This window comes from Rhodococcus artemisiae, from assembly GCF_036327795.1.
GTDB classification, from domain to species: domain Bacteria; phylum Actinomycetota; class Actinomycetes; order Mycobacteriales; family Mycobacteriaceae; genus Rhodococcus; species Rhodococcus artemisiae.
On record NZ_JAUTXY010000004.1, the window covers coordinates 284,296 to 340,244 of the forward strand.

A 55,949-nucleotide genomic window follows, 5' to 3' on the forward strand; every position below is an offset into this window, starting at 1 on the left:
CTCCCACATGTCGAGCATGAGCAGCGGAGTCAGGCCGATGGAGATGTTGCCCTGCTGATCGTAGAGCTGGACGATGATCAGACGCTGTCCGATCGAGTCCCATGCCAGGATCGACCAGCCGGAGCCCTGGATGGAGTTCGCGTTCGCGGAGAAGTGCTCGCGGAACTTGTCGAACGAGCCGAACGCGTCGTCGATCGCTGCTCCGAGCTCACCCGTCGGCTTGTCGCCACCTTCGGGAGAGAGGTTCTGCCAGAACACCGAGTGGTTGGTGTGACCACCGAGGTGGAATGCGAGGTCCTTCTCGAGCTTGGTGGCCTGAGCCGCCAGCGTGCCGTTCTCGCGGGCCTCGGCGAGCTTCTCGAGAGCGGTGTTGGCGCCGGCGACGTAGGTCGCATGGTGCTTGTCGTGGTGCAGCTCCATGATCTTCGCCGAGATGTGCGGCTCGAGCGCTGCGTAGTCGTATGGCAGTTCCGGAAGCGTGTACTCAGCCACGAAGGGTCCCTTCTTTGCGGGCCTGGTGAGCCCGTTCGATTTTTTCCGTGCCTATATGGGTATCCACCCAAACCCATAACTACACGCTGCGCAACATTCGGGCTCACGCGGGACGTCGTGCCCTACCGCCGACCCTGCGAAGCCGGTATGCCCGAGAAATCGGACCGCATCGCCTCTACCTGCACCGACTCGCCCGATCGGGAGCGTGATTGGAATCGGCGGTGAACGGCCCCTTAACATTGCGGGGTGTCTCGACCGCTCTTCGACGTTCCGACACGAGGAGCTGAGGCACCACGTGTCCAGCTGCCTGGGCTCGACCTGCTGAGGTTCCTCGCCGCGATTGCGGTCGTGTACTCGCACATCTGCTTCTATCTGATCGACGATCTGGGCACCGGTTGGTGGTTCATCGACGTCGTCCACGCGGTGCTGACCCAGGGCGCCGGCCTGAACATGCACCTGTCGTTCGTCGGTGTCGCGGCGTTCATGATGCTCACGGGGCTGCTCATCACGCGCTCCGCGATACGCCAGCCGCGGGGAAAGTTCCTGATCGCCCGTGCGGCGCGGCTCGTCCCCGCGTTCTGGGTATGCATCCTCGCGGCGATCCTGCTGGTCCGTTTCGGCATCAACGGCATGTTCAGCGGCCACACCACCGTCACCGACGGCGAGGCCGCACTCAGTTTCTTCCTCGGTGCGTTCTTCCTGAAGCCGCAGGTCGCGGTGCTCGGTGTGGCGTGGACGCTCGCCGTGCAGATCGCGTTCTACCTGTTCTGCGTGAGCGGACGGTCGCTGTTGCGTGCCAAGCCCATCGTCATGCCGCTGCTCGGGGCCGCTCTGTGCATGCTGGTGATCATCTACAACCTGTACATGCCGGAGCCGTACACGGTGCCGTTCCTGTCGAAGATCGCCGCGACATTGCCCACCGTGTTCCTCGGGCAGATCGCCTATCTTGCGTGGGCTGGGCTGATCTCCGTCCGCGGTCTACTGGTGGCCTTGATCGCCCAGGTCCAGGTGATCGTTCTCGCCACCGACATGCAGGTGTACTGGGCCGGTAGCCACTATCTGTGGACGATCAGCGTGGTGTTCGCGGTTGTCGTCCTGCTGTCCCGATACGACGGCAGGATCGGACGCCTGCGGATCGTGCACTGGGTCTCCACTCGTAGTTATGCGATCTACCTCGTGCACACCCTCGTCATGTACCGGATCTACGAGAACACCGTCGGATTCGTCGGTATGACAGGTGCTGTGATCTGTCTGCTCCTCGGTGTCGCGCTGGCGTCCGAGCTGGTGTATCGCGGCGTCGAAGTGCCTGCGGCCCGCTGGATCAGCAACCAGTGGCTCCACCCGAAGCGGCCCGCGGTCGCGGAAAAGGTCACCGCGCGGACACACGCGTAGCATCGGGTCATGTCCTGGTTCGACGACATCCTCGCCCATGCCGGCTCGAAGTCCCAGATGGTCGCAGCCGAAGAATCGCTGCCCGGACGATCGGAGGCCATGCCGGTTCCCGAGAAGCATCACGTCAACGGTCATCGCATCGTGCCGCCCTTCCCGGAAGGTCTCGCCACCGCCGTGGTCGGTATGGGGTGCTTCTGGGGTGCCGAGAAGGAGTTCTGGCAGCTCGACGGCGTGTATTCCACCGCTGTGGGATACGCCGGCGGGTACACCCCCAACCCGACATACGAGGAAGTGTGTTCCGGTCGCACCGGGCACACCGAAGTGGTGCTGGTGGTCTTCGATCCCGACGTGATCGACTTCGCGGGGATCCTGAAGCAGTTCTGGGAGAATCACGATCCCACCCAGGGCATGCGGCAGGGCAACGACCACGGAACCCAGTACCGGTCGGCCATCTACACGTTCGACGAATCGCAGATCGAGGTCGCCGAGGCCACCGCAGAAGCCTTCGCGACGCGCCTCGCGGAGGCGGGGTTCGGCAAGATCACCACGGAAATCGCGCCGCTCACCCAGTTCTACTACGCAGAGGATTACCACCAGCAGTACCTCGCGAAGAACCCCAACGGTTACTGCCCGGTTCACGCGACGGGTGTGAGCTGCCCGGTCGGTCTCGGAGCGTAGCGACCATCGATTTCGGAGCGTAGAGACCATCGGTCTCGGAGAATGAGAAGCGCTGTGCGCCACTGCACAATGTGAGATGGATTGGGATTCCTTGAATTTCGCCCGGTCGGCGAGCACTCTGGAATGTAAGAGTGTCGACCGGGGGAAGGATCGGGGTACCGAGATGACGTCCACAGGGGGATATCTACGGCGCACCCGCCGGAGTCTGCGTGGGCGTAGCCCCCTCGTCCGCCGCACCGACCGCTTCGAAGCCCGTGTCTTCTCATTGCTCGTCGCCGCGATGCTCATCATGGTCCCCGTCGCCGGGATCGTCATCGCGAACGTCCAGAGCACTCAGGTCGCCCTGGCTCAGCAGCAACTCGCCGAACGCACCATGGTCAGCGCCACTCTCGACGCCGACCCCGTGGTAGCCAACGCGGGCTGGGGAGAGTTCTCCTACGTCGCACCGTCGACCGCTCCCGCCACCTGGGAGTTCCGAGGCGTCGAACACCACGGCGACGTACAGATCACCGGTTCCGAGGTCGCAGGCGACGAAGTGCAGGTGTGGGTGGATCGCGCAGGAGCTGTGACCCTGCAACCGATGAGTGTGTCCGCCGCCGAGTTCTCCTCGGTACTTGCCGGTGTTGCGGTGTACATGTTCGTGCTCTTGATCGCGTGCGGTCTGTTCGCCCTGGCGCACTGGGGCATCGAGCGCGCCCGCAGCCGCGAGTGGAGCCGGGAAATCGAAGCGTTCCTCGGCTCCACCAGCAGCCACTGATCTACAGCGCTGCCGAAAACCTACAGTGCTGCCGGAACCTAGAGGGCCGCTGTCTCCGGCATGACTTCCCGCGCGACGAGTTCCAGGTGCTCGAGGTCCGCCAGATCGAGAATCTGCAGGTAGATCCGCTGCGATCCGATGTGTGCGTAGGTGCGGATCTTTTCCACGACCTCCTCGGGTGTTCCCGCCAGCCCGTTCTCACGAAGCTCGTCGACCTCGCGGCCGATGCGCGCGGCACGACGGGCGATCTCCGCTTCGTCCCGCCCGCAGCACAGCACGAGCGCGTTCGACAGCGTCAGCTCGGCCGGATCACGGTCCGCGTCGCGGCAAGCCTGCCGTACCCGCTCGAAGAGGGTCGCCGATCCCTCCACCGAATTGAACGGAACGTTGAATTCGCTCGCGTAACGCGCCGCCAATGCCGGCGTCCGCTTCTTTCCCGCACCACCGATCACCACCGGGATCTTCTGCTGGTGAGGTTTCGGCAGGGCCGGTGACTCCACGATCCGGGTGTGCGCGCCGTCGTACGAGAATTTCTCACCGACCGGGGTCTCCCACAGACCCGTGACGATGGCGAGGGCGTCCTCGAGGCGGTCGAATCGTTCTTTGAGGGGCGGGAACGGAATGCCGTATGCGGAGTGTTCCTCCTCGAACCAGCCGGCGCCGAGCCCGAACTCGACGCGACCGGAGCTCATCGCGTCGACCTGGGCGACGGAGATCGCGAGCGGGCCGGGATAACGGAAGGTCGCCGAGGTCACGAGGGTGCCGAGCCGGATCGTCGACGTGTCGCGGGCGAGTCCGGCGAGCGTGATCCATGCATCGGTGGGGCCGGGCAGCCCTTCTGCGTTCATCGCGAGGTAATGGTCGGAGCGGAAGAATGCGCCGTAGCCGAGCCGCTCGGCGGTCTGCGCGACCGCGAGCAGATCGTCGTAGGTCGCTCCCTGCTGTGGTTCGGTGAAGATCCGTAATTCCATTGCTCGATTGTTCCAGGAACCCGATTTCCGCGAATTGTGAGTGGTCTCGAGCGATGAATTCGACCGTCGAAGATCCCTGTGGATGAACCTGTGGAAACTGTGGATAACTCCTGCGCTTGGGCATTGTGGATATTCATCACGGCGTGCCGCGCGGCTGCATCGCATTTCGTCGCGTGCCACTATTGGAATCGTGAGTTCTTCCGATGTGCCCACCGTGTCGGTGGACGTGGTGTGCCGCCAGGGCGCGTGGCCGAAGGCAGGCAGGCCGTTGATCGGTGATGGCGACGACCCGGCAAAGATCTATTGATGGCCGCATATCAGATCTGCGTTCGTTGCGAGAGCCGCTGGCCCGTGTCATACCAGGCGCGGCAGTGGTGCCCGTCGTGCCGCGGGTTACTGCTCTCGCCCGTCGACACCCATGTTGCGGTTCCTCCGAATCGACGGAACTTCCGCTGGGTCGTCCGACCACAGCAGAGCGAGCCCGCGGAAGACACAGCCCCCCGCGCACCGCAGTCCACGGCGACACCCTCATACGACGAGATTCCGCGGTGGGGACTGCTCGACCGGCCCCGACCGCACGACGAGGAGCCGACCCGAGCCGAGACACTCGCAGGCCTGGCACCCACGTTGCTGGCAGGTACGGCTGCGGTGTTCGGACTCGCGGCCGTCGCTGAACTGGCCCGATACGTGTTGCTGCTGGTCAACCGCACGCGGCTGATCGAACCGATCGTCCTGGCCCTGTCGGACTCGGCTGTGTGGGCCACTCAGATCGTCGGTCCGCTCGTCGCACTCGCTGCCGCGGTCGCGTCGGGTCTACGCCTGATCGAGGTTCGTGGACGCGTGTTCGCCGACCACGGCACCTCCGATCCCCGCTCGCCGGGTTCGGTGCTGTTCGGTGTGGTGGTGCCGGGCGTCAACCTTGTGCTGCCAGGGGTGTTCCTCACTGAGATCGCCCACGACAGACCGCGGATCCTGCGTGCCGTCCGGATCTGGTGGGTGCTGATCGTGTCGAACGCGGTGCTGTTCGTGTTCGTCCTGTTCTGGCGTCAGCGTGATGCGCTCCAGGCCAGGGCCGACGCAGTGCTGCTGACCGCTGTGGTGGCTGCCATGGCCGCGGTGGTCGCGCTGGGGGCGCTGTACGTCGTTCGTTTGTTCGACGGAGCCGACCTGTGGGGCCGACCCCTCGAGCATCGTCGATTCACCACGGCGACCGGGCCGGCGTATGCGCCGATCGCCGAGATCGTGCCCGCGGGTGCTGTTCACGAGGACGAGCATCGGTCTCCGGTGGTGACGCAATGACGGAGTTCGCCGTGCCGCGCGTCGTCGCCCACCGCGGATCGTCCGCAGCGAGGGCGGAACACACTCTCGCCGCGTACGAACTCGCGCTCGAGGAGGGCGCAGACGGGCTCGAATGCGACGTGCGGCTGACCCGCGATGGTCATCTCGTGTGCGTCCACGACCGCACGATCGACCGGACCTCGACGGGTACCGGTGTCGTCAGCGAGATGACGCTCGCGGAGCTGTCCGAATTCGACTACGGGCGGCCGGGAGAACCCGCGAGCCTGCTCACCCTGCGTCAGCTCATCGAACTGATGATGGACTTCACGAGCGTGCCGGTGAAGCTGTTCGTCGAGACCAAACATCCGGTACGCTACGGCGCCCTCGTGGAGGCGAAGGTGCTCGCCGAGCTGTCGCGGTTCGGGCTGGCAACACCGCCGTCGGCGGATTTCTCCCGGGTCGTCGTGATGTCGTTCGCCGCGAGCGCAGTCTGGCGGATCCGCAGGCAGGCGCCGCTGCTGCCCACAGTTTTGCTGGGAGAGACGTCCCGCTACCTCGGCGGCAGTGCCGCCACGACCGTCGGTGCCACTGCGATCGGTCCGTCCGTCGCGACATTGCGCGAGCATCGTGATCTCGTCGACAGGGCCGCTCTCGCGGGCCGGGCGACGTACTGCTGGACGGTCGACGAGCCACAAGACGTGGAGTTGTGCCGCACGCTCGGCGTCGGCTGGGTGGCCACCAATCACCCCGGACGCACCAAGGCTCAACTCGAGGCAGTGCCCGGCGTGTAGTTTTGCGCCGTGGCGAAGAAGAGCAAGAGAAACAGCGGACCCAAACCCGGCAGCAATCGCGCCGCGAAGCTGGAGCAGCGCAGGCTGGAACGGGAAGCGTCGTCCGGCACGTCGTCCCGGCCGTTCGAAGGCCTTGCCCTCGAACTCGATCTCGTGGCGTTGCGGGAGTTCGTGCCGTCCGCACTCGTCGATCTTCCGGTCGCGGGTGGCGGACGCCGGGTGGTCGGCGCGACCATCCTCCCGGGCGGTGTCGCGGCACTTGTGCGTGAGGAAGGAGACGAGGTCGTCGGGTACGTCGGGCTGCAGTTGGCGACGTTCGGTCCCGACCCTGCGGGCGAACTCGGCGCGGCAGTCGAGTGGGCCCTCACAGCGGAGCCCGGGACGTCGTTGAAGGTGGCAGAGCCGACCGAGGATTCCCCGCGCCTGCAGGATCTGCTCGTTGCCGACGAGCTTCCGTCGATCACCGTGCACCAGGATTTCCAGTGGTGGATCCCGGAAGGTGTCGAGGCCGCTCCCGACGTCGCGCAGACGCTGCAGCAAGCCAACGCTGCCGTGATGCCCTCGGCGCGTCTCGACGGTGACGAACTCGTCGCGGCGTGGTGGGTCGACACGGGAGAGAAGGCACACCTGCGCTGGATTCGTCCCGAGGACGAGGATGCGCTGATGACGGCTCTGTCGCGTGTGCACGCCGCCGGTGGACTACATCTGGGCGAGGGCTCGAGGTTTGCGGGTTCGTTCCGCACTCACGGCCTGCTGGTGCCCGTGTTCGACCTCGATCGTGAGAAGCATCCCGACGAATGGGTCGCGGCGACGCTCGAGCTCGACGCCCGACTCGATGCAGCGCTGGCCGACGAGTCGCCGCTCACCGTCGCCGAGCGAGGCTCACGCGACGGCCTGCGCAGCCGCCAGGTCACGTTGCGCTGATCTCAGCTCCCCAGAACGACCAGAGGCCGCATTCACACAGTCGACACTGTATGAATGCGGCCTTCCGGGCGAACGGCAGCGGGGCTGGCCAGATGCTGCCGCCGGCAGGCCGTGCCTCTAGATGCTGCCGCCGGCAGGCCGTGCCTCTAGATGCTGCCGCCGGCAGGCCGTGCCTCTAGATGCTGCCGCCGGCAGGCCGTGCCTCTAGATGCTGCCGCCGGCAGCCAGGGGAGCATTGATGCTGGACGGACGGTCCTTCGAGTTCAGCTCGCGTGCGACGAAGTCCTCGAGGTTGAAGAGGTTCTCGCCTGCACGATCGGCGACGGTGAGCAGCGTGGTGACGGTCGCGACCTCTTCGACCTGTTCCTGGAGGAACCACTGCATGAACTGCTCGCCCAGGTAGTCGCCTTCCTCGCGCGCAGTGCGGGCGAGCTCGACGATCTGCTCGGTGACGGCCTTCTCCTGCTCGAGGGCCAGTGCGATGGGCTCACGAGCGCTCTCGAACATCGACTGCGCGGCGTCCACACCGGTGAGATCGACGGCGATGTCGCGGTCCAGGAAGTACTGGACGATCATCATGGCGTGATTGCGTTCTTCGACGGCCTGCGCGTAGAAGTGCTTCGCGAGCTGCGGCAGATCGGCATTGTCGTAGAAGATCGCGGTGGCGATGTACTGATGCGACGCATTGAATTCGTTGCGAATCTGGTCGTGCAGAAGCGAATGGAATTTGGTCGTGCGAGATTCGCCCATTGTTGTCATGCCGACGACGTTAATGCAGGTCAGGGATTATTTCATCCAAGCATTGGCTAGACTCATTTCTCGGAGTATTGCCTAAGCTGGGCTATTTCAGGATTGGCTAACCCAAGATCATTCAGCCTGATCGGGCACCGAATTCGACGATTTTCCCTCGGCCCTGCAACGAGAAATCTGGGCCATCCCCGAGGGTAGTAGAGGTGCGCCCACCTTCTCGGGCGCCCCGGCGAGTTCACGTTGCACGAACGTCTCGAGCCGGAACAGATTGTCGCCCGCTCGGCGAGCTGTCGTCGCGAGGGAGTTCATCGTCGCAACCTCGGCGACCTGCTCCTGCAGGAACCACTGCACGAACTGTTCTCCCAGGTAGTCGCCCTCTTCGTGGGCTGTTCGGGTGAGTTCGGCGATGTCGTCGGTGAGCCGGTTCTCGCACTCGAGTGCGAGCGCGAGCGGTGCCTGCACGTCGGTGAATCCCGAAACGGTGGGGCAGACCGCGGGTAGATCCACCGGCATATTCCGGTCGACGAAATAGCGGATCACCCTCAGCGCATTCCGACGTTTCTCCTCCGCCCGAGAGTAGAAATGGGCAGCCAGATGAGCCAGATCGCGGTTGTCGAAATACACGGCGACCGCCACGTGCTGGTACGACACATCGAGGAAATTCCCGATTTCACTGTGCAACAGAGTGTGAAACCGTGTCGAGAGTTCCGTGACTGTGCCCATGATCACAGGTTAGACGGTCGCCGGAAATAGGTCATGGTGCGGGCGCGAATGGATCCTCCGTCGACGTCGTCGGTGCGAATGGATCGGAGCGATGTCGGCAACCGCCGGGAAGTCATCAAGATCGCTTTGTGGGCTGCCGTGATGGAAGGGCGTCATTGTATGATGAAGATATGCCTGATAAGCCCGTGTCCAGGTCCACGCGGACCGGTGCTCTCTCGAGGACTTTGCCGATGAGTCAATGGTCAGGATCCGGAGACGGCGTAACTGAGATTCTCCCCCTTTTTCGGGATGTCACTCCGCGCACCGCCCCCCCGGAGATGCCGCCGAAGCGAGCAGAGATGACGGCTCAGCGCATCGTGCGGATGATCAAGGATGAAGGGCTGAAACCCGGCGACCCGCTCCCGATCGAATCCGAAATGTACGAGGCGTTCGGAGTAGGCAGAAGTACGCTGCGTGAGGCCTTGCGGGTGCTGGAGCAGCAAGGTGTGATCACGATTCGGCCGGGTCGCGGAGGCGGTCCCGCGGTTGCGTCTCCCGATTCGCGTCACCTGGCCAGCACGCTTGCGCTGATGATGCAGTTCTCCGAAACACCCTTCCGGTCTGTGCTGCAGACGCGCGAGCAGATCGAACCCATCGCCGCTATGTTGTGTGCGCAGAACAGGGACCAGCGAGTACTCCAGGGGCTGCGCCAGTCCGTCGATGCAATGCAGGCGAACCTCTCCGATGAAGAGAAGTTCCTCTACGAGAATCATCGGTTCCATGAGCTGATCGCAGAGGGTGCACAGAATCCTCTGATCACCTACTTCTTGAACTCGCTCGACTGGATCATCGATGGGGCGAAACTGGGCGTGACCTACAGCAGGGCGTCACGCAAACACGTGGCAGAGGTTCATGACGAGATCTGTGAAGCGATCGACGACGGCGACGCCGACCGTGCTCGGGAAGTAATGGCACGCCACATGAGCGAAACTCGTGGCTACCTCGAACGGAAGTATCCCAAGGTGCTGGATCAGGTGTTGACGTGGGAGATGTTCGGAAGCTGACTACCTGCTCGTAGGTGTCTGCTCAGCTCCGGTGCGCTCGGATCCAGGCCGCGATCTGCTTCCGGGACCGCACACCCAGCTTGGCGAAGATTGTCTCGACGTGATCCTGCACCGCCTGTTGCGACAGTGAGAGCCTTGTCGCGATGGAGCTGTTGGACAGGCCCTTCGTCACCAGTTCTGCGATCTGCTGCTCGCCTTCGGTGAGTTGCGCATCCGCGTCGGCCCCGTCCGTTTTCCGATAACCCTCTGTCAGTGCGTATTCGATGGCCTGCTCGAGACCCAAACGTGCTCCCTTTCGACGGCGGGCACGAAATACATTTGATCCCAACAGTTCATTCGTCGAACGTTCGCACTCGGCGTGGTACACGCGAAGCTCGTGGAACAAGAGCGGAGAACTCCCCACCTGGGACCCGAGCGAATCCGCGGCACCGAGCAGGATGGCTGCCCGCTCCGGGTCTCGGTCGTCGTGTGCAATCCACGCAAGCACTTCGAGAGCAACAGCGGCAACGAGTGGTTCACTCACCAGCTCGCAGAGCTGCAGACACTCTTCGATCGAACGCGTAGCGCGGTCGAGCTTGCCCTGCCGGTATTTCGCCACACCGAGGCCCCACAGGCAGTAGGAGCGATATACCGCTTCGTCGCGCGGCTCAGTGATCGCGAGGACTTCTTTGTAGCATGTAATCGCCTGCGCGGTACGTCCTCTCAGCTCGTACGAGACGCCGAGCATGAACTGGGACCACACTCGAATCCTGATTCTGTCGCTCGTACTGAACACCCGAACGGCGACTTCCAGATGCGAGGATGCCTGAGGTGCATTGCCGCTGTAGAGGGCCAGGAGTCCCTCGGCATGCTCGATGTATCCGTCGCTGACCGGATCGTCCAAGCCCGTATTCAGTGCCTGTGCAGACGCGATCAGGTCGGCTCCGGCGTCGAGATCACCCTGTAATTCGGCCAGCACGCTGTTGCAGCAGATCGCCCTGATTCGCTCCGGCGTCGCCTGGACGGGGCCAATATCCAATGCGCGATCCAGCCAGTACCGCCCTTCGCTGAAGAGGTTTCGTGCGAACCAGAACGGGAAGAGCGCCACCGCGATCTCGAGTGCGGCATCGGATCCGGCACGACTCGACGCCAGACGCACGAATTCCATGGCCTCTCTGAGGTTGGACTGTTCTTGATCCAGGCGGGTTAGCCATTCCAATTGGCGGCTACCGATCCAGTCGGCCTCCGCATCGACTGCGAGTTGGCGGTACCAATCGTAATGGCGGCGCCTGAGATTCGAGTACTCGCAGGACTCAATTGTCTTCTCTCGACCGAATTCTCGGATGGTCTCCAGCATCCGGAACCTGATCCGGCCGGCGAGCTCGTCCCGGATCAGAATCGACTTGTCGACCAGTGAGGAAATGACATCGAGTAGATCATCGGACGAGAGGTCCTCGAGGCAAATGTTGAGTGCAGCATCCAGTTCGAAACTACCGGAAAAGACCGACAGCTGTGCCCAGATGCGTTGCTCGACGGGGCTGCAGAGTCCGTAGCTCCAATCGACAGACAATCTGAGAGTCTGCTGGCGGGTGGGTGCTGCTCTGTTTCCCCGGGTCAGCAGCTTGTATCTATCGTTCAACCGCTGCAGAACCTGGTCGACGGACATCGCGCGCAGTCGGGCTGCCGCGAGTTCGATGGCCAGAGGTAACCCGTCGAGGTGCCGGCAGATCTGAACGACAGTGTCGAGGTTCTCGTCGGTGAGAGCGAACCCCGGCACGGCCGTGGACGCCCGGTCTTCGAACAGCAAGATGGCATCGTAGGCAGGGGTTCCCATCAATTCCGGCTCATGCTCGGGATCGGGCATGGCCAGGGAGGGAACGCGCATCACCGATTCTCCGGCGAGATTCAGAGGTTCACGACTCGTTGCCAGGATCGTGACACCCGGACACGTCGTGATGAGCGACCGCACGAATTCTGCGACCCCGTCGATCAGATGCTCGCAATTGTCCATCACGAGCATGAGGCGTCTGGGTGCGAGGAAGTCGACTATTTCCTGGGTCGGATCGGCACTGCTGGTGCTCAGGCGAAGACAGTCGGCGACGAAATTGGGAACCAGTGAGGGATCGAGCAGTTCGCCGAGTTCGGCCAACCAGACCCCATGGGGGAACCGATCGCGCATCTCTGCGGCAAGTCGCAGTGCAAGACGAGTCTTTCCGACCCCGCCGATACCCGTCAGTGTAAGGAGTCGAACTGCCTCGAGAGTGGTTCTTGCAGAAGCAAGTTCATCGTGTCGTCCGACGAAGTTGGTTGCATCCAGTGGCAAGTTTCCTGCAGCGCCGCCACGCAGCACCGGTGTATGGACCTGCCCCGATGTGAAGGAAGCGGGGGTAGTGGGCAGTCGGACGCCCGGTAGTTCTCCGTCATCGTCGGGCAGGGCCATTTCATCGACAACAAGCCCGTGGCGTGCTTGAATCCCGCGCAGTTCCTCACCGAATGCCACGGCCTGCTGCGGACGATCCGAGGGATCGAGGGCCATCGCGTGTTCGATCACCGCAGCCAGATCAGCGGGAACTCCCTGTTCCCGCAGGTCAGGGATCGGGTGGCTGGTGATTCGAACGAACTGGGCGACGATCTGCTCGCCGGTACGTCGTTCGAATGCGGCGTGGCCCGTCAACGCACAGAACAACGTTGCACCCAGACTGTAGACGTCCGACGCCTCGGTGGGAGCGGAACCCCTGAGGACCTCGGGGGATGCAAAAGATGGTGACGCGAGGACCGCATCTGCGGATGTTTCGAACCCACCCGTGATGTGTGCGATCCCGAAATCGGTCAGGGCAGGTTCACCGTAACTGGACAGCAGTATGTTTCCGGGTTTGACATCACGGTGCAGGACCCCCAGCCGGTGGGCGGACGCTACGGCGCCGGCCATCTTCACCCCGAGGCGCAACACCTGCTCAACCGGGTACGGACCGGAACGGCGGATCAGCGAATCGAGCGAGCCCAATTGGTGATAGGGCATCACGATGAACGGGTGACCGGTGGCCGTGACCCCGACCTCCAACACATTGACGATGTTGGGATGACCGGTCAGTCGCCCCATGGCGCGCTGTTCACGCAGGAATCGGGACCGATTCTCTTCGTCCAGGTCGTGTGTCAGAACCTTCACGGCGACGGTACGGTCGAGAGCCGGTTGGAGGCACCGGTAGACCACCCCGAATCCGCCGCGTCCGATCTCGTGCGCATCGGTGAGGCCTAGGCCATCCAGCTCGGCTTCGATGGCGGGTGGTTCACCCTGCTGCGTCCGATCAGAATCCGAATCGACCATCGAGCTCACCGGATGCCCTGTAGAGCTGCCACAGGGAGCAGTCCGCTCCACGCCCATTGGTGAAGCGTGTTTCCAACGGTGACTCCTCTGAACTCCCTCGGCAGGCAGCGGACGAAGGTCCTGTACCTGGAGGGACCTTCTCCCTCCTTAGAAGACTCTTTCCTCCCGGAAAGGCTCTGTCAAGAGAGGCGCGCCTCCGCCTCGCCGATCGGCCCGGTACCGATCGGACGAGGGCGTACTACGCGGCATGAGGATGCAGGCGACGCGCATGAGGTTCGACTCAGATGTACAGAGCGATCTCCTCGTCCTCGAGTTCGACCTTGTACACGCGCGCGCGAAGCTTCAGCTGGGGGGCGATGACGGACTTCCCGTCCGAAAGATTGAACTCGTAGCCGTGCCAGGGGCACCGTACGATTTCGCCTTCTCGACCCCACTCGTACATATCCGGTGCGCTTTCGAGCATCATCCCGGTCGGGGGAAGTGTACACAGGGGCGCGCCCTTGTGTGGGCACGCATTACGCATCGCGTGCAGGGTGCCGCTCACGTTGAAGACCGCGATCTCGGTGCCGTCGACCTCCACGACCTTGCGGGTATCGTCCGGGAACTCGTCCAGTTTGCCGATCACGTGGCGTGTCATTTCGTACTCCAATCTCGGATGAGACCGATCCAGCAGAAGGACCGGTGAAAGAAGCTCGCGTCAGAGCCGTTCGATGAGCGTTGCCGTACCGAGACCGCCGCCGCAGCACATGGTCACCAGTCCGAAGCGGGAATCCGTGTTCTCCAGCCGATTCACGATCGTCGTGAGTAGTCGAGCACCGGTAGCGCCGAGTGGGTGGCCGATCGCAATTGCGCCACCCCAGGAATTCACCCGGTCCATATCCGGCCGGAACTCGCGCTGCCAGGCCAGAACCACCGACGCGAACGCTTCGTTGATCTCGATCGCGTCGAGGTCGCCGATAGTCAGGTTGTTTCGTTCGAGGATGCGGGCAGTTGCCGGGATGGGGCCGGTCAGCATGTCGACGGGGTCGACTCCGAGAACGACCTGATCCACGACTCGAGCGCGAGGCCGGAGCCCGAGCTCCTCCGCAAATTCTGAGCTGGTCAGAAGCACCGCGGCGGCACCGTCGGACATCTGCGAGGAGTTGCCTGCAGTGACCGTTCCGTCCTTCGAGAAGACGGGTTTCAACGCTGCGAGTTTCTCGGCCGTCGAATCCGGCCGGATGCCTTGATCGGCATCGATCTTGGTGCCGTCGACATCGATGGGATGAATCTCCCGGCCGAGATGACCGTCGCGGGCCGCCGCCGCGGCGCGCTGGTGCGACAACGCGGAGAACTCGTCCATCTCGACGCGCTCGATCCCGTAGCGATCCGCCAACCGTTCGGCAGCGACACCCTGCGACACCAGTGGGTACCGTGACCGGAGTTCGTCGGTGAACGCCTGACCGAACTGTTCCTGCGTACCCTGATGCACGCGGAAACCGTTGCGGCCCATGTGTTCAATGCCGGCTGCCACCACTGCTCGGTCGATACCGGCAGAGATCGACGACGCAGCGAAGTGCGCTGCCTGCTGACCGGCGCCGCACCGAATATCCACCGTCGTCGCGCCGGTGGACGACGGTAGTCCCTTCTGCAGCCAGGCTGTCCGGGCGATACCGGAGGACTGTAACGCAATCTGATTGGCGCACCCGGTGATGACGTTGTCGATGCCTGCGGGGTCGATGCCGGCTCGTTGCACTACGCCTTCGTAGCATTGACCGAGGAGATCGGCGGGATGGACATCGCGGAACACGCCCTTCTCGGCGTGCCCGCGTCCTACCGGAGACCGGACGGCATCGATGATGAGGGAATCCTGAGCCACGTTGCGGCTCATCGCTTCTCGGCCGGGGTCTGCGCTTCGTTCGCCAGTACAGTGGCGACGAGAGTCTTGGAGATGCCGAGTCGCAGAACTTCCGACGATCCTTCGTAGATCCGCATGGGGCGAGCCTGACGGTAGAGCCGTTCGAGTTTCGAATCGCGGACCAGCCCGAAGCGGCCGGAGATCTGCACCGCGCGGTCGGTGATGTGGCCCGCGGCCTCGCTTGCAACCAACTTGGCCATGGAACTCAGATGAATCGATGCGGCCGGATCCACCCGTGCGGAGTCGGCCGCCTTGTAGGTCAGCAGTCTGGCTGCCTCGAGCTCGGCCCAGGAAGCGCCGAGCATATCGGCGACGGCGCCGAGTCTGGCGAGTGGTCGCCCGAATTGTATCCGCGTGCCCGCGTGCCGGGCTGTCTCGTCGAGGGCTGCCTGAGCGAGGCCGATCGATGCGCCTGCCACCGACACCCTGAACACCGCGAGGGTCGCGAGCACATGATCCATGGCCGTTCCGGGATCCCCGATACGGTTGGTCTCGGAGACCTCGACGTTGTCGAAGGAAAGTTCTGCCAGAACGTGCGGAGCGATGATCTCCGGCGTCGGAGTCACCGTGAGTCCGGGGGCGTCCGCCGGGACGAGGAACAGGCTCAGTCCCGCGTCCTCACGTGCGAGGACGCTGTAGAAGCCCGCTGCACCTCCGTTGGAGATGAACGACTTGTTGCCGTCCAGTATGAGTCGATCACCGTCGCGCCACACCTCGGTGACGATGTTCTTCAGATCGGAACCGGTGTCCTGCTCGGTGAGTCCGAGGCCCGCGAGAACGTCGCCCGAGGCCACCTGGGGCAGCCATCGATCGCGGAGCGCGTCGCTACCTGCGCGTGCAAGTCCGAAACTGCCGATGCCCTGCAGGGCAAAGAGGGAATCGAGGTGTGCCGATGTTCCCATCAGAACTTCGCGCACGACGCAGACGGCGAGTGGGTCGACCGAGTCGAAGCGCCCACCCCACCTGCTGGGGACGGTCAGTGTCCACAAGCCACTGTCGGCCAGTAGTTTGCGCATGCCCTCGTGCACGGTACTCATTGCATCGGCCTCGACGGCGAAGGGTTCGGCCGCGGCCGCCAGTTCGATCGCCTCGTCGCGGATGGCAAGATACGTTTTGTCCAGTTCGAAAGCCATCGTTTTCCTTGTCTCTATTGCTGCGGAACGTAATTCAGAGATCCAGCTTGAGGCAGGTGCCCTTGGATCGGGAGACGCAGATCATCATGCATTCGCCGCTCTCGCGTTCATCTTCCGTCAGCACCACGTCGTGGTGTTCCGGCGTGCCTTCGAGCACGACGACTTCGCAGGTGCCGCATGTGCCCTCTTCGCATGACGCATCGACCTCGATGCCGGCGTCGGTCAAGATCTCGAGGATGCTCTTGTCTGCCGGAACCTCGAGGGTCATACCCGACTGTGCGAGTTCCACCGTGATCGGACGCGCGTGCGTCAGATCGGGGAGATCGGCTCGGAAGCGCTCTACGTGCAAAGCCCCTGTGGGCCACACCGAATCGCAGCGTCCCTCGATCGCGTTCAGAAGCGGTTCGGGTCCGCAGCAATAGATCGCGCCGTCGGGTTCGGGGCACCCCAGCTCGCCGGCCAGGTCGAGAAGTCCGTGGGTGTCCTGTGGCCAGAGGGTCACTTTGCTGCCGTAGCGGGACAGTTCGTCCTGAAAAGCCATCGACTCCAGTGAACGGCCCCCGTACAGCAGAGTCCACGGAATTCCGGTCGCCTCGGCAACTCGGATCATGGGCAGGATCGGTGTGACACCGATTCCACCGGCAACGAACTTGTATGTTCGTGCCCCCTCGAGCGGGAAATTGTTGCGTGGTCCGCGACATTTCACCTTCGAGCCGGTCGGAAGGTGATCGTGGATGTAGTCGGAGCCTCCACGGCTGTCCGGTTCCCGCAGGACCGCCACCGTCCAGGTCCGGCGATCGGCCGGATCCCCGCACAGCGAATATTGGCGGGACAATCCGTTGTCGAGATTCATCTCGAGATGTGCGCCGGGTGCCCAGTTCGGAAGCAGCTCACCGGTTGCCGATGTCAGATCCAACGCCACGATATCTGTCGTCAGCATCCGGCGATCGCTGATCGTGAGGTCGAGATCGACTTCGGAGTCGTTTGTCGTCAGCAACACATTCATGACTGTGGAATCCAGCTCAGTTGAGGCGGTCACCGTAGAACTCCCTCGGATTGTCGACCATGATCCGGTGCTGGAGGTCCTCAGGCAGACCGGCGAAGACGTTGGTCGGGTCGTTGTAATTCCAGTGCGGGTAGTCGGAGCTGAACATCAGGACCTGCTCCGCATTGATCATGTCCATCAGTGCGGCCAGATATTGTTTCCTGGGCGGCTCGACGAACGGCTGCGTGGTGAAACGCATGTTCTCATTGAGGTATTCGCTGGGGTGGCGCTTGACCCAAGGAATCTCGTCGCGCAAGCCGTACCAGTCGGCGTCGAGTTTCCAGCTGAGCTCCGCGATCCAGGCGATACCGCCCTCGGCGATCACGACCTTGAGCTCCGGGAACCGCTCGAACACGCCGTGGCACAGCAAACTTGCGGTGTTCGCCTGATGTATCTGGCCCAGCAGTGCATGCCACTCGATGTAGAACGTGGGGGTGCCTGCCATGCGGGGCGCACGGGCGTAGACGTTCTCGGTTCCACTGGGGTGGACGCAGATCGGCAGCCCGTGGCGTTGCGCTGCTTCGTAGATCGGGTAGTAGTGCTTCTCGCCCATGAGGATGTCGTGGAGCGGCATGAGGATCTCGACGATCCCGGGCCGGTCGGCCATCCGGTTGATCTCCTTGACCGCAAGTTCCGGATCCTGTGGAGCAATGACCAGCGCGCCACGGTACCGCTTGTCGAACTGGAGCCAGTGTTCACACATCCAGTCGTTGTAGGCCGAGGCGATGGTGGCGGCGACCTGCGGGTCCGGCATTGCGCCGATGCCCAGCAGGTGCCCGGACAGCAGGATCGCACGGTCTATGCCGCGCCCGTCCAGAAGCTGAGAGGCAGTGAACGCGGGGTCGGTGGCCGGCGGCTTGCCGGGCTGCGCGGTGTCTGCGCGCATTCCTCCGGAGGAGTTGATGTAGAGGTAATCCAGCGGCAGGTGGAATTGTGACGCCACCGTGTGGCCGCCACCCATTCCGGCGCCGATGCGTTTCTGCCATGCCGTGCTCATGTACGGCACCAACGTGGCCAACCCATGCTCCATGTAGGGATGGACATCGGAATCGACGATCGACAGCGACTGCTTCTTCTCGTCGGTGACAGGGGCTGCATGTGTGGTGGTCATGGATATTTCCTCGCTTCGGCGGCAGCACTTAAAATAGGACTATGTTATCTACCTTACAGAGACTTGATCGGGTTGTCGAGATCTGAGTCACACCTGGCCGGTGAAGGCCGTGTGGCATTCGAGTGTCGGCGCCGAGTCGGGCATTGACGGATCAAATATTACTATGTTATATGTAATATGGTGTTATTTGCATCACAGAACCTGCCTCAACAAAGCGAATCTGAGAGGTCCAGATGTCATCCTTCGTTGCCACCACCGGAACGCTCGACGTAGACATTCCCGCACTTGACAAGGTGTTCATCGCAGGCGAGTGGGTGGAGTCCACCGGAAGCGGACACATCGACGTGATCATGCCTTCCACCGAGGAAATCGTGGCCACTGTGCCGTCGCCCACTACGGAGGACGCCGACGCTGCGGTCGCCGCCGCGCGTGCCGCTTTCGATGACGGCCCCTGGCCACGCATGGCGGTCGACGAACGGGCACGAATCTGTCGTGTCTTCGCCGACGAGCTGGAATCGCGACTGGACGCGCTGAACCGCGCGTGGACATTCGAATCCGGATACACCCGAGCGCACGGTGAGATGATCAACTCTGGTGCGGGAAGTGCGATCTGGGGTCACGCGATCGAGATTGCTCCGACCTTGAATTGGGAGGAGATCCGCACGAATGCGTCCAGCGAAGTGATGGTGCAGCATCAGCCGATCGGGACGGTTCTGGCGATTCTGACCTACAACGGGCCGGTTCCGTTGATGGGCATGAAAGTGATTCCGGCGCTGCTCGCCGGGTGCCCAGTGGTGGTGAAGTTCGCCCCCGAGTCACAGCTGACGGCCAGATTGATTCTGGATGCCGCCGAGGCCGCGGGATTCCCCGTGGGCGTCATCAGCGGTCTTGCCGCTGAGCTCGACACCAGCAAGTACCTCGTTCGGCACCCCGGCATCGACATGGTCCACATGACCGGCGGCACCGCGGTGGCGAAGGAAGTCGTGAAGGAGACCTCGGAGCGTCTTGCGCGCGCCGGGCTCGAACTCGGTGGCAAGTCGCCGGCGATCATCGCCGATGACGTCGACATCGACGAGGTCCTGGCCACGCTTGTTCCCGGCGCTGTCGGCGGATGCGGGCAGGTCTGTGTGGCTCTGTCGCGAATTCTCGTCTCCCGCAGCCGGTACGACGAGGTCGTCGGCAAGCTGGCGGCGGCGTTCGACGCCATCAAGGTCGGTGACCCGTTCGATCCGACTTCGGATCTCGGTCCGTTGGCGAACAAGCGTGCCGTCGAGAGAACCGAGCGGATGCTTGCCACGGCCATCGAAGAGGGCGCGGTGGTAGCGGCCGGCGGTAAGCGACCGGACGGTCTGGACCGCGGACACTATTTTGCGCCGACACTGCTGCGTGATGTCACCACCGACATGGAGATCGCGCAGGAAGAGGTCTTCGGGCCGATCACCGTGGTCATCGCGTATGACGATCTCGACGATGCGGTGCGTATCGCAAACGACAGCAAGTACGGTCTCGCCGCGTCGGTGTACGCGAAGGACCGCGCCAAAGCGCTCGAGATTGCGCGTCGAATCCGCTCGGGTGGTGTCGCGCTCAATCTCGCGGGATGCTCGCTCACCGAACCCTTCGGTGGCGTCAAACAGTCCGGCTGGGGACGCGAATGCGGTGCCGAGGGGATCCTCGAGTTCACCGAGACCAAGCAGATCCTGCTCAGTGGGGCGTACTCGGCCTAGCGTCCAGGAGACCATGAGGGTGGGGACGAGCCGATCGGCTCGTCCCCACCCGTTTCACGTGCCTGGGTGCAGACGGTCAGCGGCCGTGGAGCTCCCACGCGACGACCTGATCCATGACGTTCGGGAACTTCTCCTCGAAGTAGGCCGCCGTCTCCCTCATATGGTGTTTCATCGCCGCTTCCGCTTCGTCCGACCGGCGTGATTCGATCGTCCGGTAGATCGCTTCGTGCACGGAAAGCACAGAGCGGCGAGCGCTTTTCGTGAACTGAACACCCAGTGGCGCACCGTCGAGTATCCAATCCAGGAGTTGGATCTATACATGATCAACGGGTTGCCTGCGCCGCCGGCCACGAGAGTGTGGAAGCGGTTGTTCTCGCGGAGGAAGAGCGCCTCGTCATCGATATCGGTCACCGACTCTTCCGCAGCTCGACCACAGAGCGGAAGGCGGTGTCCGAGCACTGCATCAGCAATGCCATCGTGCTGGCCAGGTGTCTCGAATCGGGCGCAGCGACCATCGGGCCACCACCCCGTCCCGGCCGGATTGCGACCACGCCGAGAAGCTCGAGGATTCGCAGTGCCTCGCGGAGCGTACTCCGCCCGACACCGTGGGACGCGCACATCCTGGGTTCGGTCGCGAGTGGATCGCTGACCGCCATACGGTGCTCCTCGTTGCGTATGCTTCCGTCGGTCCTGTGGAGCTGGGCCGAATGCGGCCGTCGGTCAGCGGCCGGTCCAGACGGGGGCCCGCTTTTCGGCAAAAGCCGCAGCGCCTTCCTGTGCGTCCGACGATCGACGAACCGGATCGACGATCTCTTCCTGGCGGTCGAAGGCTTCTGTCGTCGTCCAGTTGCCGGACTCGACGATCACCTTCTTCGATGCCTGCACTGCGAGAGGGCCGTTGGCGCCGATCTCCTCTGCAAGTGCAAGTGCCGCGTCGAGTGCGTGGCCCGATGAGGCAATTCGGTTGACCAGTCCTTTCTCTGCGCACCACGCGGGGGTGAGCGACCGGCCGGTCAGGGCAGCTTCCATCGCCAGGTGGTACGGGATGCTGGACGGTAGTCGCAGTAGTCCACCACCCGCGGCGGTGAGTCCACGCTTGACTTCCGGAAGGCCGAACACGGCATCTTCGGCTGCGACGATCAGATCGCACGACAACGCAATCTCGAACCCTCCGCCTACGGCGGCGCCTTCGACGGCGGCAATGAGTGGAGTCTCAGGCGGCATGTGCACCAGACCGAACGGCCCGCGCTTGGCATCGATCGGCCGTTCTCCCTTTGCGCGGAATGCCTTCAGATCCATTCCTGCCGAGAAGAACCCACCCGCACCAGTGATCACGATGACCCGGCAGTCGGGATCGTCGTCGAGCGAATCCAGCGTGCGTGAAATTGCTTCAGCGGTGGACAGATCGACGGCGTTGCGCGCGGCGGGCCGGTTGATCGTCAGTACGACCACCCCGTTCGCGTGTTCCTGGACGAGCAGTGATTCGACTGCTTCGGTGGTGGTCATCGTGCTGCCATCCGGATCGCGCCGTCGAGTCGGATCGTTTCTCCGTTGATCATCGAGTTCTCCATGATGTACGCGGCGAGGTCGCCGAATTCTGCGGGATCGCCGAGGCGGCTCGGGTGCGGCACCGACTGCCCGAGCGACTCGCGCACATTTTCCGGGAGTCGCGCGAGCAACGGAGTGTCGAAAATCCCAGGGGCGATGGTCGCCACCCTGATCTGGTACATGGCGAGGTCGCGTGCCGCGACGATCGTCATGCCGACGACACCGGCCTTGGACGACGCGTAAGGAATCTGTCCGATCTGCCCTTCCCATGCGGCCACCGAGGCCGTCATCACGATGGCTCCTCGGTCACCGTCGAGTGGCTCGTTCCCAACCATGCGTGCAGCACTCAGTCGTAGGACGTTGTAGGAGCCGATGAGGTTGGTCCGAATCACGCCCGCGTAGTTTTCGAGCGGATTCGGGTTCCCTTCCTTGTCCAGGATTCGCATGGTGTGACTTCGGCCGGCGCAGTGGACCACCGCGTGCAGTGGACCGTGGGTCTGCGCACGATCGAGTGCGGCCGACACCGAGTCTTCGTCGGTGACATCGGCGGGCGCAAACTCGGCGCTGCCACCGAACGTGGCGGCGATTTCCTCGCCCGCTGAAACGGGTAGGTCCAGGATGGTGACGTGTGCTCCACGTGTGGCGAGGGCGCGTGCGCTGGCCAGTCCGAGGCCGGATGCACCGCCGGTCACCAGCGCGGAGGTTCCATCGAGATTCACAGTGCTACTCCTTCGGCTTCAACCGCTGGGGTCTCTTCACATAATGCGTTTAACATGGATAATATAATCATGTTTAAGGGATTGTCGAGAGCTTCGGCCGATTGCCGAAGTCGAGCGCAGCGTTCGGGGGTGCGCGGTGGAATGAACCTACGAACCCCTCTTCTCGAGAGCTTTTAATATGACTATGATATCACCATATATATGGCATTTCGTTCGTTGAATACCAAGTAGCCGAGGAGGGGTGACGTGGGCGAGACACTGCTCGAACGGGAGATGGAGCATCCGCAGGAAGTCGTTGCTGAGCGCGACGGCAGGAGGATCATCATCATGGACTCCGCGCGCTGGGTCGACGAGAGGAACACCGACCGCGATGTCGTTCTGCCTGCGTCGTATATCGGTGTCCTTCCGGCGCGTATGTGCGCGGTCCATCGCCCACGCGGCGTGATCGGACACGACGCGTGTGTCGGTAAGGACGGCGCAGGAATCGCCGGTCTCTGGTATCTGGAGGCGCTGGGAATTCCCGCTGCGACCGCGGACGGTATGACGGTCGAGATGGGCAACGGTCGCGACCTCTACGAGAGTGGCCGAATCTCCTATGTGAACTATCACGCGGAGTGTCTCGGTGTCGGCGTCGGCATGCCCGTCCGACAGGCAGCGGAGTTGCTGCGGGACAACGAATTATCCGACAGATCGGTGGGAAACAAGATCCGGCGGGAGATCGTCGAAGAGCTTCCGGACGGTCGGCGGATCGTCGTCACCGACTCGATCGTGTGGGCACTGCCGGAGGACGCCGGCCGCAGTGTCATGGTTACCGCCGGCCACACGGGCCGCAGCGGTGCGAAGTTCTTGCTCGAGGCCGACCCCTGGGCCTTCATCTGCCACGACGGGGGCATGTCGAAGAACGAATCCGGCATCGTCGGATTGCGTACTGCCGAGGAAGCAGGTCTTGCCGGGGCGTGCATCGACGGACGGACGGCTCCGATCGGCGATGCCTTCCGAGGCTTCCGTGAAGGACTGGTCAGCGCCTGCAACGGACCTGCCCGCGAACGCGGTGTCGCTATCGGTATGCCCGTCTCGGAAGCCGCACACCTCCTCCTCGTCGGCGGCAGATGATGGACGTACAACTCGAGCGCCCGTTGCCGTCCCCCAGTGAACTGACGGCTCCCTTCTGGGCGGCCGCTCACGAGCGCCGCTTGGTCCGCCCGGTCTGCGATGACTGCGCGCACAGTTTCTTCACTCCGCAGTTGATCTGCCCGCACTGCCTCAGCGAGAAGTGGAGTTTCCGGACCAGCACCGGCCGCGGGACCGTGTACAGCAGCACCATCGTTCACCGCTCGCCCTCGCCGGCACTGCCCGCGCCGTACGAAATCGCGATCGTCGACATGGACGAGGGCTGGCAACTCTTGACGAACATCGTTCCGGCGGCGGATCGGCCGACTCCGATCGGCTCTCGCGTCGAGGTGACGTGGGTCGAGATCGACGAGGAGTTCACGTTCCCCGCATTCCGCGCAATCGATACAGAGGACTGAGATGAATATCGGACTCGCGTTCAGTAGAAATGCTCGCCGGGAGCCGCAGAGCACAGCATGTTTCGCCGGGTCGCGTTCGCTCTCGTGGGAGCAGGTGAACGAACGTGCGTGCCGCCTGGCCAATCTGCTTGTCGATCGCTACGGGGTGGCCCGCGGCGATCGCGTCGCCGTGCTGGTGTCGAACCGACTCGACGTGGTGGAACTCGTCGGCGGGTGTGCCAAGGCCGGTGCTGTGTATGTGGGACTGAACTTCCGTCTGGGCGAACCCGAGTACGCCGAGATCTTCGCCAACTGCACCCCCAGAGTCATTCTTGCCGACGCAGAACTTGCGCCGATGGCACGGAGGCTCACCGAGGGTTCGGATGTCGTCGTCCTCGATATCGACGAACCGGGCGAGTACGAGGCCCAGCTGAGCGAATCCTCCGCTGCGACGCCGGATACCGAGAGCCGGGTGCAGTCCGAAGACGACTTCTGCATCGTGTACTCGAGCGGGACGACGGGGCGTCCCAAGGGAATTCTCTTCAGTGTGGGTGCGACACTGCAGCATTCTGCGGTCGCAGTGACCGAGTACGAGCTGTCCGGCCAGTCGCGGTGGATGATTGCGATTCCGCACAATTCGAGCATGCAGATCACCATCGCACCGCTCGTTCTTCTCGGTGGAGCGATCGGATTCGCGGATTCGCGGGGATTCAAACCCGAGAGGTTCGCGGACGAGGTGCGTTCGAACGCCGTCACGCACACGTTCCTGGTGCCGACCATGCTGATCAGGCTGCTCGAATCCGATGTCCGCCCCGAGACGATTCCGACGCTCCGGACCATCGGGTACGGTTCTGCGCCGATCGCTCCCGATCGAGTGGCTGCTCTGGTCGAGCGATTCGGGCCGATCTTCGTCCAGTTGTACGGAATGGCAGAGGTTGCGTCGATCGGCACCATGCTCCGCAAGAGCGATCACGCCCTGGCAGCAGACGGTCGACCGGAACTGTTCTCCACGTGCGGCAAGGAATCCCTGGCGGTCATGGTGCGGCTGGTCGACGAGGTGGGTGTCGACGTAGAGCCGGGCAAGCCGGGAGAGATCGTTTTCGGGACGCCCTACACCATGACCGGCTATTACCGTGAACCGGAGAAGACCGACGAAGTACTCATCGATGGATGGATGTATTCCGGTGATATCGGGCAGTGGAGTTCCGATGGGTATCTGAAGATCGTCGGGCGGAAGAAGGATCTGATCATCCGAGGCGGCTTCAACATTGCGCCGACGGAGATCGAGAACGTACTGACGTTGCATGAGCGGGTGCGCGAGGCAGCGGTTGTCGGACTCGAGGATCCGGAGTGGGGTGAAGCGATCGTTGCGGCGGTCGTTGCGAACAGTTCGCCGGCGCCTTCGGCGGAGGAGCTCACCGAATGGTGTAGAGCGCAAGGGCTCCCGAGCATCAAGATCCCGGAGCGGATAGAGGTGTGGCAGGACCTTCCGCGCAATGCGGTCGGCAAGATCACCAAGGCGCAGGTGCGCGAGAAGTTCGGCGCTCCGGCCGGTGTGTCGTGACTGCGCGGCACCCGTTCCATGACATAGCCGTCGTCGGTGTGGGCATGACCCAGCAGGCGCGCAGTCTCGAGATGAACTCGTTGACCGCGAGTGTGCAGGCCGCCAGATCGGCCCTCGCCGACGCGGGAATCGACAAAACCGAGGTCGACGGCATCTGTGCCCGCTGGCCGGGGCCGGGTGGCACCGTTTTTCAGCCCGGTTCGGCGGACTGGGCGGGCTTGCTGGGCATACCGGTCCGGTGGATCGGTGACACATACCCGCAGGGCGTGCCCGCCGTTCTCGACGCCGCTGCGGCGATTGCGACCGGTCAGTGCCACACGGTCCTGATCACCGGCGGTCAGGCAGGCGTGATGAATGCCGAAGCCGGCCGTGTCGCGTCCTACACGCGCCCCGCGAACGAGTTCGTCGAACCGTTCGGATCGTTCACGACAGCCCAGTTCGCGCTCGTCGCGCAGCGTTACCTGCACACATACCCGCAGGCGCGGGAGGCGATGGCACATGTCGCCGCGACCATCCGCAATACCGGAGCCGGCAATCCGAACGCCGTCATGGCCGGCCGCGGGCCGTACACGGCCGAGGATGTGCTCGCCGCACCGAAAGTGGTAGATCCCTTCACGAGATTGGAAGTGTGTCTGGCGAACGAGGGTGCTGCTGCCCTGGTAGTCACCTCTATGGAGCGTGCCCGTGACTTGCCTTCGACACCGGTCCGGATTCTCGGAGGCGGCTCCGAATGGATGCGCCAGCAGTACGTGGACCCGCCGCGATACGACGATGTCTGGATGATCGGCGCCGATGCATCGCGACGTGCATACGCGACCGCCGGACTCTCTCCCCACGATCTCGACTTCGTCCAGTTGTACGACGTCAACTCGGCAGAAGTACTGAGGCAGTACGAGGCACTCGGTTTCTGCAAGCAGGGCGACGGTGGGGCGTTTGCACTCGACACCGGCATCGGAATCGACGGAGGTCTTCCGACCTGCACCGACGGTGGAGTCATGTCCTTCAGTCATATCGGCTGGGGAGCACCGACATTGAAGATCATCGAGGCGGTCCGGCAGATTCGCGGGGTCAGCGGGAACAGACAGGTCGAGGGGGCCCGAACGGGTCTCGTGGCCGGAGCCGGGTCCGGCGCGCAGTACTACAACGTTCTGGTGCTGGGCGCCGAAAACTGAAGGGACTGCAGTGACAGATATCGAATACACGGTGGCAGACCACATCGCCACCATTCGTCTCAACCGACCGCACCGCAAGAATGCATTCACGCTCGAGATGATCGACACCTGGGCACATGCGCTGATCGAAGCGGAGCGGGACCCCGATGTGCGTGTGGTGGTCCTGACCGGGTCCGGGGGATCGTTCTGTTCGGGTGTCGATCTTTCGGTTCTCGACGAGATCGCCCCGACACCTCTGGGCGCGAAGGACCTTCTCACCAAGAATGTGCACAGGGTTGCCCATGCGGCGGAGGCGCTCAGCAAGCCGTACCTGGCCGGTGTCTCGGGCGATGCATTCGGTGCAGGGATGGACATGGCGCTGCTCGCCGATATTCGGCTCGCCTCCGAGTCTGCGAGGCTGTCCCAGGCCTACATCAAAGTGGGGCTCGTGCCCGGCGACGGGGGGTGTTACCTCCTGCCGCGCATCGTCGGCAGCGCGACCGCTCTGCAACTGATGTGGACCGGACGCGTTGTCGAAGCACAGGAAGCGTTGTCGCTTGGCCTGGTGAGTGCCGTGCATTCGGATGACCGGCTGGAGGAGGCCGTCTTTTCGCTTGCGGACGAGATCGCCCGGCAGCCTCCTGTGGCTGTCCAGATAATCAAGCGCAGCGCACGGTTGGGTGAAAGACACGACCTGAGAACGGCACTCGATCTCATTTCCTCGCATCACGCGGTCGTGATGGCCACCGAGGATTCACGGGAAGCGCGCCGCGCCATGGCGGAGAAGCGATCGGGGCACTTCGTCGGCCGATGAATTCCGGTGAATTGTCGGCGAATCATTGACATGACCACTTCTATGAAATATGACTACATTAACACTGTTATCGAGGTCACAGTGTTTCACAGCAAAGTCACTCGCGACATCGCGGATCCAATGGAGGTGGGCAAATGACTGTCCCGAGCGCCCACGAACGTCTCAGTGTGTGTACGTACGGATGCCGGAAACCCGTGACCGCGTCCTCAACTGATGGCCGACTCCCGGGGGTTGACGAGACCCCTTAAATATCACTATATTATTTAGTGTTACGCATCACACTCCGTTGATGCGCCCCTGGCGGGTAGGGCTTCGGTCGCCCCCCGATGTCACCTCATCGTGCAGCCCCTCGTGAATCGACCGTCCGAGCGAAAGGATCCATCGTGACCCAGACTCCTCCAGTGCAGCCGTTCAAGCGAGACATGTTCAACGACTTCGATTTCGAAGACCCGGAGTTCAACGAGCGATTCGACGATGTAATGAACGAGATGGCCGCGAAATGCCCGGTGGCGCACAGCCGGACCGGGCACGGGTACAAGGTCATCAACACCTACAAGGACGTGAAGAAGGCGGCCCAGGATTGGCGGACATTCAGCTCGGCGAAAGGTTACATGGTCAATCGCCCCGAGGGCTCGCCGGTCATCCTTCCGGAAGAATCCGACCCGCCGTACCACGACAAGTGGCGCAAGGTCCTGAACCCGTTCCTCGCACCGAACGCGGTCGCCGGATTCGAGGAGGAGATTCGTGCGGCCGCGAACGAGTTGATCGACAAGTTCGCCGACGCAGGTGGCTGCAACTTCGTCAACGACTTCTCCGCGCATCTCCCGGGCATGGTGTTCTTCCGCTGCCTGATGGGCGTCCCCGAGGCCGATCTCCCCGAACTGTTCGAGGGGATCGACAAGGGGACGTTCGGACCGATCGAGGAACGCCCCCAGTACTTCATGAAGGTCAACGACTATCTTGCGAACTACCTCGAACAGCGCAGCAAGGAAGCGCCGCGCGGTGACGTCGTGGACGTGGTCAATGCGGGAGTCGAGTGGGAAGATGGCACTCCCGCGTCGTGGGAGGACAAGGTTGCCATCGTCCTCGACTTGGTATTCGGAGGGCTTGCGACCACCACACACGCTATGACAGCCGCGGTCGACTACCTTGCGCAGCACGACGACGTGCGGAAGGAGTTGTGCGAGAACCCCGGTCTCATCCCGCAGGCCGTCGAGGAGTTCGTGCGTCTGTTCGCGCCTGTCGTGGCGCCGGCTCGATACGTCACCCAGGACACCACCTTGGGCGATCTCGAACTGCGTGAGGGTGAGTGGATTGCACTCAATTATGCTGCAGTATCCAGGGATCCCGCTCTGACGGAGAACCCGACTGTCCTCGATATCCACCGTAAGGGCACGGTCCACTCTGCATTCGGGATAGGTCCGCACCGTTGTCTCGGCTCGCACCTCGCGCGACTCGAACTCACGGTGACGCTCGAGGAGTTCCTGCGTCGAATCCCCGACTTCCATCTCACAGAAGGAACTTCGGCGAAGACGGAGACCAGCCAGCTACGAACGACAACCTCTCTGGAGATCACTTTCGGCACCGAGGCGAAGGGCTGACGCGATGAAACTGACAATCGACAGCGGACTGTGCAGCGGTCACGGACGCTGCTACGCCATGGCACCCGATGTGTACGAATCGGACGACGAGGGCTTCTCGGACCATCGGGATGTCGCGCGTGAGGTGTCGGCCGGCCATGAGGACGCTGCACGTGAAGGAGCGCAGAGCTGCCCGGAGGGGGCCATCGACATAAGCGAGGACTGATACGACCCCGCCTCCGCATACCGCGGGCGCCCCGGCGAGCCACCCCTGCTGCCGCCGAGGCGCCCGCTTCCAGCTGTGTGGAGCGTGTCCTGTGTGGAGGGTGTCGGAGCGCGATCGGCATGGTGTGTGTTCTTCACCCACAATGCAGGACGCCCTCACCGGCTCGGTGAGGGCGTCCTGCGTCAGCTGCGTCAGGCGGTGAACCGGTACTGAGCCAGGCCACGAACCCAGTACGAGGGCATCCACTCGGGGCGCTGCTCGACCGGCCGGAGATCGGGGAAACGGGTCAACAGTCCGCTGACAGCCTTTGCGCACATCATCCGGCCGAGCGGAGCTCCGATGCAGTGATGCGCACCGGTGGCGAACGACAGGTGCTTGTTGAGATTCGGCCGGTCCAGAATGAACTGGGCAGGCTCGTCGAATATTGTGTCGTCGTGGTTGGCGGCTGCGATGTAGGAGAACACCATCGACCCCGCCGGGATGGCAACGCCCGCGACGTCGACGTCCTGAACCGCCGTCTGGAACACCATCTGCACGGGGGAGTTCTGGCGCAGAGTCTCCTGGACGGCGGCCAGCGCTCGGCTCGGGTCACGACGCACTTCGTCCAGGATCTCGGGATGGGAGAACAGGTTGTACACGGTCGAACTGATGAGATGGGACGGCGTTTCGGAACCACCGAACTGCATCAGCGCCACCAGACTCAGGATTTCGGTGGCGGTGAGCGTCTGCTTCTCTTCCTCGGCGCGAACCAGATCGGAAATCAGGTCGGTTCCGGGGTGCGTGCGTCGATACTCGATCTGCTCGGTGAAATAGGCGCGGAGTTCGGCCACGCTCGCGCGAATACGATCGAGGTCCTCCTGGGGGAGGACTCCTCGATTGGGCGCCTGCAGTAGATCCGCCGTCCACCGCTTGAAGTCTTCCCGCACAGCCGGGTCTTCCACTCCCAGCAGGTCGGCGGTGACGTTGACAGGAACGTACGCAGCAAAGTCGGACACCAGATCGAAGTCGGATCGCGTGGTTTCGAGGTTGTCCAGAAGCCGTTCGATGACGCCGTCGACCTTGGGTTCCATGGTCTTGATCGCGTTCGGTCGGAATCCAGCGTTGGCCAGACGTCGGATGCGTGAGTGCTCGGGTGGATCGGTCGCGATGATCGAGCTCACTTCGGGTACCGGGTCGAACTCTCCGAATGCGTTGCTGGTGAAATCTTTTGCCGAAAAAATCTCGGGCCGTTTGAACGTGCTCTCCACGTCGGCGTAGCGGAAGATCCCCCATGCTGCGACCGATTCGATGTACTGCACCGGTGCGTTGCGTCGCAGTTCCTCGTAGTAGGGATAGGGATCCTGTTGCACCTCGTACGAGAGGGGGTCAAAGGCTGTAGCGGTGGTCATGGTGGCCTCCAGAATGCGACTGCCGGGCTCGTCGACGGCGAACCGGACTTCTATGGCTGTGATGCACGACACGTGCTGTAAATAACTTAACCATATCTATATTTTAGGGTCAAGGATGAAGGAGGAGGGCCCGGAGGTTGCTGTCGCAACCTCCGGGCCCTTGTGGTCACCCGATGCGGGCTGGTGTCACACCGAAATCTTCAGCAGGCGTGCCAGGTTGAGACCGAGGATCCGGTCCACGTCGTCGTCGGCGAGCCCGAGTTCGCGAACCGCTCTGATCTCGCGGGCCTGATCGGCCATCGGCCAGTCGGAGGCGAAGACGACCCGTTCCGGGCCGTGCTTCTCGATCACCTTGCGGACCTCTGCGGGATTGAGCTCGGCCAGGCTCGGGGGCCACGAGGTGTCCAGGTAGACCGGTAGGCCTACGACGAATTCAACGGCAGCCTCGAACTGTTGGTAACCGCCGAAATGGCACGCGATGACATCCAGCTTCGGGAAGTTGCGAGACAGATCTGCGAGCATCGTCGGGCTGCACACTCCGTCGGAGCTTGCTGTGCTGATGGATCCGACGTGGATGATCACGGCGAACTCGCCCTGCATCGCGTCGAGCAGGGGAGCGAGACGCTGATCGTCCAACGCGTAGCGCTGGAAGAAGGGATGGATCTTCGCACCCTTCAATCCGTGTCGACGAAGGCTTTCGAGGTTCTCCTCTGGAGTCAGATCGGGATGGACCGAGCCGAATCCGATGAAGTGGTCGGGGTCGAGGGATGCCGAGAACTTGTTGGCCTTGTCCACGGCGCTGCCGTCGTTGGCCACCGCGAGGCACACCGAACGGTCCACCCCGGCTTCCTGCATGGACTTCTTCAGGCCGTCCCGAGTGCCGTCGCCTCGACGCTCGAGGTCGGGAACCGATCCGGCGAGTGCCTTGCGTGCGACGGCGTCCGGCCACATGTGTGTATGTGCATCGATGATCATGGAAATCCTCTCAGAGTCGGCTGACTTCGCCGCCGTCGATGACGGCGACCGAACCGGTGATGAAATCCGACAGGGGCGACGCCAGATACGCCACCAGGGGACCGAACTCGGCCGGATCGCCCATGCGGCCGGCCGGAATCTTCCGCAGCCGCTTCGCGAGGATCTCGGGGGACTCGGTGACCGCGCTCTGCGCATCGGTGGTGAAGGCGCCGGGGGCAATGGCGTTGACCTGGACGCCCTTCTTGGCCCACTCGCCGGCGAGAGCCTTCGTGAACTGCAGGATCGCGCCCTTGGACGACGAGTATGCAACCAATGTCGGCTTTCCCTTGATGCCCGACGTGCTGGCCACATTGATGATCTTGCCGGATCCCTGAGGGAGAAGATGTTGCGCCGCAGCTCGGGTCAACACGGCCGGTGCGCGGACGTTGACGTCGAACACTTCGTCCCACTGCTTCTGTGGCTGCTCGTCGAACCTGCCGGCAGGCGCGATCCCTGCGTTGTTGACCACGATATCGAGTCTGCCGAACGCTTCGACGGCTGCATCGGCAAGTGCTGCAACCGCATCCATATCGCGCATGTCGCACGGGTGTACCACCGTGCGGTCGGGATACCTGCTGTGCAATTCCTCGAGTGGCTCGCGCGACCTGGCGGCCAGGAGAACGGAGGCGCCCTCGTCGAGCAGTGCCTCGGCTGCGGCTTTCCCCAGGCCACGGCTTGCGCCCGTGACGATTGCAGCCTTCCCTGCCAGTTGCAGATCCATGAGTTTCATCCTTTCACCGTGGAGAGTCGCGCGATATGGCTTGTGCGATTGCTCCGCGCGGTCGTGTGTGACTATTGCCACCACCCGTTTACCATGATTATATTTGCCATATTAAGCGCACCGGACGTCGAACGCCAGACCTCGTCGCACGGCAAGGTGCACCTCCAGGCGCGGCGGTCGGGTCGTGTGAGGAGAACTGTTGCAACACAACAAGGAGGACGACATGACCGTGCAGATCGCAATCAACGAGTCCGCGCACTACCCCCACTCGGTGGAGGAGATCTGGAAGCTGTGCGGGGCCCCGGGAGAGGCAGACCAGTGGCTGCCCGCAGTGGCGAAGTCCTGGCTCGACGGAGATGTTCGATACGCGGAACTGGCAGGCGGCGTGGGAACGGCGCGTGAACGGATCACCGAGCATGTCGACGCACGTCATTACTACGACTACGACTACATCGACGGCCCCCTGGTGCTGAAGGCCTTCAGCTCGCGATTTGCCGTGGTCGCCGCGTCGGAAGGCGGTGCCGACATTCTGTGGACCGCGCAGTTCCAGGCCGACAACGAGACCGAAGGTGACGAACTGCGGCAGGCTGTCAGCGGCATGTACCAGGGTGGGCTGCAGCGGATCGGTGAGGTCCTGGCATCGGACCGAGTGTGAGGGAACCGGCACCTGCTGGTGGCTTTCATCTCCTCATCGGCTCTGTAAGGAGATTGATGTGAACGCGAATCGGCTACTTCCCCCCAATCCCGACGATCCCGACGAATACGCAGCGCTCCGGAGCGAAGTTCGGTCGTTTCTTCGGGAATGTCTGGATTCGGGGCAGTTCACGCCGGGAGTGGACACGTGGCTGACGGGGTGGGATCCGGACTTCACACGCCTTCTGGCGACTCGTGGATGGATCGGAATGACGATCCCGACGGAGTACGGCGGCCATGGGCGATCGCACACCGAACGGTTCGTGGTTACGGAAGAACTCCTCGCGTATGGTGCTCCGGTTGCTGCACACTGGATCGCCGACCGTCAGAGTGCACCGTCGCTGCTGAAGTTCGGGACGGATGAGCAGAAGCTGACGTTTCTTCCCGCAATCGCGCAGGGCACCTACTTCTTCGGAATCGGTATGAGCGAACCCGATACCGGATCCGACCTTGCAGGCGTGCGTACCAAAGCGGTTCAGGTCGACGGAGGGTGGCGGATCAGCGGTACGAAGGTGTGGACTTCGGGCGCGCACCACGCCGATGCGTTCTTCGCTCTGGCACGGACGTCGCCGAAGGATCCTGCTGCCAGGCACGCAGGTCTGAGCCAGTTCATCGTCGATCTTCGATCAGATGGTGTGGAGATCCGTCCGATCATCTCCATGACGGGTAGCCATCACTTCAACGAGGTCGTGATGGATGACGTGTTCGTCCCGGACGGCATGGTTCTCGGAAAGATCGGCGACGGTTGGCGGCAGGTCACCTCCGAACTCGGCTACGAGCGGAGCGGACCGGAGAGGTTCCTGTCGACATTCGTGCTGCTTGCCGAGGCCGCCGAACAGGCGGGTGCACGGGGTCGCGCCGGTGACGACGACGGTGGGATCGGTCGCTACATAGCGCGGATCACCGGTCTTCATCACATGTCGTCGGCTGTCGCAGGGGCGCTGCAACGCAGCGAGGCCGCCGATAGTGCCGCAGCAGCAGTGAAACTCCTCGGGACGACGACGGAAGGCGACATCGCCGAATATGTCGACCTACGTCTCGATCGCGACGACGTGCCGGAACCCGATCGTTTCCGCGAGTTGGTCGACTCTGCTGTCCAGCAGCGGCCGGGATTCACGTTGCGGGGTGGCACGACCGAGGTACTCGAAGGTGTCTTGGCTCGAGAGTTGGGATTACGCTGATGAATTCGACTGCACTGATCGATTCGGACGTCGTCGACATGATGACGTCGGTATTTGCTGCCCACTGTGCAGACCGGATCACACCGGGCGCTGCCGTCGAGTTCGACGAGAACCTGTGGCAGGTGCTCGACGAACTCGGTTTGACGCGGCTCACCGGCGCCGAGTCCCACGGTGGGAGCGGGGCTGATTGGCACACGGCATCGGCGTTGCTTGCTGCTGCGTCGGGTGCTGCGGTGACGGCACCTCTGGTGGAACACGACCTGCTCGCGGGGTGGTTGCTCGACACTGCGGGTCTCCCGATGGGGGATGGACTCGGAACCGCGTTTCTCATGGACCCTTCCGGTACGACCCACGCAGTACCCTGGGCTCGCCATGCCCGGTTCGCAGTACCGCTGCGACTCGACGGCGACCGCTGGGTGGTCGCACACGTCGACGCCGACCGACTCGACATCCGGCGCTCCGAGAACCTCGCCGGCGAGCCCCGAGACACGGTGACCATCGAGGTGGACGACGTGAAGTGGGTACCGGTGCTCCAGGGTACCGCCGAATCGTTCTTCCTCAGGGGTGCGCTCGCTCGGGTCCTGCAGATGTGCGGTGCCATGGAGCGAGTCGTCGAGTTGTGTATCGAACACGTCTCCGGTCGTGAGCAGTTCGGTCGCGCCTTGTCGAAGTTTCAGGCCGTGCAGCGTCTGGTCTCCCATGCGGCCGCCGAGACTGCTCTGGCGAGAGCGTCGGCGGATGCCGCTGTGGCGCATGTCGAACGAGCCGGGTGGGACGACAGAGCGTCGATCGCAGTGGCAGTCGCGAAATCCTGTGCCGGACACGCAGCGTCCACCGTCGTCCGCAATGCGCATCAGGTTCACGGCGCGATCGGTACGACGTCCGAACACGATCTGCACAGGTTCACGCGCCCCGTGCTCGCGTGGAGGTCGGAGTTCGGATCGGTGGCCCGCTGGGATCGGCTACTGACGAAGGCTGCTGTCGATGCGGGTCGGGATGGTGCGTGGAGCCTGGTCGCGCACGGTGGTGCAGTACCCGACCTCCTCGCGATTGTTCGCGGGTGACGAAAGGGACCGGTCTCCGAGGAGGCCGGTCCCCATCGTCGCGTGTTCTGCTCAGGAGTTCGTGGCGTGCGAGGGAGGCCAGTCATTCACCATGTGCAGGCCACGCCCCAGATGCGCGGCCCCGTCGATCTGCAATACCTGACCGGTGATCATGCGAGAGGCCGGAGTCGCGAGGTATGCGACGAGCTCTGCCACGTCAGCGACCGGAGTCGGGCGTCCCGCGGGAACGGATCGCGGAACCACGTCTTCGAGCAGGGACGTTGCGATCGCCGCAGGGAGTAGCTCGGAGATGACAACACCGGGCGCGACGCAATTCGCTCGGATCCCGAGATGCGCCCATTCGAGTGCGATCGTCTTCGTCATCGCGAGCACGCCGGCGCGTGCGGCAAGGGAATGCGCGAGCCCGACGGAGCCTCGATCGACGCCCGACAGGGAAATATTCACGATGCTCCCACCACGCAGTGCGAGAAATGGTTTGGCCTCGGAGATGACCGTGAATACCGAGTTCAGGTTGAGGTCGACGACAGACCTGAATCCATTGTCCGTAATGTCGTCTGTGGCCGCGTAGAACTGACCGCCGGCGTTGTTGACCAGGATGTCGATTCCGGTGTCTGCAGCTGCTTTCGCAATCACAGACCTTATGAGTGTGGAGTCACGGACGTCGGCCTGAAACCACCGAAAGCTACCGGACGTACCTTCCGTGTATTGTTCGGTATCCCGCAGGGAATTGTCGTTGCGGCCGATACCGACGACGTGTGCACCGAGTTCGGCCAGACGAATGGCAATCGCTTGCCCGATGCCACTTCCCGCGCCGGTGATGACGGCGTGACGGCCGGACAGCGAGTTGTCCGAGAGGATTCTGATGTCGGTCGAATCCCACGCGGCACCTGCTTGTTTCGGATGAGGTCGATCTGTCAGCACAGCCGGGGTCCTTCCTTCGGGCCCTCTGCGTGCGTCTGCCCTCGAGTGGCGCAGGGGACTACTTGTTGACTCGTCTTGTGCAAAATAGGGTATAACATATCTATCTTTAATGTCCAGGTGTCTTTCGTTGATCGTGGGCACCCGCGGCCGGATATGTAGGGATACCGTCGATTCCACGGCAAGTTCGAAGAGAAGGGAAATGGGATGCGTGCTCTCCGATATCTAGGTGTCAACGACGTCGCCTTCACTGAGGTAGACAAGCCCACTGTTCCGCCCGGGCATGTGCTCGTCGAGGTTGCTGCAGCCGGTATCTGTCAGACGGATGTGCATGTGCGGGCATCAACCGTGCAAATGCTGCCGTCGGGCGTCGTCCTCGGCCACGAAATCGCCGGTCATGTTGCCGAGTCGGCCGCGGACGTGGTGAACTTCGGTGTCGGTGACCTCGTCGTCGTGTACCCGGTGTGGTCCTGTGGCGTGTGCCGTCAATGCATTGCAGGTCGCGAGAATGCATGCCTGAGCACAGGCGGACGCATGTTGCCGGCCCCCACGCCCGGGGTGTCCGTCGACGGGGGAATCGCCGAGTTCGTGACGGTCCCGGCATCCGCCCTCGTGCCTGCCGACGGGCTGGACCCGGCATTCGCGGCGGTGCTCACAGACGCTGCAATCGTGCCCTACCACTCCATCAGGGCTGCCGAGGATCTTCTCCGGCCAGGTTCATGCGCTGTGGTCATCGGGATCGGTGGGTTGGGGCAATTCGCGGTGGAACTACTGCGTGCGCTCACCGGCGCGACCGTGATAGCCCTCGATGTCAAGGACTCTGCCCTGGAGGGGGTACGTGACAAAGTCGACCACACATTCCGGTCAGACGGGCCCGGCGTGATCGAAGCCGTTCTCGAAGTGGCCGGAGGGCATGGTGCCGACTTGGTCCTCGACCTGGTAGGAAGCAGTGCAACATTGACGCTGTCGGCATCGGTCGTGGCGCCGTACGGTGCGATTCGAGTGCCGGGCTTGAGCGATGGAGTTTTCGAGTTCGAAACATCCCAATTGTCCACTTCGCTTCCCTGGGGAGCGTCGATTACTCGGCCCTACAGCGGAACTCGACAGGACCTGCACGATCTCGTCGCCCTTGCGCGGACCGGACGGATCAGCGCCAATCTGAAGCGCTACAGCTTCGATGAAGCGCTCCACGCCCTCGACGACCTGGAGTCGGGCAAGATCAATGGGCGCGCGGTGGTGATGATGAAGTAGCCGGTCACGGTGCGGGCGCGAGAAGATCTGCGGGGATCTGCTGGTCCTGTTCGAGCGCTCCGAAGAACTGGATCGCCCGCTCGCGATCCCACAGAAGTACGTTGCCGACGCCGTATACGTCCTCGAACCCTCCGACGGGCACAGTGGCCGTCACCGTCTCGCCGCGCATCGCCCACGCGAGCCGGCCGAGGTTCCACAGGTGATCGCCTTCGTCGACGCGCACCGAGCCTGCCGCGCCCGATACGAGCGGCCACAGCCGGAACGGATTGAGGAAGGTGGTGGGGCTGGTCGCCTTACCCAGCAACGCCGACATGAACAGCCGCTGGTTGTTCATCCGGTCGAGGTCTGCGAGTGGTGTGGCGCGGGTGCGTACGAATCCGAGCGACTGCGCGCCGTTCAGTTCCTGGCAGCCGGCCTCGAGTTGCAGGCCCGCGAGCGGGTCGTCGATCGGATACGGGACGCAGATGTCGACCCCGCCGACCGCATCGACGATCGATGCGAATCCGCTGAAGCCGATCTCGGTGTAGTGATCGATGTGGATGCCCGTCGCTCCTTCGACCGTCTGGACGAGCAGCTGTGGCCCACCGAGCGCGAACGAGGCGTTCAGTTTGTCCTGTCCGAAACCGGGCACGGGGACGTACGAGTCGCGGGGCAGGCTCACCATCGTGGTCGCACCGCCCCCGCTGGGGACGTGGACGAGCAGGATCGTGTCGGTGCGATCGGGGCCGACGTCGCCGCCGGTCGCGAGTTCCTGTTCTTGCTCGGGCGTCAGCCCGATGCGGCTGTCGGACCCCACCAACAGGAAATTGGTTCCGGGAGTGTCGCCGATACGGCCCTCGTAGTCGGCGAGTGCATCGATCCGGTCGAGTTTGCCGTCGAAGTAGACGACACCCGCGACCGCCGCGACGAGAAGGACCGCGAGCAGCGCGCCCACACGACGCAGGGTGCGTCGAGCGCCGCCGGGGCGTCGGCGCCGCGGTTCCGGTTCGGCGACCGGCGGTGGCCGGCGACGCGGAGGAGCAGGCGGTGGTGCCGACGCGGCACGTCGCTTGTCGACGAACGGCTCGGGTTGCTGCCGTGGCTGGTGCTGCTGTTGTGGCGGTGGCTGCCGACGCGGTGGTGGTTGCTGTGACGGCGGTTGTTGCCGAGGCGGTGGTTGTTGCCGAGGTGGTGGCTGCCTGTGGGGAGGCGCCGGCGCGGCGCGCTGCTCGGAACCGGGTGCCTGCGACCACGCCCGTGGCGGCGCGGCAGGGCTGCGCCGGATCACCTGGTTGCCTTCCGGGGAGGGAGGCGCGGCGGGTGGTGGGACGGGTCGGCGCATCGGCGGTTGCCGACGCGGCGGCGGCCCCTGCGGTGGGCGCGGCCGGTTCCGGGGATCGGGTTGGTCGCCGTTCACCCGGACAACTGTACGTTCACGGCAGCCATGAGACGTGCCCCCGCAATGCTTGGTATCCGATGAACGCGACGCAGTCGATCAGCGCGTGTGCGACCACGAGGGGCCACAGTTTCGAGGTGCGTTGCCAGTACCGGCCGAACACCAGACCCATGATGACGTTGCCGAATCCGCCGCCGAGCCCCTGGTAGAGGTGGTAACTGCCGCGGAGCAGTGCCGACGCCAGCAGCGATCCGTTCTCCGACCACCCGAGCTGCCGTAGCCGAGTGATCAGATACGCGACCACCAGTATTTCTTCTGCACCCGAGTTGGCGATGGCCCACAGCACTTCCGTGGGCAGGCGCCACCAGTAGTCTGCGAGGATGCTCGGCGCCACGTTGAGGTTGAGTCCGGCGGCGCGTGCCACGAGGTACAGCCCGAGGCCGGGCAGCCCGATGAGTGCGGCGAGCCCGGCGCCTGGAAGCCAGTCGCGGCGCAGTAGTGGACGCGCGAAGCCGATGATCTTCGGGCCGCGGCCGCTGCGCCACAGGAGATAGAGACCGAGTGCGGCCCATGCGAGCAGGCGGACGATGCCGAGGAGTTGTCGCGCGAGGTCTATGAACTGCTGCGACGACCGCGGCGCATTCAGCGCGACTGTCTGATCGGACAGCGGCTCCGGTGCGAGGGCAGCTTCCAATAGCGACAGGATCGACGACAGGCCGCTGAGCCCGAAGGTGACGAGCAGGACGATCGCAATTTCGATCCACAAGGCCCGGCGTTCGGCAGCATCGAGTGGCGTGCCGGGATTCTGCCGGGGTGGATTGAGCCAGGTGCGGATCGTCGTCACGGGAGAGATTGTGCCGGAACGCGCTGTAAAGCCGGCCGCGCGTTCAGTGAGCGGCGCGCATCCCGTTCATGAACGGGCATCCGACCAGTAGGCGCAGCGCTTTGCTGAGCCCGTTCGGCTCGTCGACGGGCTCCTGGAAGGGGATGCGGACGTCGTGGTCGCCCTCACCGGATTCGATGCGCAGACGCAGTCCGTACCGGTCGAGGCCGAGGGGGCGGATTCGGCCGGTGCGTGCAGACGGCGGGATTCGCCGCGCGATGCGGGCGAGGATGTCTGCGTGATCCTGCTCGAGGTGCTCGAGCCACGCGGTTTCGTAGGTGGCGAAGGGGTCGGGGGCGGCGTCGAAGACGTCCGGGAGGTCGACCGATTCGGCTCCGGTCGTGTCTGCAGCGACCACGGACGTGAGTCGGAGGACGAGTAGCTCAGAGTTGTGGCCGACGTCGAGGAGTTCGGGGTGCGGAAGGATCTCGGCGACTTCGGCAGCGACCTGTCGCGGTTCGTCGACGGGGAACAGGTTCCCGCTGAGCCAGATCAGCGACCGGACGGGGTTGCGCAGATTCAGGGGCGAGTGGTCGGTCAGTTCGAGCATCGCGGGCAGGCCTGCCGCTCCGGACTGCCAGGCGAGTGCCACCGCCGTGGCCTCGGCCGGTACGACGATCGCGATGTCTCCGTCTTCCTGCAGGAAGTGGACGGTCGTCTGGATCGGATCGCAGCCGTCGATCGCCAGATAGGTGGTATCCGCGCGGATGAGAGCGGTGCGCACGCGTTCTGCCGTCGTCGGCGCCGGAATGTCGGTCGTGGTGGTCTGCATGCGAGGCCCTCCTTCTCATGTAGGTGAGGCAAACCTAAGTCATTGTGACGCTGGTCGCAAGGGTTACGCGCGTTAACCTGAACGACGTGTCGATCCCACTGCCCCTCGGAATGCCGCCCTCGCGGGAAGAGCCGCGTGGCCTGCTCGACGCGCTGCTCTCCACTCGGCACACGGACCTCGCGCTCGCCGCGTCCGGGCCGGAATCGGCAGCGCCGATCGTTCCCGCGAGCGAGATTGCGGAGGTCCCCGGTCGTGATGTCGTCGTCGAGCTCGATGCCTCCGCCGAAGCGCCGTCACCCGCAGGGTGGCGACCCGTTCGTTACCAGCTCGACTGTGCGCGAGGTGACCTCGACGACGTGCTCGCGTTCACCGCCCCCGCGCCGTTGGCGGTCTACGTGCAGGTCGACGACCCAGCGCTCGCCGACACGGCCCGTGCACTCACCGAAGCGGGGCACATCCCGGGGTTGCCGACCGGCCACACGCCGGGCGCCGTGGCAGATTTCCTCGCCGTTCTCGCACACGCCGACACCGGGTTCGTTGCTCGTGCACAGACGGCCTCCGACGTGCTCGCACTGCTCTCCGGCACGGCGGCAGCGCTGAGCGGTTCCGACGTCCGTGACGCCCTCACCGCACCCGATGCCGACCGGCTGGGCCGCTTGATCCCCGAGGCCATCGGGGCATTGCGCGAGATTCTGCTCGCTGTCGAGGTCGACGACACCGACGCGGTGCTGGGTGGGTTACGAGAGCTGGGTCTCACGTCGCGCTGAGACGGTTCACTTTTCCGACGCATCCAGGCAAGGGGCGATGCGTAATCTGGAAGCCGTGCCCCGTATCGCGTATTTCGGCCCGACCGGAACCTTCACCGAAATGGCCCTCGCCCGGTTCGAGGACCTCGGTGTCTTCGACGAACCCGTCGTGCGCGTCGCCGCGGCCAGCCCGCCTGCCACGCTGCAGTTGCTGCGCGACGGTGAGGTGGACGCCGCGGTCGTTCCCATCGAGAGTTCCGTCGAAGGTTCGGTTCCCCCGACGATGGACGCGCTCTCGATGGGGCCTCGCTTGCAGATCGTGGCGGAAACCGAACTCGACATCGCGTTCACCGTCGTGGTGCGCTCCGGGATGACATTCGACAAGATCGAGACCATCGGCGCGTACCCGGTGGCAGCCGCCCAGGTTCGGCAGTGGGTCAGTGACACGCTGCCCCACGCCGCGATCGTGACCGCATCCTCCAACGCGGGTGCCGCCGAGGACGTGGAGGCCGGCAAGGTCGACGCGGGTGTGTCGACCGCGCTCGCCGGTGAACGACTGGGCCTCGAGGTCTTCGCGGATGGCGTAGCGGATTTCGCCGGAGCCCGAACACGGTTCGTTCTCGTCACTCGTCCGGTTCCGGTGCCGAAGCGGACCGGCCGCGACCGCACGTCGGTGATCCTGCAGCTCCCCAACGAGCCAGGGTCGCTCGTCCGTGCGATGACGGAGTTCGCGACCCGCGGCATCGACCTGACCCGTATCGAGTCGAGACCCACGCGAAAGGAATACGGCACCTACTTCTTCCACTTGGACTGTGTGGGGCATATCGACGATGCACTCGTTGCGGAAGCACTCAAGGCACTTCACCGTTTCGCCCAGGTGCGGTTCCTCGGTTCGTGGGCGGCAGTGTCCGAGCCGGGCGTCGCCCCGGTGTCGGACGAAGACGATGCACAGTGGCTGGAGCAGTTGCGGCGCGGAGAGGAAAGCAGTTGAACGGGAGATTGATCCTGGCCCGGCACGGCCAGACGGTGGCGAATGTCGAGAAGCGGCTCGACACGAAGCTTCCCGGTGCGGAGTTGACGGAACTCGGTGTCACGCAGGCGAAGACGCTCGGCAAGAACCTCATCGAGCGGGCACCGACGCTGCTCGTGTCATCCGAGGCGATTCGCGCACGGCAGACCGCGCAGCATGCGCAGGACCCGGTGGGTCTGCAGGCGTCGGCGCGCGAGGGGCTGCACGAAGTGCAGGTCGGTGAACTCGAGGACCGCAACGACGAAGAGTCGCACGCGATGTTCGTGAAGGTCTACCAGGCGTGGCACGACGGCGACCTGCGTGCGAGGGTGCCCGGCGGCGAGACCGCGTTCGACGTGCTCGACCGATTCGTGCCTGTGCTCGACGAGCTGCGCGCCGACTACCTCGAGGCGGGATCGGGCGACATCGTCGTGGTCAGCCACGGCGCCGCGATCCGTCTGGTCGCGTCATACCTCGGTAAGGTGCCCGGCGGTTTCGCGAGCGGCAACCACCTGGCCAACACCGACACCGTCGAACTCGTGCCGGTACCCGGTGGCGGATGGGAGTGCGTGCGGTGGGCGGCAGTCCACGCACCGTTCCACGACACCGCCCGTGCAGGAGCCGACGACCCGATGGGGTGAGCCGGAGCGCTGCGATCGTGACGCAAACAGGGGGGCCGCATCCAGTGGATGCGGCCCCCCTGACGTCACACTGGTCAGACAGTGCGGACGTTCGTGGCCTGCGGGCCCTTCTGCCCCTGGCCGACCTCGAACTCCACGCGCTGATTCTCATCGAGCGACTTGAAACCGCTGCCCGCGATCTCGGAGAAATGGACGAAAACGTCGGGGGTTCCGTCGTCGGGCGCGATGAATCCGAAGCCCTTTTCGCCGTTGAACCACTTGACGATGCCCTGTGCCATACCGATACTCCCTACACACTCGATCCGGATCCTCACATCGAGGCTCCGATCTCGATGAAGTCATTCTCCCATCCCTGATGAGATCGCGGGACCCCGCACCGTGCTTCGGGCCGGCAGAGGGCCGATCGTGGAGGAAACGGCTCAGGTTTCGTCGCGGAGTTGCGCCTGATAGCCGCTGGTGAGCCAGAAGACGGTCCGATCGATCGTGGGCACGATGTCGGTGATCGGGATGAGACCCTCACGGCAGCGTCCTACCAGGCCGTATACGAGACTCGACAGGATTGTTTCCAGTTCTGCGACGAACTCCGGATCCACGTCGGACAGCACCGCCATGCCGATCGGCACGACGGGATCGAAGCCCCGCACTGTGAGGGACGCCCCACCCGGCGCGGCTCGCACCCGGAAGTACGCGAAGAGCATCGCGGGGTGCTTCTCCCAGGGCTCGAAGATGGCGCGGATGACCCGCATCATCGCTGGGTGCAGAGGCTCGTCCGGGTTGCGGCTCCGCATGACGATTCCGGAGTGATTTGCCTGCATCCAATGTTCGATCGCAGCGAGAATCAACTCTTCGCGGGTGGCATACCGCTTGTAGATCGTCGTCAGAGATGTGCGCGCGCGGCGCGCGACCTCGCGAAGTTGGACGGCGTCGTAACCCTGGTTGTCGATGAGATCGACGACGGTGTCGAGCAGCCGGTCTCGAATCGGGTCCGCGCCGCCCTTCACCTGGGTGTTCTCCATTTCGAAAAATTTCCTTGTCCTCTGACGATAACCAGGTTATCGTGGCGTCAGTAACGTCGTTACTCACCGTATCTGCGGTGGCAGTCACATGGACAACGTTCCATCCTGCCGCTCGAACCCGAACTCACCCATGGGAGTGCCCTATGGCGGGATCGCCCAAGCATCTGCACGTCGATCGAGACATGTGCGAGGCGCACGCATTGTGTATCGAGATCGCTCCGGAGATTTTCGATCTTGCCGCCGACGACATCGCCACCTGCGACGAGAATCCGCCGCAAGAGTTGTGGCCCCGAGCGCTCTCCGCCATCAGTGCGTGCCCGCGCCAGGCCATCCGCCTCGTCGAGACCCCACCCCTCCTGCCACCTCGTTCACCGAAAGGTCCGTAATCCGATGACCGATCTCGCATCAGTCGACTACTTCACCGACGGAAACGTGGCCCAGAGCCCCTTCGAATACTTCGACCACCTCCGAGCGCGGAATCCGGTGTTCCGCGAACCGCACTACGGTGTCGTGGCCGTCACCGGGTATCAGGAGGTGATCGAAGCCTTCAAGAACAGCGAGGCGTTGTCGGCGGTCAATGCGATCGGCGGGCCGTTTCCGCCGTTGCCGTTCGAGCCGGAGGGTGACGACATCACCGGCCAGATCGAGGCGCACCGTCACCTGTTCCCGATCTTCGAGCACCTGGTCACGATGGATCCTCCCGATCACACCAAGGCCCGTGCGCTGCTAGGCCGACTTCTCACTCCCAGACGACTGAAGGAGAACGAGGAGTACCTGTGGTCCCTGGCGGATGAGCAGTTCGACGAATTCATCGACAACGGTCGCTGCGAGTTCCTCGGAGAATTCGCCAAACCATTTGCCACACTGGCCATAACAGATCTACTCGGCGTCCCGGAGGGAGACCGCGACGAGTTCCGCCGGGCGCTCGGGGCCGGCGAGAGATCCGGAACCCGGGTCGGCGCGCTCGATCACGAGCCCGTGGGGATCAACCCGCTGGAATATCTGGACGACCGATTCAGCGGATATCTCGCCGAACGGCGGCGAGAACCCCGCAATGACATCCTCAGTGGTTTGGCTACGGCGACCTATCCGGACGGATCGACCCCCGAACTCATGGAAGTCGTGCGTCCCGCCACTTTCCTGTTCGCTGCTGGTCAGGAAACAGTGACGAAGCTTCTCAGCTCGGCGCTGCGAGTGCTCGCAGAACGGCCCGAGTACCAGAAGATCCTGCGGGAAGATCGCAGTCTCATCAAACCGTTCATGGAGGAATCGCTCCGATTCGACAGTCCGACGAAGGTGGACTTCCGCCTCGCACGCAAGTCCACCAGAATCGGCGACGTCGACATTCCGGCGGGCACCATCGTGATGCTGGGACTTGCAGCGGCCAACCGTGATCCACGTAAATTCGAGGATCCGAACGAGTTCCGGCTCGATCGCCGGAACGCCCACGATCACATCGCGTTCGGGCGCGGGCTGCACACATGTGCCGGTGCACCGCTCGCCCGCATGGAGGGCCACGTCACTCTCCACCGCCTTCTCGATCGGATGAGCGACATCCGCATCAGCGAACGTGACCACGGACCGGCGGACAATCGCGTGTTCCTCTACGAGCCCACCTTTCTGCTGCGTGGTCTCGTCGAGCTGCACATCGAGTTCGAGCAGACCCCGAAATAGCCGGGTCCGGCAGAGACAGCTCGGAAAACACTGCATCGAGCAGTCGCTCGATGCCGACGAGAGGTGGAACATGTCAGGCAGAGTTGAGGGAAAGGTCGCGCTCGTCACAGGGGCGGCGCGAGGTCAGGGACGCAGTCACGCCGTGCGTCTGGCACAGGAGGGCGCGGACATCATCGCGCTCGATATCTGCGGCCCGATCAGGGACGATGCGCAGATCGCTCCGGCGACTCCTCAAGACCTGGCCGAAACCGTGGAACTGGTCAAGGGTTTCAACCGTCGGATCGTGACTGTGGAAGCCGACGTCCGCGATTTCGATGCAGTGAAGGCCGCGGTGGACAACGGCGTCGGACAATTGGGCAGACTCGATGTGATCGTTGCCAACGCCGGGATCGGAACGGGTGGCACCCCCTTGCACGAGACCGACGAGTTCGACTGGCAGGAAATGCAGGACATCAACCTCTCGGGTGTGTGGAAGTCGGTGAAAGCCGGTGTACCCCATATTATCGAGGGCGGCGCAGGCGGATCGATCATCCTGACGAGTTCAGTGGGAGGGTTGAAGGCCCATCCCAATATGGGGCCCTATATTGCGGCGAAACACGGCGTGGTCGGATTGATGCGCTCGTTCGCGGTCGAACTGGGACAGCACTTCATTCGGGTCAACACCGTTCACCCCACGAATGTGAATACACCGATGTTCATGAACGAGGGCGCGATGAAGATGTTCCGACCCGACCTCGAGAACCCGGGCCCGGAGGACATGAAGGTGGTTGCGCAGCTCATGCACGTGCTGCCGATCGGTTGGGTGGAGCCCGAGGACATCAGCAATGCGGTGTTGTTCCTGGCATCCGACGAATCTCGTTACGTCACAGGGCTTACCCTGTCGGTCGATGCGGGAAGTGCGCTCAAGTAGTGTCCATCCCGGTGCCGGGCCCCTACTCCCGCCTGGGCGGAATGTCGGGCTCCGGCGCCGGCAATGGTGAACCTGAGTATCCGGAGCGACGAATTCCCGGGACGAGAGTCTTTCGTAGTACGAGCAGTAGCGGGTTGAACAGGAGGGACGTTCACCCTATGAGTTCGACGAAGAGCGCTTGCGCGGCCTGAGTTGCCGCTTCCTCGTCGCCCTCGATCACCGCGGTCACCAGGGCGGTGTGCTCGTAGTGGAATCCTCGTCCGGTCGTGTGGACGTGCCGATCGACGGTCTGCCGGATCGACGGCAGCAGTGAATCGTAGAACTCGAGGTACACGGCGTTGTGGCTGGCTTCGACGATGGCCCGGTGGAGCGCGATGTCTGCTTCGACCGCTGCATCGGTATCGGATTCGGCGAAGCGGTTGTTGCGTTCGTCCAGGAGCTTCTCGAGGCGCGCGACATCGTCGGAGGTGCGCCGGCGCGCTGCGAGGACGGCCGCGGTGACGTCGAGTGTCTGTCGCAGTTCCTGCACGTCGCGCTCGTGTGCGGTGGCGAAGTACTTGCCGAGGGTGCCGCCGATGTCGGAGGTCGCGACGACGTAGGTTCCCGAACCTTGACGGCGTTCGAGGAGTCCGGTGTGCACGAGTGCCTGTACGGCTTCTCGGACGGTGTTGCGACTGGTGCCGGTGAGCGCAGTCAGTTCCGGTTCGGTGGGGATGCGGTCTCCGACCGCCCAGCGACCGCGGCAGATTTCACTGCGTAGTTGTTCGGTGACCTGCGAGATCAGGCTCGCGCGTCGGACCGGTTGTCCCAAAGTCATCATGTCATCCTATGATTTCTGGCGTGAGTCTTCTACGCGGCCGTCTTCTTGTCTTCTGTGCGATCGCGATGTCTGCACTCGTACTCCGGCTTGCCGTCACCTCGTTCAGTCCGCTGGCATCGCAGATTCGAGAGGACATCGGCTTCTCTCCGACGGTCGTGGGTGTCTTCGGCATGGTGCCCACCGCCATGTTCGCGCTGTTCGGTATTGCCACCCCGGCCCTGGCCCGACGGTGGGGGCTCGAGCGGACCGCTCTGGTCGCGATGCTCATGGCCGGCGTCGGCATGGCAGCTCGGGCGTTCATGGACGAGACGTGGTCGCTGCTCGCGCTCTCCGCCCTGGCACTCGGCGGGATGGGAATCGGCAATGTCGTCATTCCGCCACTGGTGAAGCGGTATTTCTCCGACCGCCTGGCGTTGGTGAGTTCGGTGTACATCGTCGGCGTCCAGTTGGGAACCATCGCGCCGGCGTTTGCGGCGGTGCCGCTCGCCGATGCCTACGGGTGGCGCGTGTCGATCGGAGTCTGGGCGGTCTTCGGTTTCGCTGCCGCAATGCCCTGGATCGTCATTCTTGCCCGTCGGCGTGGGGCGGCCGCGGAGGAGCAGACCGGCGAGGCGCCGCAGGTGCACGGTCAGGTATGGCGCTCGCCCGTGGGGTGGGGAATGGCCGGAATGTTCGGCATGACCTCGCTGGTCACCTACTCGATGTTCACCTGGATCCCCGACATCCTGGGCGATGCGGGTGCGAGCCCCGCTTTCGGGGGCGCGATGGTCGGATTGTTCTCGCTGATGGGTCTCGTCGGCGCCTTCGGGGGCCCGACGATGTGCGCTCGGATGAACAACCCGTTCCCTGCGGTGCTCGCGTGCGCGGCCTGCATGCTCGTCGGATTCGCCGGACTGTGGATTGCGCCGATGAGCGTGCCCATCCTGTGGATCGTGCTGCTCGGCCTCGGGCCCAGTACCTTCCCGATGGCGCTGACCCTGATCAACCTGCGTACCCGCACACAGGCCGGCTCCTCCGCCCTCTCCGGATTCACTCAGGGCGTGGGCTACGCCGTCGCGTGCGCCGGGCCCCTCCTGTTCGGCGTCCTCCACGACGCCACGTCGGGATGGACGGCGTCGTTCGCTCTCCTGACTCTCGCGGTCGTCGTGCTGGTCACCGGTGGCTACCAGGCCTGCAGGCCGCGTGCTCTCGAAGACAGCTGGCACAAGTCGGATACGCCCGAGAAAGACCTCGCTGCTCGCTGACGGTGGTCGGTATCAGCGAGGAGCGGCCAGCCGGACGTGCGTGTTCGACGCGCCGTATCCGTCGTAACCGCCGCGCCGCTCGAGCAGTTCGACCTGGAATCCACCGGGGACGGGCAGTGTGTAGGCGTGGAACAGTTCGCCGTCGCCCACCCGGTCGTACAGCAGTCCGTGCTCGCGCAACGTGTCCAGCAGACCGGGCTCGAGAATGAATCGCGCGTCGAGGTCGACGTAATAGTTCTCCGGGGGCGCCAGGAACTCGACTCCCCGCGACCGCGCGCGGCGGACTTCGGCGACGACATCGGTCGTCGCGAATGCCAGCTGCGAGATACCGTGTCGCTGCGGAACATCAGGACCCGTCTCGGAGACGTTGAGTGCGACGCGAAGATTTCCCTTGCGTGCGCGCAGCGCCCGGATCCGTAACCGGCCCTGCGGCTGGATGTACTCCTCGGGAGCTTCCGGTTCGAGTCCGAACAGGGTGCGGAAGAACGACAGCTCCTGGTTGAGCTCGTCGGCGGGGACTGTCATGTCGACGTGGTCGAGACCGAGCCAGCCGAGCTCCTGCGCAGCGTCGGTGGACGGGACGAAGTCGGTGCGCCAGTCGTCGGCGTCTCCGGGCTCCGAACTGACGAACACATGTAACCCGGAAGGCGACGTGATGCCCGGAAGATCGGCTTCACCTGCCCCGCGCGTGCGGTCGACCGCGGGCCACAGCAGAGCGGCGGCGCGTTCCGCGACGTCGGACACCGGTGGTGCGACGAGCCCCAGGGCGGTGGCGGCCGGTCCCGGTGCGGGTTGCTCGTTGAGCACCACGTCGGCGCCACCGTTGCTCCACCGGACCACCGGCTTACTACGATGCCGCCCCGCGATGTGGAAGCCCAGTCCCGTCAGTAGTTCGGCATAGGCGGAGCCGGCCGGTGCCGCCAACTCGACGAACGCGACATCGGTGCGCTTCGGTACTGGCGGGGCAGCGGAGATCTTTTCGCGGACCGGTCCGGACAGGCGCTCGCCGAGCTGATCTTCGAGGAAGACCAGTGATCGCATCGCGTCGCGCGCGGTCACGAACGGATCGGCCTCGCGCACCACGTCGCTGAAGATCTCCAGCGACACCGGGCCGGTGTATCCGGATCCGAGTACCGCGGCGACGACGCCGGCGACGTCCAGGGTGCCCTGGCCGGGGAAGCACCGGAAATGCCTGCTCCACTCGAGCACGTTCATGTCCAGCACGGGCGCATCCGCGACCTGAAGGAAACCGATCCGGTCGCCGGGGATGCCGGCGAGTGCGGCACCGTCGTCGCCCCTTGCCAGCATGTGGAAGGTGTCGACGGCCAAGGTGATCGCCGGGTGGTCGGCTTGTTCGACGACCGCCCAGGCCTGCCCGACCCGGTCGATGTGCCGTCCCCACGCCAGCGCTTCGAAGGCGACGGTGACACCGAAGGACGCGGCGAGGTCTCCGACGGCGTGCAGCTGCTCGGCCGACAGTTCGGTGTCGTCGATCGCGTCGGGCAGAGCATTGGAACATGCGAGGAACACCGTGGCCCCGAGTTCCGTCATCACCTCGAGCTTGCGTTGCACACGGTGCAGCACCGCGGGGAATCTTTCGGGAGCAACACCTTCGATGTCGCGGACCGGCTGGAACAGGTCGATCGACAGACCGAGCTCGGCGCAGTGGGCAGCCACTTCGCGTGGCGAGAGCGGCGACGCGACGAGATCGTTGTCGAAGATCTCGATGCCGTCGAATCCTGCGGCGGCGATGGCGTCGAGCTTGTCGTTGAGCACGCCGGACAGTGAAACCGTTGCTATGCCTTTCCGTATGCGACTGCCTTCCCGTATGCGACTGCTGGACATCAGTGGGTCAGCTCCTCGAAGTGCCGCACCATCCGCTCGGCGTCAGGGGTGCGGCCGGTGAAGTACTCGAACGCGCCGACCGCCTGGAACACCGCCATGCCACCGCCGGGCACGACGCGGCAGCCGCGCGACCGCGCGAGCCGGATCAGTTCGGTTTCGAGCGGGAAGTAGACGACGTCGGAGACCCACAGGTCGTCGCGGACGAGATCGGCGGGCACAGGCAGTCCCGGGTGCCCGGTCATGCCTGTCGGGGTCGCGTTGACGAGACCTTGCGCGTCGCGGAGGGCTCCGGCGAGATCGTCCGTTGCGGAGACGCGCTCGTCGCCGAACCGCTTGGCCAGCCGGGTCGCGCAGTCCTTCGCTTTCTGCGTGTCCGTATCGATGATCGACACGTGTGCAGCGCCCTGGTCGAGGAGGGCATAGCCTACTGCGGCTCCGGCGCCACCTGCGCCCACGAGCACGGCCGTGTCGGTGACGGACTCGGGAAGCCGACGGCGGAACGCACGGCCCCAGCCGGACCAGTCGGTGTTGAGGCCGAGTGCTCTGCCATCGCGGAAGACGACGGTATTGACCGCGCCGAGGTCGCGGGCGTCGTCGGAGAGTTCGTCGAGGAGCGGGATCACACGTTGTTTGAACGGGTGAGTGATGTTGAGTCCGTCGAATCCGAAATTCTTTGCCCAGGAAAGGAGTTCGGGAAGGTCATCGGCGTCGAACCCGATCTTTTCGGCGTCGAGTCGCCGGTAGGTCAGATTGAAGCCGGATTCGAGGCCTTCTCGTTCCTGCATGGCGGGGGTGAGCGACCCACTGATTCCGGCACCTACGAGACCGAGGACGAACGAGGTTCGATCGGTGTTACTGGTGGACACGGTGGATCTCCCGGTTGATGTCGAGCGAGGCGAGGCGGCGGATGGCGAATTCGTAGCCGGAGGCGCCGCAGCCTGCGATGACGGCCTGGGCGACCGGTGTGACGTACGAGTGGTGCCGGAAGGGTTCGCGTGCATGGACGTTGGTCAGATGGACCTCGATGATCGGCGCGGCCACGGTGATCAGCGCATCGTGTAGAGCAGCCGAGGTGTGGGTGTACGCGCCGGCGTTGACGACGAACCCGGAGGTGGTCTCGCGCACCTCGTGGACGAAGTCGATCAGGTCGCCTTCGTGGTTGGACTGCCGGAAGTCGAGGTCGTAGCCGAGCTCGTCGGCGACCCGTGCGCAGAGCGCTTCGACATCGGCGAGGGTTGCGGTGCCGTAGAGCGCGGGTTCGCGCTTGCCCAGCAGGTTGAGATTGGGGCCGTTGAGCACTGTGAAGGTAGGGCGGCCGGTCATCCTGCGACTCCGGCCGGGACGCGGGTGACCTCGTCGGAGGTGTGGGTTCGTCCGAGGTCGCGAGTGAGCACCTTGTGCGTGGCCTTCGGGCCGGACAGGACTGCGATCAGCGAGATCAGCACGGCGCCGAATGCGAACAGCGCCACGCGGTACCAGTTGTCGGCGTTGCCGCCCATCAGTGCCCCGGCGATAGCGGGGGTGAATCCGGCGAGAGCGAACCCGAACTGGGTTCCGATGGCCATTCCGGAGAGCCGGACGCTGGTGGGGAAGTACTCGGCGTATGTCGAGGGCCAGCAGGCGTTCGGCATGCTGTAGATGATGCCGGCCAACAGGATGCCGGTGATCAGTACGAGCGCGACATTGCCGGTGGAGATCGACCACAGGAATACGGTCACCATCACGGCGGTTCCGATCAGCCCGGCGACGAACACGGGTTTGCGGCCGACCCGGTCGGACAGTGAGGCCCAGAGCGGGATCGTGCCCACCGCGATGATGTTGGCGACGATCGCGAGCCACAGCATGGTGGTCGAACTGATGCCGATGCCGTATTCGTCGGAGGTCGCGAAGTTCAGAGCGAAGACCTGGAAGACGGTGTTGACCATTGCGATGAACGAGGCGAAGAACACACGCAGTACGCCGCGCCAGTGGTGGCGGAACAACAGTGCCAGCGGAGCGGGCGGCACCTCGGCGCTCTTCTTCTCGGCGTGGAATTCGGGGGTTTCGTCGAGGGAGCGGCGGATGATGAACCCGACGACCAGGAGCGCGGCGCTGATCCAGAACGGGATTCGCCAGCCCCATGAATGCAGCTGTTCGTCCGACAGCAGTGCGATGACCGGCAGGAACACCAGTGGTGCGAGGACCTGTCCGCCCTGGGTGCCGCTGAGTGTCCAGCTGGTGAAGAAGCCGCGCCGGTCGTCAGGAGCGTGCTCGAACGACATCGAGTTGGCGCCGGCCTGTTCGCCCGCGGCCGACAGGCCCTGGAGGAGTCGGAGCGTGACGAGAAGGATCGGCGCGAGCATGCCGACCTTGTCGTAACTGGGGAGACAGCCGATGAGGAATGTCGAGACGCCCATCAGCAGGAGCGTGCCGATGAGGATCTGCTTGCGGCCGAATCGGTCGCCGATGTGGCCCATCAGGAACGAGCCGAACGGTCGGGCGACGTATGCAACACCGAAGGTGGCGAGGGACGCGACGGTGGCGACGGCCTGGTTGCCTTCGGGGAAGAAGATGGTGGGGAAGACGAGTGCGGCGGCTGTGCCGTAGATCGCGAGGTCGTAGTACTCGAGTGCACTGCCACTCCACGCCGCCACAGCCGCCTTGCGCGGCGTGCGCTGCACGGTGGTCGTTTCTGCCATGGGAATAGCCCTTCGGGGTTGCTACATCAATTGTCGGTGCAATCGACGGTAAGGGTGGCGGTCATCACATGACAAACGTTTGCCATTCTTTGCCATACTGATCTTATGACTGTTGAGCCCAGACGTGTGTCGCCCCGTAAGCGAGCCACCATCACCGATGTCGCTCGCGCCGCGGGTGTGGCTGCGTCCACGGTGTCGCGCTCGTTCACCAACCCGGACAGGGTCAACGTCACCACTCGGGAACACGTCCTGGAGATCGCCGCCGAACTCGGCTACACCCCCAACCCGATGGCGCGCGCGCTCGAATCGGGCCGAACCAATACCTTCGCCTTGCTGGTCCCGGACATCACGAACCCGTACTTCGCGGGCATCATCAACGGGGCGGAGCGCTCGGCTGCAGCGGCCGGCCGCACGCTCGTCATCGGCAATACCAAGGAAAGCGCCGCCACCGAACAGCACCTGGTGAAGCGGCTCGGCCCGGCAGTGGACGGCTTCGTCCTGGCCGCATCCCGGCTACCTGACGACGACCTCCGTAAGGCAGCCGAACTGAATGCGGTCACTCTGGTCAACCGGGCTACTCGCGGTGTTTCTTGCGTCGTCGCCGACTACGCGTCCGGGACCCGCCAGATCGTCGACCACCTCGCGTCCCTCGGCCACCGGTCGCTTCTCGTGCTCGGGGGGCCGCCGGAATCGTGGTCGGGTGCGCGGCGCTGGGCGGGTCTGCAGGCCGCGGCGGAACTGCACGAGATGAAGGTCCGGCGATTCGGTCCGTACTCCCCGACGCTCAGTGGCGGTCCGGCCGCCGCGGATGCGGCACTCGCCGCGGGTGCCACCGCGGTGATCTGCCACAACGACATGCTCGCGATCGGGGTCCTGCGCAGGTTGCAGGAGCGCGGCGTCTCCGTGCCGGAGCAGGTGAGCGTGGTCGGATTCGACGACATGTTCGGGTCGGCGATCTGCACCCCCACCCTCACCACGCTCGCGGAACGCACCGCAGACGCCGGCGCGCAGGCGATCGAGATGTTGGGTCGACTCGCCTACGAGCGGGTCGCCGAACCGGACTCGCTCGTGCTGCCGACGCATCTGGTGGTGCGCGGATCGACCGGCCAGGTCGCATGAGGTGCTCGACGGTTGTTCATGTACGCACGTCGGCACAGGTATCCTCGAGCCGTCCGGGCATAGCGATCGATAGGTTGGATACGTTCATGGGGAGTTCCACCGACGACACAGTCGCCGCGGAAGAGACGGTCGCCGCGGATTGGCGGACTCTCGAGCCGATGGAGCTCACTCCGATCCTGTCGGCGAGTCTCGACGCGTTCTACGAAACCGGCTTCCACGGCACGTCCGTGCGTGAGATCGCGCGGCGAGTGGGCGTGACGGTGCCCGCGCTGTACTACCACCACGAGAACAAAGAGGGTCTGCTCATCGCGCTGCTCGAGTTGTCGACGAGCGACGTGCTCTGGCGCTCGCACGCAGCCGACACAGACGGTGGTGCCGACCCGGTGCAGCGTCTGTCGAATGTCATCGAAGCGATCGTGCTGCGGATGACGATGCGCGCGCGCCTCGCTGCGCTCGAAGGTGAGGCGCGATACCTGAGCCCGGAGAATCGTCAGCGATATCGCGCGGTTCGCAAGGGGATCGAACAGATCGTGCGGCAGATCGTCGAAGAGGGAACCGAGTCGGGAGCGTTCGACGTCGAGGATTCGGCCGAGACCACCCGTGCCCTGCTGGGGATGTGCCAATCGATTCCGCGGTGGTACCACGCCGAGGGCACGCTGAGCCCGCCGGAAGTTGCGAAGAAGTACGTGAAGATCGCGCTCAAGATGGTCGGGGCTTCGCCCCGCACGTGACGGACCGTTGTCGTCGGCGACGACAACGGTCCGTGGGGTGCTCAGTGTGCGTGGTGGTGGTGGTGCTCAGTGTGCACGGAAATTCGCAGGCCGCTTCTCCTGGAACGCCGAAACGCCTTCCTTGAAGTCCGGACCGGCGAGCAGCTTCATCTGCCCGTCCCATTCGCGGGTGAAGGCGTTGTCGAGCTCGGTGAGCGTCGCGTCGTTGATGGCGTGCTTGGTGGATGCGAACGCGGGGGTCGGGCCGTCCGCGAGTCGCTTCGCAAGTTCCTCGACCTTGCTGTCGAATTCGTCGTCCGGGTAGGTATCGGCGATGAGTCCGGCCGCGAGTGCCTCGGGGGCGGGGAGGCGCTCGGCGAGCAACGCCATTTTCAGGGCGCGGGCGCGTCCGACCGACGCGGCGACCAGGGCGGTGGCACCGCCGTCGGGCATCAGACCGATCTTCGTGAACGCGAGGAGGAAGTAGGTCGATTCCTTGGCGACGGTAAGGTCGCACGAGAGTGCCAGCGACACACCGACACCCGCTGCGGCACCGTTGACGGCGCCGATGATCGGACGGGGGAACGCGCGCAGCAGTGCGGCAACGCGGTTGGCTGCGTCGATGGTGTCGCTGGTCGGCGGTGCGGACAGGTCGCGACCGGCGATGTCGGCGCCCGAGCAGAACGCCCGGCCCGTGCCGGTGAGGATGGCGACGCGGATGGACTCGTCATCCGCGTACTTCTCGAAGGCATCGCCGATGGCGGTGAGAGTGACCGCCTGCACGGCGTTCATGCGCGCCGGCCGGTTGATCGTCACACGCAGGACGCCGTCGTCGACCTCGACGTCGACGCCGGGCAGATCGTTGGTGGGGTTCTCGGTCATGCTGTGTCCTTAGGTGGGTTCTGTATCAGGAGCGAACAGAGAGGGCGACTTTGCCTGTGGCGGAACGGGTTGCGAGAGAGTGCAGCGCATTCGCGGCCTCGGTCAGGGGGTGGACGGTGGGTTCGGGGACTCGCAGGGCGCCCGACCTCAGCAGCGGCTCGAGCATGCTCCACTGCTGCGCAGGGTATTCGGGAAGTATGCGGATGTGCTCGCCCCATCCGGCTCCGACCACCGAAATGTTCTTGAGTAGAAGTCGATTGACCTTCACGGTC

Annotated in this window: 58 protein-coding genes (2 of these 58 only partly in view); 28 read left to right on the forward strand and 30 right to left on the reverse strand. The window is 64.0% G+C overall.

What is annotated here, in order from left to right; genetic code table 11:
- Positions 1–492 carry the 5' portion of a superoxide dismutase gene (locus Q7514_RS11370; RefSeq protein ID WP_132472709.1) on the reverse strand. 132 nt of this gene lie to the left of the window's left edge, so the window shows 492 of its 624 coding nt (coding positions 1–492); it begins with the start codon at positions 490–492; the stop codon falls past the left edge of the window.
- 246 nt (positions 493–738) lie between these two features.
- Here Q7514_RS11370 and Q7514_RS11375 point away from each other — a divergent pair, with 246 nt between their 5' ends.
- From Q7514_RS11375 to Q7514_RS11385, 3 genes are all read left to right on the forward strand, one after another.
- Positions 739–1,884: an acyltransferase family protein gene (locus Q7514_RS11375; protein WP_330133355.1), complete on the forward strand. Its 1,146-nt coding sequence runs from the start codon at positions 739–741 to the stop codon at positions 1,882–1,884.
- Between the two features lie 9 nt (positions 1,885–1,893).
- Complete coding sequence (gene msrA / locus Q7514_RS11380) at positions 1,894–2,562, forward strand: peptide-methionine (S)-S-oxide reductase MsrA (protein ID WP_330133356.1); 669 nt, start codon at positions 1,894–1,896, stop codon at positions 2,560–2,562.
- Between the two features lie 163 nt (positions 2,563–2,725).
- Positions 2,726–3,319, forward strand: coding sequence for an Rv1733c family protein (locus Q7514_RS11385; protein WP_330133357.1), 594 nt, complete (start codon positions 2,726–2,728; stop codon positions 3,317–3,319).
- Between the two features lie 38 nt (positions 3,320–3,357).
- Here Q7514_RS11385 and Q7514_RS11390 read toward each other — a convergent pair whose 3' ends face one another.
- The gene (locus tag Q7514_RS11390) at positions 3,358–4,290 is read right to left on the reverse strand and encodes an LLM class F420-dependent oxidoreductase (RefSeq protein ID WP_330133358.1); all 933 of its coding nucleotides are present in this window, start codon (positions 4,288–4,290) and stop codon (positions 3,358–3,360) included.
- A 306-nt stretch (positions 4,291–4,596) separates the two neighbouring features.
- Here Q7514_RS11390 and Q7514_RS11395 point away from each other — a divergent pair, with 306 nt between their 5' ends.
- Genes Q7514_RS11395 through Q7514_RS11405 form a run of 3 tightly spaced genes read left to right on the forward strand, consistent with a single transcriptional unit; the run spans position 4,597 to position 7,283 of the window.
- Entirely contained in the window at positions 4,597–5,589 is a 993-nt protein-coding gene (locus Q7514_RS11395) for a DUF4328 domain-containing protein (protein WP_330133359.1), read from the forward strand.
- The gene (locus Q7514_RS11400; protein WP_330133360.1) at positions 5,586–6,359 is read left to right on the forward strand and encodes a glycerophosphodiester phosphodiesterase; all 774 of its coding nucleotides are present in this window, start codon (positions 5,586–5,588) and stop codon (positions 6,357–6,359) included. The genes Q7514_RS11395 and Q7514_RS11400 overlap by 4 nt, the downstream gene beginning before the upstream one ends.
- 9 nt (positions 6,360–6,368) lie before the next feature.
- Complete coding sequence (locus tag Q7514_RS11405; protein ID WP_330133361.1) at positions 6,369–7,283, forward strand: DUF5926 family protein; 915 nt, start codon at positions 6,369–6,371, stop codon at positions 7,281–7,283.
- A 204-nt stretch (positions 7,284–7,487) separates the two neighbouring features.
- Here Q7514_RS11405 and Q7514_RS11410 read toward each other — a convergent pair whose 3' ends face one another.
- The gene (locus Q7514_RS11410) at positions 7,488–8,042 is read right to left on the reverse strand and encodes a ferritin (RefSeq protein ID WP_330133362.1); all 555 of its coding nucleotides are present in this window, start codon (positions 8,040–8,042) and stop codon (positions 7,488–7,490) included.
- A 108-nt stretch (positions 8,043–8,150) separates the two neighbouring features.
- On the reverse strand, positions 8,151–8,756 hold the full coding sequence (locus tag Q7514_RS11415; RefSeq protein WP_330133363.1) for a ferritin: 606 nt from the start codon (positions 8,754–8,756) through the stop codon (positions 8,151–8,153).
- A 338-nt stretch (positions 8,757–9,094) separates the two neighbouring features.
- Here Q7514_RS11415 and Q7514_RS11420 point away from each other — a divergent pair, with 338 nt between their 5' ends.
- Positions 9,095–9,799: a FadR/GntR family transcriptional regulator gene (locus tag Q7514_RS11420; RefSeq protein ID WP_330133364.1), complete on the forward strand. Its 705-nt coding sequence runs from the start codon at positions 9,095–9,097 to the stop codon at positions 9,797–9,799.
- A 22-nt stretch (positions 9,800–9,821) separates the two neighbouring features.
- Here Q7514_RS11420 and Q7514_RS11425 read toward each other — a convergent pair whose 3' ends face one another.
- The 6 genes from Q7514_RS11425 to Q7514_RS11450 all read right to left on the reverse strand — a co-directional run bounded on the left by Q7514_RS11425 (position 9,822) and on the right by Q7514_RS11450 (position 18,289).
- The gene (locus Q7514_RS11425) at positions 9,822–13,103 is read right to left on the reverse strand and encodes a protein kinase domain-containing protein (protein WP_330133555.1); all 3,282 of its coding nucleotides are present in this window, start codon (positions 13,101–13,103) and stop codon (positions 9,822–9,824) included.
- Positions 13,104–13,383: 280 nt separating this feature from the next.
- Positions 13,384–13,740, reverse strand: coding sequence for a Rieske (2Fe-2S) protein (locus Q7514_RS11430; RefSeq protein ID WP_330133365.1), 357 nt, complete (start codon positions 13,738–13,740; stop codon positions 13,384–13,386).
- A 60-nt stretch (positions 13,741–13,800) separates the two neighbouring features.
- On the reverse strand, positions 13,801–14,961 hold the full coding sequence (locus tag Q7514_RS11435; RefSeq protein WP_330133366.1) for a thiolase family protein: 1,161 nt from the start codon (positions 14,959–14,961) through the stop codon (positions 13,801–13,803).
- A gap of 8 nt (positions 14,962–14,969) precedes the next feature.
- Positions 14,970–16,133: an acyl-CoA dehydrogenase family protein gene (locus Q7514_RS11440; protein ID WP_330133367.1), complete on the reverse strand. Its 1,164-nt coding sequence runs from the start codon at positions 16,131–16,133 to the stop codon at positions 14,970–14,972.
- A 34-nt stretch (positions 16,134–16,167) separates the two neighbouring features.
- Entirely contained in the window at positions 16,168–17,172 is a 1,005-nt protein-coding gene (locus Q7514_RS11445) for a PDR/VanB family oxidoreductase (protein ID WP_330133368.1), read from the reverse strand.
- Positions 17,156–18,289, reverse strand: a complete 1,134-nt coding sequence (locus tag Q7514_RS11450; RefSeq protein WP_330133369.1) for an amidohydrolase family protein — start codon at positions 18,287–18,289, stop codon at positions 17,156–17,158. Before Q7514_RS11450 ends, Q7514_RS11445 begins: the two co-directional genes overlap by 17 nt.
- Positions 18,290–18,522: 233 nt before the next feature.
- Here Q7514_RS11450 and Q7514_RS11455 point away from each other — a divergent pair, with 233 nt between their 5' ends.
- Positions 18,523–20,013: an aldehyde dehydrogenase family protein gene (locus tag Q7514_RS11455; RefSeq protein WP_330133370.1), complete on the forward strand. Its 1,491-nt coding sequence runs from the start codon at positions 18,523–18,525 to the stop codon at positions 20,011–20,013.
- 76 nt (positions 20,014–20,089) lie between these two features.
- Here Q7514_RS11455 and Q7514_RS11460 read toward each other — a convergent pair whose 3' ends face one another.
- From Q7514_RS11460 to Q7514_RS11475, 4 genes are all read right to left on the reverse strand, one after another.
- Positions 20,090–20,326 (reverse strand): FCD domain-containing protein, encoded by a 237-nt coding sequence (locus Q7514_RS11460; protein ID WP_330133556.1) that lies wholly within the window; start codon positions 20,324–20,326, stop codon positions 20,090–20,092.
- Between the two features lie 94 nt (positions 20,327–20,420).
- On the reverse strand, positions 20,421–20,669 hold the full coding sequence (locus tag Q7514_RS11465) for a FadR/GntR family transcriptional regulator (RefSeq protein WP_330133371.1): 249 nt from the start codon (positions 20,667–20,669) through the stop codon (positions 20,421–20,423).
- Positions 20,670–20,733: 64 nt separating this feature from the next.
- Positions 20,734–21,519 (reverse strand): crotonase/enoyl-CoA hydratase family protein, encoded by a 786-nt coding sequence (locus Q7514_RS11470; RefSeq protein ID WP_330133372.1) that lies wholly within the window; start codon positions 21,517–21,519, stop codon positions 20,734–20,736.
- Complete coding sequence (locus Q7514_RS11475) at positions 21,516–22,280, reverse strand: SDR family NAD(P)-dependent oxidoreductase (protein ID WP_330133373.1); 765 nt, start codon at positions 22,278–22,280, stop codon at positions 21,516–21,518. Before Q7514_RS11475 ends, Q7514_RS11470 begins: the two co-directional genes overlap by 4 nt.
- 246 nt (positions 22,281–22,526) lie before the next feature.
- Between Q7514_RS11475 and Q7514_RS11480 the strand changes: the two genes are divergently transcribed.
- The 7 genes from Q7514_RS11480 to Q7514_RS11510 all read left to right on the forward strand — a co-directional run bounded on the left by Q7514_RS11480 (position 22,527) and on the right by Q7514_RS11510 (position 29,123).
- On the forward strand, positions 22,527–23,393 hold the full coding sequence (locus tag Q7514_RS11480) for a hypothetical protein (RefSeq protein ID WP_330133374.1): 867 nt from the start codon (positions 22,527–22,529) through the stop codon (positions 23,391–23,393).
- Positions 23,390–23,809, forward strand: coding sequence for a Zn-ribbon domain-containing OB-fold protein (locus Q7514_RS11485; protein ID WP_330133375.1), 420 nt, complete (start codon positions 23,390–23,392; stop codon positions 23,807–23,809). Before Q7514_RS11480 ends, Q7514_RS11485 begins: the two co-directional genes overlap by 4 nt.
- Before the next feature lies 1 nt (position 23,810).
- Complete coding sequence (locus Q7514_RS11490; protein WP_330133376.1) at positions 23,811–25,352, forward strand: class I adenylate-forming enzyme family protein; 1,542 nt, start codon at positions 23,811–23,813, stop codon at positions 25,350–25,352.
- Positions 25,349–26,524 (forward strand): thiolase family protein, encoded by a 1,176-nt coding sequence (locus Q7514_RS11495; protein ID WP_330133377.1) that lies wholly within the window; start codon positions 25,349–25,351, stop codon positions 26,522–26,524. Before Q7514_RS11490 ends, Q7514_RS11495 begins: the two co-directional genes overlap by 4 nt.
- Before the next feature lie 10 nt (positions 26,525–26,534).
- The gene (locus Q7514_RS11500) at positions 26,535–27,317 is read left to right on the forward strand and encodes an enoyl-CoA hydratase/isomerase family protein (protein WP_330133378.1); all 783 of its coding nucleotides are present in this window, start codon (positions 26,535–26,537) and stop codon (positions 27,315–27,317) included.
- Positions 27,318–27,700: 383 nt separating this feature from the next.
- Positions 27,701–28,918 carry a cytochrome P450 gene (locus Q7514_RS11505; RefSeq protein ID WP_330133379.1) on the forward strand — a complete coding sequence of 406 codons (1,218 nt, stop codon included), beginning with the start codon at positions 27,701–27,703 and terminating at the stop codon, positions 28,916–28,918.
- 4 nt (positions 28,919–28,922) lie between these two features.
- Positions 28,923–29,123, forward strand: coding sequence for a ferredoxin (locus tag Q7514_RS11510; RefSeq protein ID WP_330133380.1), 201 nt, complete (start codon positions 28,923–28,925; stop codon positions 29,121–29,123).
- 191 nt (positions 29,124–29,314) lie between these two features.
- Here Q7514_RS11510 and Q7514_RS11515 read toward each other — a convergent pair whose 3' ends face one another.
- The 3 genes from Q7514_RS11515 to Q7514_RS11525 form a co-directional block, all read right to left on the reverse strand.
- A complete protein-coding gene (locus tag Q7514_RS11515; RefSeq protein WP_330133381.1) occupies positions 29,315–30,511 on the reverse strand; it encodes a cytochrome P450 in 1,197 nt (398 codons plus the stop codon).
- Between the two features lie 186 nt (positions 30,512–30,697).
- Positions 30,698–31,486: an amidohydrolase family protein gene (locus Q7514_RS11520; RefSeq protein WP_330133382.1), complete on the reverse strand. Its 789-nt coding sequence runs from the start codon at positions 31,484–31,486 to the stop codon at positions 30,698–30,700.
- Positions 31,487–31,496: 10 nt separating this feature from the next.
- A complete protein-coding gene (locus Q7514_RS11525; protein ID WP_330133383.1) occupies positions 31,497–32,246 on the reverse strand; it encodes an SDR family NAD(P)-dependent oxidoreductase in 750 nt (249 codons plus the stop codon).
- Between the two features lie 223 nt (positions 32,247–32,469).
- Between Q7514_RS11525 and Q7514_RS11530 the strand changes: the two genes are divergently transcribed.
- The 3 genes from Q7514_RS11530 to Q7514_RS11540 are packed head-to-tail and all read left to right on the forward strand — an operon-like array spanning position 32,470 to position 35,184.
- Positions 32,470–32,901 carry an SRPBCC family protein gene (locus Q7514_RS11530; RefSeq protein ID WP_330133384.1) on the forward strand — a complete coding sequence of 144 codons (432 nt, stop codon included), beginning with the start codon at positions 32,470–32,472 and terminating at the stop codon, positions 32,899–32,901.
- Positions 32,902–32,959: 58 nt separating this feature from the next.
- Positions 32,960–34,120 carry an acyl-CoA dehydrogenase family protein gene (locus Q7514_RS11535; RefSeq protein ID WP_330133385.1) on the forward strand — a complete coding sequence of 387 codons (1,161 nt, stop codon included), beginning with the start codon at positions 32,960–32,962 and terminating at the stop codon, positions 34,118–34,120.
- Positions 34,120–35,184, forward strand: coding sequence for an acyl-CoA dehydrogenase family protein (locus Q7514_RS11540; protein WP_330133386.1), 1,065 nt, complete (start codon positions 34,120–34,122; stop codon positions 35,182–35,184). Before Q7514_RS11535 ends, Q7514_RS11540 begins: the two co-directional genes overlap by 1 nt.
- Before the next feature lie 51 nt (positions 35,185–35,235).
- On the opposite strand, the gene Q7514_RS11545 is transcribed toward Q7514_RS11540, so the two are convergent.
- Positions 35,236–36,105 carry an SDR family NAD(P)-dependent oxidoreductase gene (locus Q7514_RS11545; protein WP_330133387.1) on the reverse strand — a complete coding sequence of 290 codons (870 nt, stop codon included), beginning with the start codon at positions 36,103–36,105 and terminating at the stop codon, positions 35,236–35,238.
- A gap of 204 nt (positions 36,106–36,309) precedes the next feature.
- On the opposite strand from Q7514_RS11545, the gene Q7514_RS11550 reads away from it, so the two are divergent.
- Complete coding sequence (locus tag Q7514_RS11550; RefSeq protein ID WP_330133388.1) at positions 36,310–37,353, forward strand: alcohol dehydrogenase catalytic domain-containing protein; 1,044 nt, start codon at positions 36,310–36,312, stop codon at positions 37,351–37,353.
- Positions 37,354–37,357: 4 nt separating this feature from the next.
- Here the strand turns inward: Q7514_RS11550 and Q7514_RS11555 are convergent, their stop codons facing one another.
- The 3 genes from Q7514_RS11555 to Q7514_RS11565 all read right to left on the reverse strand — a co-directional run bounded on the left by Q7514_RS11555 (position 37,358) and on the right by Q7514_RS11565 (position 40,383).
- Positions 37,358–38,620, reverse strand: a complete 1,263-nt coding sequence (locus Q7514_RS11555; protein WP_408016075.1) for an LCP family protein — start codon at positions 38,618–38,620, stop codon at positions 37,358–37,360.
- Between the two features lie 145 nt (positions 38,621–38,765).
- Positions 38,766–39,572 carry a CPBP family intramembrane glutamic endopeptidase gene (locus Q7514_RS11560; RefSeq protein ID WP_408016071.1) on the reverse strand — a complete coding sequence of 269 codons (807 nt, stop codon included), beginning with the start codon at positions 39,570–39,572 and terminating at the stop codon, positions 38,766–38,768.
- A 43-nt stretch (positions 39,573–39,615) separates the two neighbouring features.
- On the reverse strand, positions 39,616–40,383 hold the full coding sequence (locus Q7514_RS11565; protein WP_330133390.1) for a DUF2470 domain-containing protein: 768 nt from the start codon (positions 40,381–40,383) through the stop codon (positions 39,616–39,618).
- Between the two features lie 110 nt (positions 40,384–40,493).
- Here Q7514_RS11565 and Q7514_RS11570 point away from each other — a divergent pair, with 110 nt between their 5' ends.
- From Q7514_RS11570 to Q7514_RS11580, 3 genes are read left to right on the forward strand one after another with little or no spacing between them, the layout of a single operon-like run.
- The gene (locus Q7514_RS11570; protein ID WP_330133558.1) at positions 40,494–41,150 is read left to right on the forward strand and encodes a hypothetical protein; all 657 of its coding nucleotides are present in this window, start codon (positions 40,494–40,496) and stop codon (positions 41,148–41,150) included.
- Between the two features lie 55 nt (positions 41,151–41,205).
- Positions 41,206–42,120 (forward strand): prephenate dehydratase, encoded by a 915-nt coding sequence (pheA, locus tag Q7514_RS11575; RefSeq protein ID WP_330133559.1) that lies wholly within the window; start codon positions 41,206–41,208, stop codon positions 42,118–42,120.
- A complete protein-coding gene (locus Q7514_RS11580) occupies positions 42,117–42,779 on the forward strand; it encodes a histidine phosphatase family protein (protein WP_330133391.1) in 663 nt (220 codons plus the stop codon). The genes pheA and Q7514_RS11580 overlap by 4 nt, the downstream gene beginning before the upstream one ends.
- A 74-nt stretch (positions 42,780–42,853) precedes the next feature.
- On the opposite strand, the gene Q7514_RS11585 is transcribed toward Q7514_RS11580, so the two are convergent.
- Both Q7514_RS11585 and Q7514_RS11590 read right to left on the reverse strand, forming a co-directional pair.
- Positions 42,854–43,057, reverse strand: coding sequence for a cold-shock protein (locus tag Q7514_RS11585; RefSeq protein ID WP_132472693.1), 204 nt, complete (start codon positions 43,055–43,057; stop codon positions 42,854–42,856).
- A gap of 141 nt (positions 43,058–43,198) precedes the next feature.
- Positions 43,199–43,795, reverse strand: a complete 597-nt coding sequence (locus tag Q7514_RS11590; RefSeq protein ID WP_330133392.1) for a TetR family transcriptional regulator — start codon at positions 43,793–43,795, stop codon at positions 43,199–43,201.
- Between the two features lie 143 nt (positions 43,796–43,938).
- Here Q7514_RS11590 and Q7514_RS11595 point away from each other — a divergent pair, with 143 nt between their 5' ends.
- The 3 genes from Q7514_RS11595 (at position 43,939) to Q7514_RS11605 (ending at position 46,379) form a co-directional block, all read left to right on the forward strand.
- Entirely contained in the window at positions 43,939–44,181 is a 243-nt protein-coding gene (locus Q7514_RS11595; RefSeq protein ID WP_330133393.1) for a ferredoxin, read from the forward strand.
- Between the two features lie 4 nt (positions 44,182–44,185).
- Positions 44,186–45,469, forward strand: a complete 1,284-nt coding sequence (locus Q7514_RS11600; protein WP_330133394.1) for a cytochrome P450 — start codon at positions 44,186–44,188, stop codon at positions 45,467–45,469.
- Between the two features lie 70 nt (positions 45,470–45,539).
- Positions 45,540–46,379, forward strand: a complete 840-nt coding sequence (locus Q7514_RS11605; protein WP_330133395.1) for a mycofactocin-coupled SDR family oxidoreductase — start codon at positions 45,540–45,542, stop codon at positions 46,377–46,379.
- A gap of 151 nt (positions 46,380–46,530) precedes the next feature.
- Here the strand turns inward: Q7514_RS11605 and Q7514_RS11610 are convergent, their stop codons facing one another.
- Positions 46,531–47,196 carry a FadR/GntR family transcriptional regulator gene (locus Q7514_RS11610; protein ID WP_330133560.1) on the reverse strand — a complete coding sequence of 222 codons (666 nt, stop codon included), beginning with the start codon at positions 47,194–47,196 and terminating at the stop codon, positions 46,531–46,533.
- A gap of 11 nt (positions 47,197–47,207) precedes the next feature.
- On the opposite strand from Q7514_RS11610, the gene Q7514_RS11615 reads away from it, so the two are divergent.
- Entirely contained in the window at positions 47,208–48,443 is a 1,236-nt protein-coding gene (locus Q7514_RS11615) for a CynX/NimT family MFS transporter (RefSeq protein ID WP_330133396.1), read from the forward strand.
- 12 nt (positions 48,444–48,455) lie between these two features.
- Here the strand turns inward: Q7514_RS11615 and Q7514_RS11620 are convergent, their stop codons facing one another.
- The 4 genes from Q7514_RS11620 to Q7514_RS11635 form a co-directional block, all read right to left on the reverse strand.
- Positions 48,456–50,219: a sugar phosphate isomerase/epimerase and 4-hydroxyphenylpyruvate domain-containing protein gene (locus Q7514_RS11620; protein WP_330133397.1), complete on the reverse strand. Its 1,764-nt coding sequence runs from the start codon at positions 50,217–50,219 to the stop codon at positions 48,456–48,458.
- Between the two features lie 68 nt (positions 50,220–50,287).
- Positions 50,288–51,154: a shikimate dehydrogenase gene (locus tag Q7514_RS11625; RefSeq protein WP_330133398.1), complete on the reverse strand. Its 867-nt coding sequence runs from the start codon at positions 51,152–51,154 to the stop codon at positions 50,288–50,290.
- Positions 51,141–51,611 (reverse strand): type II 3-dehydroquinate dehydratase, encoded by a 471-nt coding sequence (gene aroQ, locus Q7514_RS11630; RefSeq protein WP_330133399.1) that lies wholly within the window; start codon positions 51,609–51,611, stop codon positions 51,141–51,143. The genes Q7514_RS11625 and aroQ overlap by 14 nt, the downstream gene beginning before the upstream one ends.
- On the reverse strand, positions 51,608–52,966 hold the full coding sequence (locus tag Q7514_RS11635; RefSeq protein ID WP_330133400.1) for an MFS transporter: 1,359 nt from the start codon (positions 52,964–52,966) through the stop codon (positions 51,608–51,610). Before Q7514_RS11635 ends, aroQ begins: the two co-directional genes overlap by 4 nt.
- A gap of 105 nt (positions 52,967–53,071) precedes the next feature.
- Here Q7514_RS11635 and Q7514_RS11640 point away from each other — a divergent pair, with 105 nt between their 5' ends.
- Positions 53,072–54,085 (forward strand): LacI family DNA-binding transcriptional regulator, encoded by a 1,014-nt coding sequence (locus Q7514_RS11640; protein ID WP_330133401.1) that lies wholly within the window; start codon positions 53,072–53,074, stop codon positions 54,083–54,085.
- Positions 54,086–54,171: 86 nt separating this feature from the next.
- Positions 54,172–54,816, forward strand: coding sequence for a TetR/AcrR family transcriptional regulator (locus tag Q7514_RS11645; RefSeq protein WP_330133402.1), 645 nt, complete (start codon positions 54,172–54,174; stop codon positions 54,814–54,816).
- Between the two features lie 66 nt (positions 54,817–54,882).
- Here Q7514_RS11645 and Q7514_RS11650 read toward each other — a convergent pair whose 3' ends face one another.
- On the reverse strand, positions 54,883–55,677 hold the full coding sequence (locus Q7514_RS11650) for an enoyl-CoA hydratase (RefSeq protein WP_330133403.1): 795 nt from the start codon (positions 55,675–55,677) through the stop codon (positions 54,883–54,885).
- Positions 55,678–55,702: 25 nt separating this feature from the next.
- On the reverse strand, positions 55,703–55,949 hold the final stretch of the coding sequence (locus Q7514_RS11655) for an NADPH:quinone oxidoreductase family protein (protein WP_330133404.1). Its footprint extends 725 nt past the window's final position; 247 of the gene's 972 nt are visible here — the last part of the coding sequence; its start codon lies beyond the right edge, outside the window; the stop codon is at positions 55,703–55,705.

What these genes read in the sequence shown, in the direction of transcription:
- msrA (WP_330133356.1), top strand. Translation starts at nt 1,894, where the DNA reads ATGTCCTGGTTCGACGACATCCTCGCCCATGCCGGCTCGAAGTCCCAG.
- Q7514_RS11385 (WP_330133357.1), top strand. Translation starts at nt 2,726, where the DNA reads ATGACGTCCACAGGGGGATATCTACGGCGCACCCGCCGGAGTCTGCGT.
- Q7514_RS11390 (WP_330133358.1), bottom strand. Translation starts at nt 4,290, where the DNA reads ATGGAATTACGGATCTTCACCGAACCACAGCAGGGAGCGACCTACGAC.
- Q7514_RS11395 (WP_330133359.1), top strand. Translation starts at nt 4,597, where the DNA reads ATGGCCGCATATCAGATCTGCGTTCGTTGCGAGAGCCGCTGGCCCGTG.
- Q7514_RS11400 (WP_330133360.1), top strand. Translation starts at nt 5,586, where the DNA reads ATGACGGAGTTCGCCGTGCCGCGCGTCGTCGCCCACCGCGGATCGTCC.
- Q7514_RS11410 (WP_330133362.1), bottom strand. Translation starts at nt 8,042, where the DNA reads ATGACAACAATGGGCGAATCTCGCACGACCAAATTCCATTCGCTTCTG.
- Q7514_RS11415 (WP_330133363.1), bottom strand. Translation starts at nt 8,756, where the DNA reads ATGGGCACAGTCACGGAACTCTCGACACGGTTTCACACTCTGTTGCAC.
- Q7514_RS11420 (WP_330133364.1), top strand. Translation starts at nt 9,095, where the DNA reads ATGACGGCTCAGCGCATCGTGCGGATGATCAAGGATGAAGGGCTGAAA.
- Q7514_RS11425 (WP_330133555.1), bottom strand. Translation starts at nt 13,103, where the DNA reads ATGGTCGATTCGGATTCTGATCGGACGCAGCAGGGTGAACCACCCGCC.
- Q7514_RS11430 (WP_330133365.1), bottom strand. Translation starts at nt 13,740, where the DNA reads ATGACACGCCACGTGATCGGCAAACTGGACGAGTTCCCGGACGATACC.
- Q7514_RS11440 (WP_330133367.1), bottom strand. Translation starts at nt 16,133, where the DNA reads ATGGCTTTCGAACTGGACAAAACGTATCTTGCCATCCGCGACGAGGCG.
- Q7514_RS11450 (WP_330133369.1), bottom strand. Translation starts at nt 18,289, where the DNA reads ATGACCACCACACATGCAGCCCCTGTCACCGACGAGAAGAAGCAGTCG.
- Q7514_RS11455 (WP_330133370.1), top strand. Translation starts at nt 18,523, where the DNA reads ATGTCATCCTTCGTTGCCACCACCGGAACGCTCGACGTAGACATTCCC.
- Q7514_RS11465 (WP_330133371.1), bottom strand. Translation starts at nt 20,669, where the DNA reads ATGGCGGTCAGCGATCCACTCGCGACCGAACCCAGGATGTGCGCGTCC.
- Q7514_RS11470 (WP_330133372.1), bottom strand. Translation starts at nt 21,519, where the DNA reads ATGACCACCACCGAAGCAGTCGAATCACTGCTCGTCCAGGAACACGCG.
- Q7514_RS11485 (WP_330133375.1), top strand. Translation starts at nt 23,390, where the DNA reads ATGATGGACGTACAACTCGAGCGCCCGTTGCCGTCCCCCAGTGAACTG.
- Q7514_RS11490 (WP_330133376.1), top strand. Translation starts at nt 23,811, where the DNA reads ATGAATATCGGACTCGCGTTCAGTAGAAATGCTCGCCGGGAGCCGCAG.
- Q7514_RS11510 (WP_330133380.1), top strand. Translation starts at nt 28,923, where the DNA reads ATGAAACTGACAATCGACAGCGGACTGTGCAGCGGTCACGGACGCTGC.
- Q7514_RS11515 (WP_330133381.1), bottom strand. Translation starts at nt 30,511, where the DNA reads ATGACCACCGCTACAGCCTTTGACCCCCTCTCGTACGAGGTGCAACAG.
- Q7514_RS11520 (WP_330133382.1), bottom strand. Translation starts at nt 31,486, where the DNA reads ATGATCATCGATGCACATACACACATGTGGCCGGACGCCGTCGCACGC.
- Q7514_RS11525 (WP_330133383.1), bottom strand. Translation starts at nt 32,246, where the DNA reads ATGGATCTGCAACTGGCAGGGAAGGCTGCAATCGTCACGGGCGCAAGC.
- Q7514_RS11530 (WP_330133384.1), top strand. Translation starts at nt 32,470, where the DNA reads ATGACCGTGCAGATCGCAATCAACGAGTCCGCGCACTACCCCCACTCG.
- Q7514_RS11540 (WP_330133386.1), top strand. Translation starts at nt 34,120, where the DNA reads ATGAATTCGACTGCACTGATCGATTCGGACGTCGTCGACATGATGACG.
- Q7514_RS11550 (WP_330133388.1), top strand. Translation starts at nt 36,310, where the DNA reads ATGCGTGCTCTCCGATATCTAGGTGTCAACGACGTCGCCTTCACTGAG.
- Q7514_RS11565 (WP_330133390.1), bottom strand. Translation starts at nt 40,383, where the DNA reads ATGCAGACCACCACGACCGACATTCCGGCGCCGACGACGGCAGAACGC.
- Q7514_RS11570 (WP_330133558.1), top strand. Translation starts at nt 40,494, where the DNA reads ATGCCGCCCTCGCGGGAAGAGCCGCGTGGCCTGCTCGACGCGCTGCTC.
- Q7514_RS11585 (WP_132472693.1), bottom strand. Translation starts at nt 43,057, where the DNA reads ATGGCACAGGGCATCGTCAAGTGGTTCAACGGCGAAAAGGGCTTCGGA.
- Q7514_RS11590 (WP_330133392.1), bottom strand. Translation starts at nt 43,795, where the DNA reads ATGGAGAACACCCAGGTGAAGGGCGGCGCGGACCCGATTCGAGACCGG.
- Q7514_RS11595 (WP_330133393.1), top strand. Translation starts at nt 43,939, where the DNA reads ATGGCGGGATCGCCCAAGCATCTGCACGTCGATCGAGACATGTGCGAG.
- Q7514_RS11600 (WP_330133394.1), top strand. Translation starts at nt 44,186, where the DNA reads ATGACCGATCTCGCATCAGTCGACTACTTCACCGACGGAAACGTGGCC.
- Q7514_RS11605 (WP_330133395.1), top strand. Translation starts at nt 45,540, where the DNA reads ATGTCAGGCAGAGTTGAGGGAAAGGTCGCGCTCGTCACAGGGGCGGCG.
- Q7514_RS11610 (WP_330133560.1), bottom strand. Translation starts at nt 47,196, where the DNA reads ATGACTTTGGGACAACCGGTCCGACGCGCGAGCCTGATCTCGCAGGTC.
- Q7514_RS11615 (WP_330133396.1), top strand. Translation starts at nt 47,208, where the DNA reads ATGATTTCTGGCGTGAGTCTTCTACGCGGCCGTCTTCTTGTCTTCTGT.
- aroQ (WP_330133399.1), bottom strand. Translation starts at nt 51,611, where the DNA reads ATGACCGGCCGCCCTACCTTCACAGTGCTCAACGGCCCCAATCTCAAC.
- Q7514_RS11635 (WP_330133400.1), bottom strand. Translation starts at nt 52,966, where the DNA reads ATGGCAGAAACGACCACCGTGCAGCGCACGCCGCGCAAGGCGGCTGTG.
- Q7514_RS11640 (WP_330133401.1), top strand. Translation starts at nt 53,072, where the DNA reads ATGACTGTTGAGCCCAGACGTGTGTCGCCCCGTAAGCGAGCCACCATC.
- Q7514_RS11645 (WP_330133402.1), top strand. Translation starts at nt 54,172, where the DNA reads ATGGGGAGTTCCACCGACGACACAGTCGCCGCGGAAGAGACGGTCGCC.
- Q7514_RS11650 (WP_330133403.1), bottom strand. Translation starts at nt 55,677, where the DNA reads ATGACCGAGAACCCCACCAACGATCTGCCCGGCGTCGACGTCGAGGTC.